The 55218-nt window shown below is 70.6% G+C and carries 56 protein-coding genes and 1 pseudogene (1 of these 57 only partly in view); 38 read left to right on the forward strand and 19 right to left on the reverse strand.

The annotated features are described in order from the left end of the window. Together ACIBJH_RS26270 and ACIBJH_RS26275 are read right to left on the reverse strand one after the other, a co-directional pair. Positions 1–976: maltotransferase domain-containing protein (locus ACIBJH_RS26270; RefSeq protein ID WP_399119321.1), on the reverse strand; the 976-nt coding region annotated here is incomplete at its 3' end. Positions 977–1049: 73 nt separating this feature from the next. Next, a complete protein-coding gene (locus ACIBJH_RS26275) occupies positions 1050–1361 on the reverse strand; it encodes a DUF5133 domain-containing protein (protein WP_399119322.1) in 312 nt (103 codons plus the stop codon). Positions 1362–1659: 298 nt separating this feature from the next. Here ACIBJH_RS26275 and ACIBJH_RS26280 point away from each other — a divergent pair, with 298 nt between their 5' ends. Together ACIBJH_RS26280 and glgX are read left to right on the forward strand one after the other, a co-directional pair. Next, the gene (locus tag ACIBJH_RS26280) at positions 1660–2163 is read left to right on the forward strand and encodes a pep a2 (RefSeq protein WP_399119323.1); all 504 of its coding nucleotides are present in this window, start codon (positions 1660–1662) and stop codon (positions 2161–2163) included. 23 nt (positions 2164–2186) lie between these two features. Next, a complete protein-coding gene (glgX, locus tag ACIBJH_RS26285) occupies positions 2187–4295 on the forward strand; it encodes a glycogen debranching protein GlgX (RefSeq protein WP_399119640.1) in 2109 nt (702 codons plus the stop codon). A gap of 169 nt (positions 4296–4464) precedes the next feature. On the opposite strand, the gene ACIBJH_RS26290 is transcribed toward glgX, so the two are convergent. Continuing rightward, positions 4465–5268 carry a VOC family protein gene (locus tag ACIBJH_RS26290; RefSeq protein WP_399119324.1) on the reverse strand — a complete coding sequence of 268 codons (804 nt, stop codon included), beginning with the start codon at positions 5266–5268 and terminating at the stop codon, positions 4465–4467. A 144-nt stretch (positions 5269–5412) separates the two neighbouring features. On the opposite strand from ACIBJH_RS26290, the gene ACIBJH_RS26295 reads away from it, so the two are divergent. The 4 genes from ACIBJH_RS26295 (at position 5413) to ACIBJH_RS26310 (ending at position 8256) form a co-directional block, all read left to right on the forward strand. Further along, positions 5413–5868, forward strand: a complete 456-nt coding sequence (locus ACIBJH_RS26295) for a MarR family winged helix-turn-helix transcriptional regulator (RefSeq protein ID WP_399119325.1) — start codon at positions 5413–5415, stop codon at positions 5866–5868. Continuing rightward, on the forward strand, positions 5865–6731 hold the full coding sequence (locus ACIBJH_RS26300; protein WP_399119326.1) for an ATP-binding cassette domain-containing protein: 867 nt from the start codon (positions 5865–5867) through the stop codon (positions 6729–6731). Before ACIBJH_RS26295 ends, ACIBJH_RS26300 begins: the two co-directional genes overlap by 4 nt. Beyond that, on the forward strand, positions 6691–7551 hold the full coding sequence (locus tag ACIBJH_RS26305) for an ABC transporter permease (protein WP_399119327.1): 861 nt from the start codon (positions 6691–6693) through the stop codon (positions 7549–7551). Before ACIBJH_RS26300 ends, ACIBJH_RS26305 begins: the two co-directional genes overlap by 41 nt. Before the next feature lie 189 nt (positions 7552–7740). Continuing rightward, positions 7741–8256: a hypothetical protein gene (locus tag ACIBJH_RS26310; protein WP_200716717.1), complete on the forward strand. Its 516-nt coding sequence runs from the start codon at positions 7741–7743 to the stop codon at positions 8254–8256. Between the two features lie 12 nt (positions 8257–8268). Here the strand turns inward: ACIBJH_RS26310 and hemC are convergent, their stop codons facing one another. The 10 genes and pseudogenes from hemC to ACIBJH_RS26360 all read right to left on the reverse strand — a co-directional run bounded on the left by hemC (position 8269) and on the right by ACIBJH_RS26360 (position 18471). Beyond that, positions 8269–9204, reverse strand: coding sequence for a hydroxymethylbilane synthase (gene hemC / locus ACIBJH_RS26315; protein ID WP_399119328.1), 936 nt, complete (start codon positions 9202–9204; stop codon positions 8269–8271). A gap of 73 nt (positions 9205–9277) precedes the next feature. After that, positions 9278–10285, reverse strand: coding sequence for a questin oxidase family protein (locus ACIBJH_RS26320; protein ID WP_399119329.1), 1008 nt, complete (start codon positions 10283–10285; stop codon positions 9278–9280). Positions 10286–10402: 117 nt separating this feature from the next. After that, positions 10403–11965, reverse strand: coding sequence for an MGH1-like glycoside hydrolase domain-containing protein (locus tag ACIBJH_RS26325; protein WP_399119330.1), 1563 nt, complete (start codon positions 11963–11965; stop codon positions 10403–10405). 77 nt (positions 11966–12042) lie between these two features. Beyond that, positions 12043–12819, reverse strand: coding sequence for an NPP1 family protein (locus ACIBJH_RS26330; protein WP_399119331.1), 777 nt, complete (start codon positions 12817–12819; stop codon positions 12043–12045). Positions 12820–12954: 135 nt separating this feature from the next. Further along, positions 12955–13929 carry an ATP-dependent DNA ligase gene (locus tag ACIBJH_RS26335; RefSeq protein ID WP_399119332.1) on the reverse strand — a complete coding sequence of 325 codons (975 nt, stop codon included), beginning with the start codon at positions 13927–13929 and terminating at the stop codon, positions 12955–12957. Positions 13930–14156: 227 nt separating this feature from the next. After that, positions 14157–14846, reverse strand: a complete 690-nt coding sequence (locus ACIBJH_RS26340; RefSeq protein ID WP_399119333.1) for a response regulator — start codon at positions 14844–14846, stop codon at positions 14157–14159. Next, on the reverse strand, positions 14843–16054 hold the full coding sequence (locus ACIBJH_RS26345; protein WP_399119334.1) for a sensor histidine kinase: 1212 nt from the start codon (positions 16052–16054) through the stop codon (positions 14843–14845). The genes ACIBJH_RS26340 and ACIBJH_RS26345 overlap by 4 nt, the downstream gene beginning before the upstream one ends. Positions 16055–16199: 145 nt before the next feature. Continuing rightward, a pseudogene (locus ACIBJH_RS26350) lies at positions 16200–16418 on the reverse strand (hypothetical protein); the annotation flags it as partial. A 225-nt stretch (positions 16419–16643) separates the two neighbouring features. Beyond that, a complete protein-coding gene (locus tag ACIBJH_RS26355) occupies positions 16644–17288 on the reverse strand; it encodes a response regulator transcription factor (protein WP_026178736.1) in 645 nt (214 codons plus the stop codon). A gap of 22 nt (positions 17289–17310) precedes the next feature. Continuing rightward, positions 17311–18471 (reverse strand): histidine kinase, encoded by a 1161-nt coding sequence (locus ACIBJH_RS26360; RefSeq protein WP_399119335.1) that lies wholly within the window; start codon positions 18469–18471, stop codon positions 17311–17313. A 196-nt stretch (positions 18472–18667) separates the two neighbouring features. On the opposite strand from ACIBJH_RS26360, the gene ACIBJH_RS26365 reads away from it, so the two are divergent. From ACIBJH_RS26365 to ACIBJH_RS26395, 7 genes are all read left to right on the forward strand, one after another. Then, entirely contained in the window at positions 18668–18850 is a 183-nt protein-coding gene (locus tag ACIBJH_RS26365; RefSeq protein ID WP_399119336.1) for a hypothetical protein, read from the forward strand. A 294-nt stretch (positions 18851–19144) separates the two neighbouring features. Further along, positions 19145–19861, forward strand: coding sequence for a response regulator transcription factor (locus ACIBJH_RS26370; protein WP_399119337.1), 717 nt, complete (start codon positions 19145–19147; stop codon positions 19859–19861). Positions 19862–20000: 139 nt separating this feature from the next. Further along, positions 20001–20732 carry a DUF6082 family protein gene (locus tag ACIBJH_RS26375; RefSeq protein WP_399119338.1) on the forward strand — a complete coding sequence of 244 codons (732 nt, stop codon included), beginning with the start codon at positions 20001–20003 and terminating at the stop codon, positions 20730–20732. A gap of 337 nt (positions 20733–21069) precedes the next feature. Continuing rightward, complete coding sequence (locus tag ACIBJH_RS26380; RefSeq protein WP_399119339.1) at positions 21070–22311, forward strand: cytochrome P450; 1242 nt, start codon at positions 21070–21072, stop codon at positions 22309–22311. Positions 22312–22355: 44 nt separating this feature from the next. After that, positions 22356–22553 carry a ferredoxin gene (locus tag ACIBJH_RS26385; protein WP_043663821.1) on the forward strand — a complete coding sequence of 66 codons (198 nt, stop codon included), beginning with the start codon at positions 22356–22358 and terminating at the stop codon, positions 22551–22553. Next, positions 22550–23725: an NAD(P)/FAD-dependent oxidoreductase gene (locus ACIBJH_RS26390; RefSeq protein WP_399119341.1), complete on the forward strand. Its 1176-nt coding sequence runs from the start codon at positions 22550–22552 to the stop codon at positions 23723–23725. Before ACIBJH_RS26385 ends, ACIBJH_RS26390 begins: the two co-directional genes overlap by 4 nt. Further along, positions 23706–24545 carry an SDR family oxidoreductase gene (locus ACIBJH_RS26395; RefSeq protein ID WP_399119342.1) on the forward strand — a complete coding sequence of 280 codons (840 nt, stop codon included), beginning with the start codon at positions 23706–23708 and terminating at the stop codon, positions 24543–24545. Before ACIBJH_RS26390 ends, ACIBJH_RS26395 begins: the two co-directional genes overlap by 20 nt. Positions 24546–24571: 26 nt before the next feature. On the opposite strand, the gene ACIBJH_RS26400 is transcribed toward ACIBJH_RS26395, so the two are convergent. Next, positions 24572–25471, reverse strand: a complete 900-nt coding sequence (locus ACIBJH_RS26400) for an EamA family transporter (RefSeq protein ID WP_399119343.1) — start codon at positions 25469–25471, stop codon at positions 24572–24574. 68 nt (positions 25472–25539) lie between these two features. Between ACIBJH_RS26400 and ACIBJH_RS26405 the strand changes: the two genes are divergently transcribed. From ACIBJH_RS26405 to ACIBJH_RS26435, 7 genes are all read left to right on the forward strand, one after another. Continuing rightward, positions 25540–26394: a LysR family transcriptional regulator gene (locus tag ACIBJH_RS26405; protein WP_399119344.1), complete on the forward strand. Its 855-nt coding sequence runs from the start codon at positions 25540–25542 to the stop codon at positions 26392–26394. Positions 26395–26558: 164 nt separating this feature from the next. Beyond that, positions 26559–27209, forward strand: a complete 651-nt coding sequence (locus tag ACIBJH_RS26410) for a GntR family transcriptional regulator (protein ID WP_399119345.1) — start codon at positions 26559–26561, stop codon at positions 27207–27209. A 61-nt stretch (positions 27210–27270) separates the two neighbouring features. Beyond that, a complete protein-coding gene (locus ACIBJH_RS26415) occupies positions 27271–28056 on the forward strand; it encodes a PIG-L deacetylase family protein (protein WP_399119346.1) in 786 nt (261 codons plus the stop codon). A gap of 2 nt (positions 28057–28058) precedes the next feature. Beyond that, entirely contained in the window at positions 28059–28763 is a 705-nt protein-coding gene (locus ACIBJH_RS26420; RefSeq protein WP_399119347.1) for a 4-carboxy-4-hydroxy-2-oxoadipate aldolase/oxaloacetate decarboxylase, read from the forward strand. After that, the gene (locus ACIBJH_RS26425) at positions 28760–29890 is read left to right on the forward strand and encodes a 4-oxalomesaconate tautomerase (protein WP_399119348.1); all 1131 of its coding nucleotides are present in this window, start codon (positions 28760–28762) and stop codon (positions 29888–29890) included. Before ACIBJH_RS26420 ends, ACIBJH_RS26425 begins: the two co-directional genes overlap by 4 nt. Next, a complete protein-coding gene (locus tag ACIBJH_RS26430) occupies positions 29871–30821 on the forward strand; it encodes a catechol 2,3-dioxygenase (RefSeq protein ID WP_399119349.1) in 951 nt (316 codons plus the stop codon). The genes ACIBJH_RS26425 and ACIBJH_RS26430 overlap by 20 nt, the downstream gene beginning before the upstream one ends. Positions 30822–30946: 125 nt before the next feature. After that, positions 30947–32284, forward strand: coding sequence for an MFS transporter (locus ACIBJH_RS26435; RefSeq protein WP_399119350.1), 1338 nt, complete (start codon positions 30947–30949; stop codon positions 32282–32284). A 56-nt stretch (positions 32285–32340) separates the two neighbouring features. Here the strand turns inward: ACIBJH_RS26435 and ACIBJH_RS26440 are convergent, their stop codons facing one another. Further along, positions 32341–32751 carry a cupin domain-containing protein gene (locus tag ACIBJH_RS26440; protein WP_399119351.1) on the reverse strand — a complete coding sequence of 137 codons (411 nt, stop codon included), beginning with the start codon at positions 32749–32751 and terminating at the stop codon, positions 32341–32343. Positions 32752–32984: 233 nt separating this feature from the next. Between ACIBJH_RS26440 and ACIBJH_RS26445 the strand changes: the two genes are divergently transcribed. The 12 genes from ACIBJH_RS26445 (at position 32985) to ACIBJH_RS26500 (ending at position 44146) form a co-directional block, all read left to right on the forward strand. Beyond that, positions 32985–33557: a carboxymuconolactone decarboxylase family protein gene (locus ACIBJH_RS26445; RefSeq protein WP_399119641.1), complete on the forward strand. Its 573-nt coding sequence runs from the start codon at positions 32985–32987 to the stop codon at positions 33555–33557. 77 nt (positions 33558–33634) lie between these two features. Next, the gene (locus ACIBJH_RS26450; RefSeq protein WP_399119352.1) at positions 33635–35056 is read left to right on the forward strand and encodes a sugar ABC transporter ATP-binding protein; all 1422 of its coding nucleotides are present in this window, start codon (positions 33635–33637) and stop codon (positions 35054–35056) included. Further along, on the forward strand, positions 35053–36066 hold the full coding sequence (locus ACIBJH_RS26455; protein WP_399119353.1) for an ABC transporter permease: 1014 nt from the start codon (positions 35053–35055) through the stop codon (positions 36064–36066). Before ACIBJH_RS26450 ends, ACIBJH_RS26455 begins: the two co-directional genes overlap by 4 nt. 42 nt (positions 36067–36108) lie before the next feature. Beyond that, positions 36109–37059, forward strand: coding sequence for a sugar ABC transporter substrate-binding protein (locus tag ACIBJH_RS26460; RefSeq protein ID WP_399119354.1), 951 nt, complete (start codon positions 36109–36111; stop codon positions 37057–37059). A gap of 179 nt (positions 37060–37238) precedes the next feature. After that, positions 37239–38150: a LysR family transcriptional regulator gene (locus ACIBJH_RS26465; protein ID WP_200712669.1), complete on the forward strand. Its 912-nt coding sequence runs from the start codon at positions 37239–37241 to the stop codon at positions 38148–38150. A 98-nt stretch (positions 38151–38248) separates the two neighbouring features. Further along, positions 38249–39166, forward strand: a complete 918-nt coding sequence (locus tag ACIBJH_RS26470) for a VOC family protein (protein WP_399119355.1) — start codon at positions 38249–38251, stop codon at positions 39164–39166. A gap of 39 nt (positions 39167–39205) precedes the next feature. Then, positions 39206–40654 (forward strand): NAD-dependent succinate-semialdehyde dehydrogenase, encoded by a 1449-nt coding sequence (locus ACIBJH_RS26475; protein ID WP_399119356.1) that lies wholly within the window; start codon positions 39206–39208, stop codon positions 40652–40654. 6 nt (positions 40655–40660) lie between these two features. Next, positions 40661–41431: a fumarylacetoacetate hydrolase family protein gene (locus ACIBJH_RS26480; RefSeq protein ID WP_399119357.1), complete on the forward strand. Its 771-nt coding sequence runs from the start codon at positions 40661–40663 to the stop codon at positions 41429–41431. Continuing rightward, positions 41428–41799 carry a VOC family protein gene (locus ACIBJH_RS26485; RefSeq protein ID WP_019069936.1) on the forward strand — a complete coding sequence of 124 codons (372 nt, stop codon included), beginning with the start codon at positions 41428–41430 and terminating at the stop codon, positions 41797–41799. The genes ACIBJH_RS26480 and ACIBJH_RS26485 overlap by 4 nt, the downstream gene beginning before the upstream one ends. A 26-nt stretch (positions 41800–41825) precedes the next feature. Continuing rightward, positions 41826–42629, forward strand: coding sequence for an alpha/beta fold hydrolase (locus ACIBJH_RS26490; RefSeq protein WP_399119358.1), 804 nt, complete (start codon positions 41826–41828; stop codon positions 42627–42629). Continuing rightward, the gene (locus tag ACIBJH_RS26495) at positions 42626–43114 is read left to right on the forward strand and encodes a heme-binding protein (RefSeq protein ID WP_399119359.1); all 489 of its coding nucleotides are present in this window, start codon (positions 42626–42628) and stop codon (positions 43112–43114) included. The genes ACIBJH_RS26490 and ACIBJH_RS26495 overlap by 4 nt, the downstream gene beginning before the upstream one ends. Before the next feature lie 3 nt (positions 43115–43117). Then, positions 43118–44146 carry a methionine synthase II (cobalamin-independent)-like protein gene (locus tag ACIBJH_RS26500; RefSeq protein ID WP_399119360.1) on the forward strand — a complete coding sequence of 343 codons (1029 nt, stop codon included), beginning with the start codon at positions 43118–43120 and terminating at the stop codon, positions 44144–44146. 47 nt (positions 44147–44193) lie between these two features. On the opposite strand, the gene ACIBJH_RS26505 is transcribed toward ACIBJH_RS26500, so the two are convergent. Beyond that, a complete protein-coding gene (locus ACIBJH_RS26505) occupies positions 44194–44481 on the reverse strand; it encodes a putative quinol monooxygenase (protein WP_399119361.1) in 288 nt (95 codons plus the stop codon). A 258-nt stretch (positions 44482–44739) separates the two neighbouring features. On the opposite strand from ACIBJH_RS26505, the gene ACIBJH_RS26510 reads away from it, so the two are divergent. The 5 genes from ACIBJH_RS26510 (at position 44740) to ACIBJH_RS26530 (ending at position 51236) form a co-directional block, all read left to right on the forward strand. Then, positions 44740–46188, forward strand: a complete 1449-nt coding sequence (locus ACIBJH_RS26510; protein ID WP_399119362.1) for an aldehyde dehydrogenase family protein — start codon at positions 44740–44742, stop codon at positions 46186–46188. A gap of 33 nt (positions 46189–46221) precedes the next feature. Further along, on the forward strand, positions 46222–47430 hold the full coding sequence (gene lhgO, locus ACIBJH_RS26515) for an L-2-hydroxyglutarate oxidase (RefSeq protein ID WP_399119363.1): 1209 nt from the start codon (positions 46222–46224) through the stop codon (positions 47428–47430). A gap of 121 nt (positions 47431–47551) precedes the next feature. Then, entirely contained in the window at positions 47552–48412 is an 861-nt protein-coding gene (locus ACIBJH_RS26520; RefSeq protein ID WP_019069943.1) for an amidohydrolase, read from the forward strand. Positions 48413–48425: 13 nt separating this feature from the next. Next, positions 48426–50135, forward strand: a complete 1710-nt coding sequence (locus tag ACIBJH_RS26525; protein ID WP_399119364.1) for a thiamine pyrophosphate-dependent enzyme — start codon at positions 48426–48428, stop codon at positions 50133–50135. A 21-nt stretch (positions 50136–50156) separates the two neighbouring features. Further along, positions 50157–51236, forward strand: coding sequence for an Ldh family oxidoreductase (locus tag ACIBJH_RS26530; RefSeq protein ID WP_399119365.1), 1080 nt, complete (start codon positions 50157–50159; stop codon positions 51234–51236). 68 nt (positions 51237–51304) lie between these two features. Here ACIBJH_RS26530 and ACIBJH_RS26535 read toward each other — a convergent pair whose 3' ends face one another. The 3 genes from ACIBJH_RS26535 to ACIBJH_RS26545 all read right to left on the reverse strand — a co-directional run bounded on the left by ACIBJH_RS26535 (position 51305) and on the right by ACIBJH_RS26545 (position 53907). Continuing rightward, positions 51305–52240 carry an alpha/beta hydrolase fold domain-containing protein gene (locus tag ACIBJH_RS26535; protein WP_399119366.1) on the reverse strand — a complete coding sequence of 312 codons (936 nt, stop codon included), beginning with the start codon at positions 52238–52240 and terminating at the stop codon, positions 51305–51307. 229 nt (positions 52241–52469) lie between these two features. After that, entirely contained in the window at positions 52470–53477 is a 1008-nt protein-coding gene (locus ACIBJH_RS26540; protein ID WP_399119367.1) for a M56 family metallopeptidase, read from the reverse strand. 4 nt (positions 53478–53481) lie between these two features. Beyond that, positions 53482–53907, reverse strand: coding sequence for a BlaI/MecI/CopY family transcriptional regulator (locus ACIBJH_RS26545; protein ID WP_399119368.1), 426 nt, complete (start codon positions 53905–53907; stop codon positions 53482–53484). 129 nt (positions 53908–54036) lie between these two features. On the opposite strand from ACIBJH_RS26545, the gene ACIBJH_RS26550 reads away from it, so the two are divergent. Further along, a protein-coding gene (locus tag ACIBJH_RS26550; RefSeq protein ID WP_399119369.1) for a glycosyltransferase crosses the window boundary here: on the forward strand, positions 54037–55218 show its 5' portion. Its footprint extends 309 nt past the window's final position; 1182 of the gene's 1491 nt are visible here — the first part of the coding sequence; its start codon is at positions 54037–54039; its stop codon lies off the right edge, out of view.

Below are 55218 nucleotides of genomic sequence, written 5' to 3' on the forward strand. Positions count from 1 at the left end.
GGTGCTTGTCCACCCACGGGTGGTCCGGCGAGCACTGCAGCGCGAAGTCGAGCGCGATCTCCAGGCCCAGCTCACCGGCGCGCGCGACGAACGCGTCGAAGTCCTCCAGCGTCCCGAGCCGGGGGTGGATCGCGTCGTGGCCACCCTCGGGCGAGCCGATCGCCCACGGCACACCGACGTCCTCGGGCCCTGCGGACAGCGTGTTGTTCGGCCCCTTGCGGAAGGCCGTTCCGATGGGATGGATCGGCGGGAGGTACACCACGTCGAAGCCCATCGCCGCGATCGCGTCGAGTCGACGTACGGCCGTACGGAACGTGCCGTGGGGCTCGGCCGCCGTGCCCTCGGAGCGGGGGAAGAACTCGTACCAGGAGCCGTAGAGCGCCCGCTCCCGCTCCACCAGCAACGCGCGCGGCTCGGAAGCCGTCACCAACTCCCGCAGCGGACAACGCTCCAGCGCCCCCTCCACCTCTGGCATCGACGCGGCCACGAACCGCGTCCCCACCGGCAGTGAGTCGTCGCGGAGCGTCTCCGCGGCGGCCAGCACCGCGGCCCGTGCCGGTCCCTCGGGCACCCCGGTGGCGGCGCGTGCGTGCAGTTCCGCGCCCTCCTCCAGCATCAGGCCGACGTCGATGCCGGCCGGGATCTTGATGCGGGCGGCCCGGCGCCAGGTGGCGACGGGATCGCCCCAGGCCTCCACGACGTAGGACCAACGGCCCGTCGTGTCCGGGGTGACCTCGGCACCCCAGTGGTCGCTGCCGGGGGCGAGTTCGCGCATCGGGGTCCACGGGCCGGGGCGGCCGTCGGGGTCGTAGAGAACGACGTTCGCGCCGATCGTGTCGTGGCCCTCGCGGAACACGGTGGCGGTGACCTGGAACCTCTCACCGACCACCGCCTTCGCCGGGCGCGCGCCGCTGTCCACGGCCGGGCGTACGTCGCGTACCGGAATGCGGCCGATCGGTACCGGGGTCGCGTTCATGGGTCTCACCTCCGCCGTGCTCGTGGCCGGGCTGTTCACCCGGTGGGGGGGCCAAGCTGCGCCGGAAGGGGGACTACCTTCCCGCCGGGGAACGCCGGTCGACGGCGATGGCGACCGGTGGCCCGCGGTGTACGACGGCCGTCGTACGGGGGCGTCCGTTCTGCTCCTGGAGGTACGAGCCCACGCTGCTGCTGTTCAGATAGCGTTCGGCGGCTTCCGAGGCCTCGCGCGCACAGCGCTTCCCCATCAGCACGCACAGGGTGTAGCCCGAGTCCTCGAAGGTGGCCCGCGCTGTCCGGTCGCCCGGCGACGCGAGCATCACGCGTTCCCACACCCGGTAGCGCCGCAGTTGGCGGGCCACTTCGGCTTTGGCGGGTAGCAGCATGGCGCTGTTCACCTTTCGCCTCGGCGGACCGCGTTTCCCGACCATCGGGTGGCGGCCGTGCGCGGAGCGGCATGGCTCCGGCACGGCAGTCGAGGCTTTCACTCATGGTGCACAGGTGATGACCAAGCGTCTTGTTGGATCTTCAACTACCCCGCCCGTCGCTCGTGTTGCACGAATGGCCTAGCGCTCGCACTCTGGAGCTGACTCAGAAGCGATCAGTGCTCACGCTTCGTGTTCGGGGCTTCGGCCCCGCAGGGCGAGGGGAAGCGCGAGCTTCGCCGGTAGGGAGCCAACGAAGATGAAAACCGCAGTGCCCTGCTACTACCACCTCGACGTGGAAGTCAGTCCGGAACGGATCGGGCAGGTCGGCCGCATCCTGGCCGCCCATCTCCGCCTCTGGGACCTGGACGTTCTCGTGAACCCCGTCTGCCGCGGCGCCGAACTGCTGCTGCGGGCCATCGACGAGCACGCCACGGACAAGGACACGTCGATCGAGCTCTGGTGGAACGGACAGCACCTGATCACCGCCATCGGCGACAACGACCGCGATCTGCGCCCGGACCAGGATCTGCGCGTCTGCCTCGCCCGGATCGCCGCGATGAGCGACGGCTGGGGCTGCTGCGCCACCGACACCGGGAGCAAGGTCATCTGGTTCTCGCAGCGCGCCCCCAGCGGCGAACGCGTCCCGCGCGTCCCGAGGACACCCGCGCCGCGCCTGCGGGAGATGCTCCAGCTTCCCCGCGCGCTTCCGCCCGCGCTGCCGGCCCGGCCGGCACACGGTGTCCTGGAGGACGCCCGGTGACCGCGAGCCCGCGCCGGAAAGGGGTGTCCGTGTGGAGCGGGCACCCCTATCCATTGGGTGCCTCCTACGACGGGAAGGGCACCAACTTCGCACTGTTCAGCGAGGTCGCCGAACGCGTCGACCTCGTCCTCATCGTGGACGACGGCAGCCACCGCAACATTCGGCTGACCGAGGCGGACGGCTTCGTGTGGCACTGCTATCTGCCGGGCATCGGTCCCGGGCAGCGCTACGGCTACCGGGTGCACGGCCCGTGGCAGCCGACCCTCGGACACCGCTGCAACCCGGCGAAGCTGCTCCTCGACCCGTACGCGCGGGCCGTGGACGGTCAGATCGACAACGACCCCTCGCTGTACGAGCGTTCGGCCGGACCCGCCTCCGGCGACAGTGCCGGGCACGGCATGCTCGGTGTGGTCACCGACCCCGCCTTCGACTGGGGCGACGACCGCCCGCCCCGCCGCTCCTACGCCGACACCGTGATCTACGAGGCCCATGTGAAGGGGCTGACCCGCACCCACCCGGAGGTCCCGGAAGAACTCCGGGGCACCTACGCGGGACTCGCGCACCCGGCCGTCGTCGACCATCTCGTGTCGCTCGGGGTGACCGCCGTCGAGCTGATGCCGGTGCACCAGTTCGTGCAGGACGGGGTGCTCCAGGACCGCGGACTCTCCAACTACTGGGGCTACAACACCATCGGCTTCTTCGCGCCCCACAACGCCTACGCCGCGCACCGCGAACGCGGGCAGCAGGTCAGCGAGTTCAAGTCCATGGTGAAGGCGTTGCACGCCGCCGGACTCGAAGTGATCCTCGACGTCGTCTACAACCACACCGCCGAGGGCAACGAGAAGGGCCCCACGCTCTCCTTCCGGGGCATCGACAACGCCTCCTACTACCGTCTGGTGGACGGTGATTGGGGCCACTACTACGACACGACGGGCACCGGGAACAGCCTGCTGATGCGGCACCCGTACGTCCTTCAGCTCGTCATGGACTCGCTGCGTTACTGGGTCACAGAGATGCACGTCGACGGCTTCCGCTTCGACCTCGCGGCCACGCTGGCCCGGCAGTTCCACGAGGTGGACCGGCTGTCGGCGTTCTTCGACCTGATCCAGCAGGACCCGGTGATCAGCCGCGTCAAGCTCATCGCCGAGCCGTGGGACGTGGGGGAGGGCGGCTACCAGGTCGGCAACTTTCCGCCGCTGTGGTCGGAGTGGAACGGCAAGTACCGGGACGCCGTACGGGACTTCTGGCGGGGCGGCGAGCATACGCTCGGCGAGTTCGCGTCCCGGCTCACCGGTTCCTCCGACCTGTACCAGCACAGCCGGCGACGGCCGCGCGCCAGCGTCAACTTCGTCACCGCGCACGACGGGTTCACCCTGCGCGACCTGGTCTCGTACAACGACAAGCACAACGAGGCCAACGGGGAAGGGAATCGGGACGGTGAGAGCGGCAACCGGTCCTGGAACTGCGGCGCGGAGGGGGAGACGGACAACCCCGCCGTGCTGGAACTGCGCGCCCGTCAGCAGCGCAACTTCCTTGCCACGCTGCTCCTTTCGCAGGGCATCCCGATGCTCGGCCACGGCGACGAACTGGGCCGCAGCCAGCGCGGGAACAACAACGCCTACTGCCAGGACAACGAAGTCTCCTGGATCGACTGGGAGTTGACCGACGAGCAGCGTGAACTCGCCGCCTTCACGCGGTACGTCATCGGGCTGCGCGCCGCCCATCCCGTGCTGCGCCGGCGCCGGTTCTTCCGCGGCGAGACCGCCGTGCACCCCGGACAGCCGCTGCCCGACCTGGTGTGGCTGCTGCCCGACGCCCGCGAGATGACCGACCGCGACTGGCAGCGCTCCGACGCGCACTCGGTGGGCGTCTTCCTCAACGGCGACGCCATCGCCGAACGCGACCCGCACGGCGGGCCCGTCGTCGACGACTCCTTCCTGCTCCTGCTCAACAGCTACTGGGAGCCCGTCGACTTCCGTCTCCCGGACCTCACCTACGGCGAGCGCTGGACGACCCTGATCGACACCGCCGAGCCGCAGGGCACCCCGGACGAGACGGAACACAAGGCCGACACGGAGATGGTGGTCGAGGCCCGGAGCCTCGTGCTGCTGTCACGGCCCGCCCGGCGCTGAGTGTCAGGGGGCAAGGCCGTGTCCGCAGAGTCCCTCCCCCAGAGGGGGCACCCCCAGCTCCGCGACGCCCGGGCGCGGCACGCGCCCCAACTGCCTTGAGGGCGTGGGAGGTGCCCACACTGGCCGCACGGGCAAAAGCCCACATGCGCGGCCCGCCCGGCGCCGAGCGTCAAGGAGTCTCGCGCGAGGTCACCGTGAACTGGGCGCCGTCCGGGTCGCGCAGCACGGCCTCGTGGTCGTTCTCGCGCAGGATGCTCCCGCCGTGCGACGCCGCGACCCGGGCGCAGGACCGGATGTCCGAGACCGCGAAGTGGACCTGCCAGTGCGGGCGGACGGTCGGGTCGGGCGCCGCCTCCAGCGCGCCCGACTCGATCCGCGCCACGACATTGCCGCCGCTGCGCAGGACGACCTCGCCGCCCTCGTACCGGACCTCGCAGCTCGCCGGGTCCGCCGACGCCCAGTCGAGGACCTCGCCGTAGAAGATCGCCGCGTCGAAGGCGTCGCGGGTGTGCAGCCGGACGAAGGCCGGGGCCGAGCGGCGCCAGGTCTCCCAGCCGCCCATGAGGTCGCCCTCCCAGACGCCGAAGGTCGCGCCGTCCCGGTCACCGAGCAGGGCCGCGCGGCCGGGCGGGAAGGAGAGCGGGCCCACGGCGACCGTGGCGCCGCGCTCGCGGACCCGGGCCGCGGCCACATCCGCGTCCGGCACGGCGAAGTACGGCGTCCAGGCCACCGCGATCTGCCACATGGAGGCCACCGCGCCCAGCCCGGCCACCGGAATGTCGTTCGCCGTGGCGATCCGGAACTGGTCGCCGAGCCGGGCCGAGCGCCATTTCCAGCCGAACACGGCCTCGTAGAACGCCTCGGTGGTCTCCACGTCGCGGCTCGTGAGACTCACCCAGCAGGGGGCGCCGAACATCGAACGGGTGGAGACGGCGTCCGGCTCACCGAGGGACGGATTCCTGTTGTGGTTCATGGCAGTCGCGTTCCGATCTCCTGGACCGGCGGCCACCGGTCTCCCCTTCAGTGTCCAACCGGAATCGGTTCCGCTGCCTCCCGAGCGGGGGTCTTGACCATCCTTTTGGGTTAGTTACCTCTGCTAAAGAGGTAATCTCGGGGTGTGGAGACGGAGAACTTCCCGGAGGAGCTGGCCGACGCGCTCGTCGGTGTCCAGCGGCTGATCCGCAGGCGGCTGCGCAGCGAGATGACCCTGCCGCGGCTGCGCGGTGCCGAGGTGGAGCTGCTGCGCCTGGTCGAGGTCCGGCCCGGCATCGGCATCTCGGAGGCGGCCAAGGAGCTGTTCCTCGCGAGCAACTCGGTGTCGACCCTCGTCAACCAGCTCGTCCGGGACGGCTTCATGATCCGCGAGACGGACCCCGCCGACCGGCGCGCCGCCCGCCTCCAGCTCACCGAGACGGCCAAGACCCGCCTCGGCGACTGGCACGCACGGCGCGCCGCTCTCGTCCGCAGTCAGGTCGACCGTCTCGACCAGGCGGACCGGGACGCGCTGCGCGCGGCGATCCCGGCCCTGCACCAACTGGCCGTCAATCTGCACAAGGAGGCCGAGGACTCATGACGCAGTCCATCGACACTGCCACCGAGCGGTCCGCAGCCGTCAGCTGCACCCGGCTCGCCTACTCCTTCGGCGAGACCACCGCGGTGGACGGGCTCGACCTGTCCGTGGGGGAGGGCGAGGTCTTCGGACTGCTCGGCCCCAACGGAGCCGGGAAAACCACGGCCATCCGCTGTATCACCACCCTGCTCCCGGTCCCGGCGGGCATGGTCCACGTCTTCGGCCACGACACGGCCAAGGAACAGATGTCGGTGCGCCGCATGCTCGGCTACGTCCCGCAGCAGCTGTCCGCCGACAGCGGGCTCACCGGCCGCGAGAACGTCGCACTCTTCGCCCGCGTCTTCGACGTCCCCCGCAGAGAACGCGCCGCCCGCGTCGCCCAGGCGCTGCGGGCCGTCGACCTCACCGACGCTGCCGACCGGCTGGCCAACACCTACTCCGGCGGCATGGTCCGCCGCCTGGAACTCGCGCAGGCGCTGGTCAGCGCGCCCCGCCTGCTCATCCTCGACGAGCCCACCATCGGCCTCGACCCGATCGCCCGCACCAGCGTGTGGGAGCACATCAACGCCGTGCGCGAGGCCACCGGCATGACCGTCCTGGTCACCACCCACTACATGGACGAGGCCGACCAGTACTGCGACCGCGTCGGCCTGATGCACCGCGGCCGCATCCGCGCCCTGGGCACCCCGGTCCAGCTCCGCGAGGGCCTCGGCGAACGCCGCCGCGCCGACGGCGCCCCCGCCACCGATCCGCTGCCCACCCTTGAGGACGTCTTCCGGGACATCGCCGGCAGCGGTCTCGAAGACCAGTCAGGAGGTTTCCGCGATGTCCGAAGCACCCGCCGCACCGCGAACCGCGTCGGCTGACCCCGCCCCCGAGTACGACCTGAACCTGCTGCTCACCCCGCCCCAACCCCGGTCCGGCTGGCGCCTGTTGCCCGCCCGCGTCATCGCGATGTGCGCGGTCGAACTCCAGAAACTCCGCCACGACCGCACCGAGTTGTACACCCGAGCCGTCCAACCGGCGCTCTGGCTCCTGATCTTCGGCCAGACCTTCACCCGCATCAAGGCGATCCCCACCGGCGGCATCCCCTACATCGACTACCTCGCCCCGGGCATCATCGCCCAGTCCGCGATGTTCATCGCCATCTTCTACGGCATCCAGATCATCTGGGAACGCGACGCGGGCATCCTCAACAAGCTCCTCGTCACCCCCACCCCGCGCTCGGCACTGATCACCGGCAAGGCGTTCGCGGCCGGGGTGAAGTCGCTGATCCAGGCCGTCGTCGTGGTCGTGATCGCCGCGATCCTCGGAGTCGCGCTGACCTGGAACCCGCTGAAGCTGATCGGTGTCGGGGCGATCGTGATCCTCGGGTCGGCCTTCTTCTCCTGTCTGTCGATGACCATCGCCGGCATCGTGCTCAGCAGGGACCGGCTGATGGGTTTCGGACAGGCCATCACCATGCCGCTGTTCTTCGGCTCCAACGCCCTCTACCCGGTGGCGATCATGCCCGGCTGGCTGCAGGCGGTGAGCAAGGCGAACCCGCTCAGCTACGAAGTGGACGCCCTGCGCGGGCTGCTGCTCGGCACCCCGTCGCATGTGGGCACCGACTTCGCCGTCCTGCTGGTGGCCGCCGCGCTCGGCATCGCCGCCGCCTCCTCGCTCCTCGGACGGCTGGCCCGCTGATCTTGTCGGGGACGTGATGTGCGGCACGCCCCCGACCGCGGTTCGATGGCCGAAAAGCGGATTGTTCCTGCGCACGGCTTGATCAGTGATCAAGCGGGCGAAAACGCTGGCCACAGCGCATTCTGCTCATTTGACAGTGCGCTGAACACACAGATAGGAAGCAGCTCTCTGAGGTCGAGAGGGTGCATTGTGTACGAGCCGAACGTGGTCGGGGACTGGCACGAGTACGACGAACATGCCGGTCTGCGTGTCCGCGTCCACAGCCTGGCGGCTGCCGAGCCGCCGCGCGGACGCGACGACGCCGCCGAAGGGCTGACGTATTTCACTCTCCGTGTCACCGTCGAGAACCGCGGCTCCCGGCACCTCGGCATCCACCTGGAGGACGGGCAGATCGACATCAGGGTCGGCCCGGACGGCGAGAGCGCCTTCATCGACTGGCGCAGCTCGCAGTTCATCGAGGGCTTCGACGTCTATCCGCTGCGCCGCGCCACCGCCGTCCTGTACGCGGCCGGCCCGGAGGCCTCCCTGACCCAGGTCGACGTACAGGTGCAGCTGCGGGTCGAGGAGGAGTGGACCGAGCGGCGCCTGTGGGCGGGCGGGATCGGTCTGTGCGAGGAGGCCGTCGCGGCCGGTGCCGGGCGGGACGGTCTGGCGCACCAGGTGAGCAAGTTCCTCCGCGACCAGGCGGAGCCCGGTACCCCCTGAACCGTTCAGGCGTCAGTGCGGGATGCCGTCGATGATCTCGCGGGCGCCCTGCCGCAGCAGCGCCACCGCCACCGACGTGCCGAGCGTCGCCGGGTCCAGCCGTCCCGCCCACTCGTGGGCGTTGAGCCGGGTCTTGCCGTCCGGGGTGAACACACAGGCGCGCAGCGACAGTTCACCGCTCCGGTCGACCTGGGCGTACCCGGCGATCGGGCTGTTGCAGTGCCCCTGGAGGACATGCAGGAACATGCGCTCCGCCGTCGCCTCGCGATGTGTCTCGGGGTGACCGAGACCGCTGATCGTGTCGATGACGTCGGTGTCGCCCTCACGGCACTGCAGGGCGAGGATGCCCGCGCCGATCGGCGGCATCATCGCCTCGGCGGACAGCACCTCGGTGGCCACGTCCGTCCGGTCGATGCGCTCCAGGCCCGACATCGCGACCAGCAGCGCGTCCGCCTCGCCCGCCGCGAGCTTCTCCAGCCGCCGGTTCACGTTGCCGCGGAACGGCACGCACTCCAACTCCGGGTGAGTGGCGGCCAGTTGCGCGACCCGGCGGACCGACGAGGTGCCGACCCGGGTACCGGCCGGCAGCTCGTCGAGGGTCAGCCCGCCCGGGTGGACCAGGGCGTCACGGATGTCGTCCCGCTTCAGGAACGCGGCGAACGTCGTACCGGCGGGCAGCGGCCGGTCGGCGGGCACGTCCTTCATGCAGTGCACCGCGAGATCCGCCTCACCCGCGAGCAGCGCGGCGTCCACCTCCTTGGTGAACGCCCCCTTGCCCTCGACGGCGGACAGGTCGCCCATCCACTTGTCGCCGGTCGTCTTCACCGGCACGACCTCGGTGCGCACCTGTGGATGAAGGACGGCCAACTCGGCGCGGACACGCTCCACTTGGGCCAGCGCCATGGGCGAGTCGCGGGAGACGATTCGGATCAGTTCGGGCACGGACATGCGGCCACGATAGACCGTCCGGCACGCACCCCGATGCCGCACCCGTCAATTCAAACCCCTCGTACCCCCCGAATCAGACCAGGGGCTCGCTGATCTCCACGGCCCGCACCGCGGCGACCAGCGCCGTTTCGTCCCCCACGTCCAGGGCGGTGTCCGTGAACTTGATGACATGTTCGTCGCCATGGGCGACAGCCAGTTCGAGCACCTCCTCGGCGGTGAGGCGCCGTGACGTCGTGTACCCGATCGGCTCACTCGGGGTGTACATCGCGGTGACCGCCGCCGACGCCGTCCACGCTGCCCGCAGGCTCGGCGCCCACAGCTCCCGGGGCAGCGCGTCGAGAGTGCGCAGCACCGCGTTGGGCGCCGTCGCCGCGTGCACCAGCATGGTCGGCTCGCCGTGCCCGTGCGTGGCGTAGCGATGCGTGGCCGCACGCACCAACTCCGTGAGCCGCTCCCGCGCCGCGTCCGGATCGCTCACCTCGTCCGCCCAGACGGGCAGTCGGCGTACGGCGTCCAGCCTGGCCCGGAAGCCGGCCGGACCCTGGACGATCGGCGGCACGGCGTCGAGGGAGTCCGCGGCGCTGCGGCCACCGGGCGACGGCGCGATGCCCGACACGGGTTGGTACCGCGCGGCCCAGTAGCCCAGACCGTGCGCCAGCTCCGTGAGCCGGGGCTCGTTCTCGTCCGCACCGAGGGCCCGTACGGCATGACCGACCCGGATGACGGGATGGGTGGCGCCCGCGGAGATGCCGGGCAGCAGACGCGGCCACCACACGGCGAGGACGCTCCGCCAGGGGTGTTCGGCGAGGGAGCGGGAGAAGTGGTCGATCCAGTCGGCGGCTCGGCGCGGATCACCCAGCGCCGAGAGCCAGTTGTCGTCAGTGACGGGGTCCACCGGATCGGGGAAGTCCTCCAGTTTGTCCCGGTAGAGATCCAGCCAGTGGTGGACGGCCCCGGCCCGCCCGTGCGCGGCGAGCGCCTCGGCGACCATCGGGGCGTGGTTGCTGAGCCAGCCGTTGCGCTCAGGTCCGGTGGAATGCAGTCGCTCTAAAGCCTCTTCCAGCGTTCCGCTCATGTCCATGCCCAGCACGCTAGGTGTCACGGCCCGACGGCAGATCCGACCGGAGACGGAAGAAGCACCCACCTGTGGTCCTACACCTGAGAACCCATCACGGCCCCACCGGCGGAGCGCCCACGCTCACTCCGTCAGCACGACCGAGATCGCGCGGTGCCCCCGCCCGTCGGCGGCCACGACGGGTTCCCCCGGCCGCCCGTCCACCGTGCACGACCCCACCCGGCTCCCGCCGCCGCTCAGCGTGACGTCCAGCGTCATGCCCCGGTACCGCAGCCCGCGCAGACTCACCGCGCCCCAGGCCGGGGGCAGACACGGGCGCAGCCGTAGCGACCCGTCCGTGAACGTCAGACCGAACAGGCCGTCGTGGATCAGCCGCAGATACGCCGTCGCCGACCAGGTCTGGTCGGGCTGGGACACGAAGTGGTTCGCGTGGCCACTGGCACCGCCCTGCCAGCCGCCGTCCACGGCACCGGTCACCGAGTTGTACAGCTCGTAGAAGCCGCCGCTCGTGGCGGTCAGACCGGCGAGGATGTCCACGGCGAGGGCGAACGGTTCGGTGCGGCCGGCGTCGGCCGCGGCCTGGCCGTACAGCCCGTGCACCATCGGCCACACCATCACGTTGTGCCGCCCCGGACGCCGGTCGTCGAAGCGCGGGAAGTGCGGCCAGACGTTGACGATGCCGTACGGCTGCCAGTGCGTGGCGTCGAGGATCCGGCCGGCCCGTTCGGTGTCGGCGACGCCGAGGAGGACGGCGAGGGCCAGTCCCGCGCCCTCCTGCGAGGTGTCGAGGTGTCCGGCGAGGGGGCCCTCGCCGTGGACGAGGTAGCCGTAGGTGCCGGCGTCCGCGCGCCACAGGTGGCGGTCGATCGCCGTGCGCAGCTGCTCGGCGTCCGAGCGCAGGGAGGCGGCCTGTACGGGGCGGCCGAGGGCCTCGGACATGGCGGCGAGGGCGAGATGGGCGCCGTAGTAGAGGCAGTTGGTCGACAGGCACATCAGTTTGTCGGTGTGCGGGTGGTCCAGGACGAAGGACGAGTGGACCGAGGTCGATGCGGGCGGGCTGGGGTAGCCGGAGATGCCGTCGTTCATGAAGCCCGGGCCCTCGAAGAGGCCGAGCGAGGGGTTGAGGTGCTGGGCGCGGCGGGCCGCGAGGGTGCGCGCGGACGTGTCGTGGGCCTGGGCGAGGAAGTCGCGGTCGCCGGTGACCAGGTAGTGGTGGTGGGCGGCCAGGACCCACACGATCTGGTCCCACCACTGGTTGTCCTGCTGGACGACGAGCCCGTCCCGCGTCCGGTCGACCACGGACCACAGGGTGTTGCGGGCGACCTCCGGCGCCAGCAGGCTGACCCCGCTCCACGCGTTGACGGCCGCGTCCCGCGTCCAGCGCTGGGGTGCGGGATAGCCGCCGCCGGCCCGGACGACCGTTCCGGGCGGATAGCTGAGCAGTCCGGCCCTGTCGTACACCGAGCGGTCCGCGCCGATGGTGTTGGCGCCGGACACGGACCTGAGCGCGGACGAGTAGAGGTCACCGAGCCGGTGCTGGGTGGCCGGGTCGTCGAAGGTGAGGGTGGGCATGGTGTATCCGTTCCCGGGGGCCGGGCCCTGTGCACCCGCGGGGATGGCCGTCGCTCCGGCGATGCCCAGCGCGATCAGGAGAGCCCGCCGCGAGACCCTGCGTTCAGCTGCCACGTTCCGTCCTCTCGGGCTCCCGGGGTCGAGATGGTCCCGGGAGCCCTGAGAACGATGGTGCCCTGTGGACGGTACCGTCAGGCGGCGGGGTCGAACGTGATTCCGGAAGGCTTCGCCGAGGTGAGGTGGGCCACGAAGTTGGCGTCCTTGAGTCCGAAGTTCGCGCTGCCGAAGTCGTAGGCGCTCAACTTGTCGCGCAGGCCCGCCGGGTAGCCGTTCCAGCCGACGAGCGGCGGGTACTGCCAGGTGTGCTTGTCGTTCTCCGGCGGCTCGTCGTTCGAGTTCGCGAGGCGGAAGTCGTGCGTGCCGATGCCGTCCTTGTGGTAGACGATCTTGGCGTGCGTGCCGTCGAAGCGGACCTCGGAGGCCGCGTGCACGGTGAACGAGCCGTGGTTGGACGTCGACACGTACTGGATCGTGCCGTTCTGCACCCACACCACGACGTGTTCCCAGTCGTTGCGGTGCCCGCCGATGCTGGAGTTGGCGATGGCCTGGTCCTTCTCGAAGTACAGGCCGTACATGTACGCGCACCAGCCGTTGTTGCACTTGTAGCGCGAGTAGCTGTTGGTGTTGTCGAGGTCCGAGGCGTCGTGGCACTCGCCGCTGAGCGAACCCGTGGGGTTCAGGCCGCCGTTGATGGTGCCGTCGGGGCCGATCGCGGGCGTCGGATAGCAGCCGTCCGTGTCGTAGTCGAAGGCGGGCAGATACGTCTTCTCGGCCGTCTCGGCGTTCGCGGGCAGTGCCGCGGGCGGGGCGGCGAAGGCGGCGGAGGGGAAGGCGACGACGAGCACGGCGGCACCGCCGAGACCGGCGAGCCACCTTCCGCGGCGGGTTCGGGACTTCTGGGACGACAACGCGTCCTCCTCTCGGGCGCAGCCCGGCGGCTGTGGGATGGAAAGGGCTTTCAGAGTCCCTACTTTTCATGTACGCGCCAAGGGGTTGAGGTGTCACGATGGTGACACGGCGCCCAATACTTGATCTACGCAAGTTCATCGGCTGTCGGGCAGGTCGGCGGCCGACTCCTCCGGTGCCAGGTCGGGCCGCAGCCGCAGCCAGGACGGCTGCCGCAGCAACCCGGCCCGGGTACGGGTGCTGTAGCGGACCTCGCCGACCAGCCGGGGCACCACCCAGCGCGCCCCGGCCACCGCAGGCACCGGATCGAAGGGGCAGCTGTCGGTCGCGGCGGCCCCCAACAGCGCGGCGAGTTCAGCGCGTTCGGCCTCGCTCCAGCCCGTGCCCACATTGCCGACGTACCGCAGCCGCCCGCCCGCGCGCTGCCCCACCAGCACCGCGCCAGGCAGACCGGACAACCGCCCCTTGCCCGGCACCCACCCGCCGACCAGCACGTCCTCGCTGCGCAGATTACGGATCTTGATCCAGGCCCGGGAACGCACCCCCGGCTCGTACACCGAGTCCAGCCGCTTGCAGACCAGGCCCTCCAGCCCGTGCTCACGCGTGGCCCGCAGCGCCTCGGCGCCATGTCCGGTGAGCGCGGCGGGAGTTGACCAGTTCGGGCCGTGCAGGTCCAGTCGCTCCAGCTCGGTGCGGCGGTCGGAGTAAGCGAGGGCCAGGAGCGGCCTGTTGAGGTGCGGGACGTCGAACAGCACCAGATGGACAGGGGTGTTCACGGCTCGGTGTGCCGCGAGTGCGGGCGATGCGGCCAGGCCCATCCGGTTCTGCAGCAACTGGAAGTCGGCGCGCCCCTGTTCGTCCAGGGCCAGCACCTCACCGTCCAGGATCGCCCGCGCGCCGCCCAACTCGCGCCCCAGGGACAGAAGTTCGGGATAGGCGCCGGTGATGTCCGCACCGGAGCGGGCGCGCAGCAGGACGCTGCCGTCGCCGGGGAGATACACCAGGACGCGCTGGCCGTCCTGCTTGGTCTCGTAGGCCCAGCGAGCGTCCTGCCCGGCGGGCGGGAGGGCGCCGGGGGTGGCGAGCATGGGTGCGATGCGGGGGAGGGGCACGCCACAGGTGTCGACGGAGAGCGGGGGCGGCACGCCTTTTCGGCGGGGGGTTCGCCTGAACGGGCGCCAGGTCCTGTCCGCGAAGTTCCGTCGTCTGCCTGAGGGCGGGCCTCGCCGCTTCCGGTGTGGGCTCCGGGGCGAGAGGGGCACGTCCCACGCCCTCAGGGCAGTGGGTGAGCGTGCCGGGCGTCGTCGGCAGGCAGGCGACTCTGCGAACGCGGCCTGCGTCAGAGCGCGGGACCGGACGGTGGCGGTGCCTGCGCCAGCCCCGACTGGTAGGCCATCACGACGAGTTGGGCCCGGTCGCGGGCGTCCAGCTTGGTCATCGCGCGGTGCACATGGGTGCGGACGGTCAGCGGGCTGACGTACAGCTGCTCGGCGATCTCGTCGTTCGAGTGCCCCTCGGCGGCCATGGCCATGATCTCCCGTTCCCGGGCGGTGAGGACGCCCAGCCGGTCGGGCGTCGCCAGCCGGGCGCTCGGCGCGGGCGTGGCCAGGAAACGGCTGATCAGGGTGCGGGTGGCGAGCGGAGAGAGCAGGGACTCGCCGGACGCGACCGTACGGATGCCGGCGAGCAGTGCCTCGGCGGTGACGTCCTTGCCGAGGAAACCGCTTGCGCCCGCCCGCAGCGCCTGTGCCACGTACTCGTCGACCTCGAAGGTGGTGAGGATCAGGACACGCGTGCCGGACAGCGCCGGGTCGGCGCAGATGGCGGTGGTGGCGGTCAGGCCGTCGGTGCCGGGCATCCGGATGTCCATCAGGACGAGGTCGGGGCGGTGTTCAGCGGCCAGCGCGATCGCCTCGGCGCCGTCGGCCGCCTCGCCGACCACCTCCATGCCCTCGCAGGTGTCGATCAGGATCCGGAAGGTGGCCCGCAGCAGGGCCTGGTCGTCGGCGAGCAGCACACGGATGGTCATCGGGTTCTTTCTTCCGGTTCGGGGGCGCTGGGGTACAGCGGCAGTTCGGTGGTGACCTCGAAGCCGCCCTCGACCCGGTGCCCGGCCCGCAGGGCACCGCCGACCGACCGGGCGCGCTCCCGCATCCCGATCAGTCCGAAGCCCTGGCCCGGGGGCGGCGCCGGGACGGTCGTCGTCCCCGGGCCGTCGTCGGACACGGTGACGGTCAGCCGGTCGTGGGAGTAGCGCAGCCGCACCTGGGCCGACCCGGTCGTGGCGTGCTTGCTGACGTTGGTGAGCGCCTCCTGCACGATCCGGTACGCCGTCAGGTCCACCCCGGGTGACAGCGGGCGCCGTTCGCCCTCCGTGGTGACGGTGACCGTGAGTCCGGCGGCGGTGAACGCGCCGGTCAGCTCGGCGAGTTGGGCCAGCCCCGGACTCGGGGCCAGCGGCGCGCATGGATCGTCGGCCCGGCGCAGCAGACCCACCGTGCCCTTCATCTCGCGCAGCGCGGAGGACGTCGTACCGGCCAGCTCGCTCAGGATCTTCTGCGCATGGTCGGGGTGGGTGCGCGCCAGGTGGGCGGCGGTGCCGGCCTGGGCGTGGGCCAGGGCGAGATGGTGGGCGACGACGTCGTGCAACTCCCGCGCGATGCGCATCCGTTCCTCGGCCACCCGGTGCCGGGCCTCCTCCTCGCGGCTGCGCTCGGCGTACTCGGCGCGCGCCTGTACGGCCTCCAGGTAGGCGTCCCGCAGCCGGAGCGCGTTCCCGGCGACGACCGGCAGCAACAGCCAGGCGGCCGGGCCGACCGTCTTGAACGGCCAGGGGTGATGCACCGGGTCCATCAGCGTCGCCGTGGTCACCACCAGCACGACCGACGCGAGGAAGTAGCGGCGGGCCGTCCGGCGGCGGGTGAGGACGGCCAGCCGGTACAGGGCCAGCATCAGCGGCCCCAGCATCAGCGGGGTGAGGAGGCAGCCCAGCGCGGCGGCCCCGGCGGCGGCGACCGCCGTGACGGCGACGACCGCGCGGGGGCGGGTCCGCTGCCAGAACAGGGCCGCGCAGGAGACCGTGGCGAGCGCGATCGTGGGGGCCACCGCGTCGGGCCCGGGACCGCGCGGCACGTTCAGCTCGCTGCCGAAGAGGAACATGGCGAACAGCAGCACCGCCGACATGGTGTCGACGGTGCGGATGTGCTCGTCCGCGTAGCGCTGCCAGCTGTGCTGCATCGGTGTCTCCGGTGGGTCTCCTGTGGCCATGGTCGGCGATGCCCGGTCCTGACCTGGGGCCGGGTCCCGCCGGTGGGGTCCGGGGACAGGCGGCGGGGCCGCCCGCGTCATGCTCTGCGGACGGCCCGTCGGGGGAGTGGCGGAGTCAGGCACGGGTGACCGGTACCGGTTCGGGGACGGCGGGGGCCGCGGGTGTGTTGCGGGTGAGTGCCTCGCCCTCGACGTCGATGTTCGGCAGCAGCCGGTCCAGCGGGCGCGGCAGCCACCAGGCGGCCCGGCCCAGCAGCGCCAGTACGGCGGGCACGATCGCCATCCGGACGACGAAGGCGTCGAGCAGCACGGCCGCCGCGAGCCCGAAGCCGGTCCCGGAACAGGGTGACCGACCAAGGCGGCCGGAAGTCGCCTGGCCCAGTCGATGGAGAAAAATGGCCACGGGACGGAGTGCTCCACATCTGCTCTCGGGGACCGACCCAGACTCGCGGCCGGACCCCCGTCCCGTCGTCGTGCGGCTGCCGACACTCGCGGCTACTGAGAACGCAGTACGCGCCGTCGGCCGTGTCATCCCCTGGCACGACCGGCGGCGCGCATGTCACACGTTCTGCAGATACGCCAGCACGGCCAGCACCCGGCGGTGCCCGCTGTCGCTCGGCGGCAGGCTCAGCTTCAGGAACACATTGCCGATGTGCTTGCTGACCGCGCGCTCGGTGACGACCAGGGTCTTGGCGATCGTCGTGTTGTCGTGGCCCTCCGCCATCAGCTTCAGCACCTCGCGCTCGCGCGGGGTCAGCGAGTCCAGCGGTGAATTACGGCGCCGGGTGAGCAGCTCGGTCACCACCTCGGGGTCGAGCGCCGTACCGCCGGCCGCGACCCGGTCCAGCGCGTCGAGGAACTCGTCCACGCGGCCGATCCGGTCCTTGAGCAGATAGCCGACCCCGCTCGCCCCGACGCCCAACAGCTCGGCGGCGTACGACTCTTCCACGTACTGCGACAGCACCAGCACCGGCAGCCCCGGAATCTTCTCCCGTGCCTCCAGCGCGGCCCGCAGCCCCTCGTCGCGGAAACCGGGTGGCATCCGCACGTCCAACACGGCCACGTCCGGCCGGTGTTGGAGCAACGCGGGCAGCACCTCGGGCCCGCTGCCCGCGACGGCCACGACCTCGTGCCCGGCCGACGTCAGCAGGAGGACCAGACCCTCCCTCAGCAGGGCGTTGTCCTCGGCGATCACGACCCTCATGTCAGCTCCGCCTCAACTACGCTCACCAGACGCACGGCAGCTCCACTTCGATCACGGTAGGTCCCCCCACGGGGCTGGTCACAGTCACACTGCCGTCGAGCGCGGCGACCCGGCGCTGCATGCCCAACAGCCCCGATCCGCCCGCTTCGTCGGCGCCGCCCCGGCCCTCGTCGCGCACCTGGACGCGCAGTCCGGTGCGGGCGCGGGCGAGATGGACCTCGGCGCGGTCGGCGCCGCTGTACTTGGCCGCGTTGGTCAGGGACTCGGCGATCACGAAGTACGCCGCCGCCTCCACCGCCGCCGGGGCGCGCGGCCCGTCGTGGCCGTCGGTCAGCCCGTCCACGGTCACGCTGACACCGAGCGCGCTGCTGGCGGCCAGCGCGCGCACCGCGCCGACCAGGCCGCGGTCGGTGAGGATCGGCGGATGGATCGCGCGGACGACGTGCCGCAGATCCGTCAGCGCCTCCTCGGCCAGCGTCTGCGCCTCGTCGAGCATCCTGCGGGCCGCCGCCGGGTCCTGGTCGTAGGCCCGCTTGGCGAGCCCGATGCGCATCGACAGTGACACCAGCCGGGCCTGCGTCCCGTCGTGCAGGTCCCGCTCGATCCGGCGCAGTTCGGCCCCGTGCGCGGCGATCGCGCCCGCCCGGGTCTGCACCAACTCCTCGACCCTGACAGCCAGTTGGGCCTTCGGCGAGGGCTTCAGCAGGGCGGTCGACCACTCGGCGTCCAGGTCCGCGAGCCGGCTGATCAACGGCAGGACGACGGCCTCGCGGCGCAGCAGCCCGCACCACACCCCGTCGACGACCAGACCCAGCGGCCACAACGGCAGCATCAGCACGGGCAGCACGCCGTAGGCGTAGTACGCGACCATCCAGCGGAAGTCGGTCAGCGTGCTCGGGTCGCGGACCGCCGTGCGCAGCCGCTCCCGGACGGTGCCGTTCAGGGGCTGGTACGCCTCGGGGATCTTCCGCCCGGTCCAGGCGCCCGCCTGCTGCCGTTTGGCCCCGGCGATCCGCCGTATCAGCAGCACGGTCTCGGGCAGCATGAACGCGCCGACCACCGTGACCGTGAGGATCGCGGTGATCAGGAGCACGGTGATGAAGATGTACGACCCGAAGGCCATCGCGGCGGAGACGACCAGCTGGAGTGTCGCCCGGCCCGCCTGCCGCAGGGTTGCGCGCATGGAGATCAGGTTAGGCGCAACGGCCCGGGCGCGCGGGCCGCGCGGCACGGGTGCAGCCCACTCCACCACGGGCCCGGGAGACCGTTCCACCACGGGTCCGGGAGAGCACTCCCTCGTGTCGTCGGACGGACGACGGAATCGTTGAAGCACCACGTCAACCAAGATCCAAGTCTGTTCGATCCGGAGGAAACCATTCATGAAGCCGCTGCTCGCGTCGAGACCCGTGCTGTGGTCCCTGTTCCTGTTCAACCTGGTCGTCGCCGTTGCCGCGCCCTTCGTGGCCGACGGCCCGCAGGCCGTACTGACCGGCGTCGGCATGGGCGCGGTCTCGCTCGGGGCGGGCATCAGCCTGTTCCGGACCCGCCGGAAAACCGTCTGACACCCCTACGCGAGGCAATGTGTCCACGGACCCGGCGCCGATCTGGGGGAGTGGCCGACGACCGGGTCCGGGACAGCGCCGACCCCCGTCCCCACGGGTTCGGCGCGGGGCCGCCTTCCGCTCAAGGCGGCCCCGGCTCTGGTGGAGCGAGGGCTCAGTTGGGTGCTCCTGCTTTCCGTTGCCCGTCCGCACAGTCGGGCTTCCTTGAGTTAGGCAAGCATATGTGACTTACTTGAGTCAAGCAATCGAATGGATATTGCTTGAGTCAGGCAAGCAGGACGGTAGGCTGAGCGCATGTCCACGTACGGCAGCATCAGTGAGACACGATCACTCGCCCGCGGTGGCGGGCAACACCTGCTCGTCGCCGTGGACGAGCCGGACAACGCCGAACTCCTCTCCACCACGCTGGAGTTGGCCGGCTACCGGATCGGGACGGCCGGCAGTGGCACCGAAGTGGTGTCGCGGCTGGCGGAGCAACGATTCGAACTCGTCGTCATCGACGCGGAGTTGCCGGAGATGGACGCCCTTGAGCAGGGCGGCCGACTCGTCGCGCACCGCCCGCCCGTCCTGCTGCTCACCGCCTGGGACGCCCTGGACAAGCTGCTGCCCGAACTGGGCGCGGGGGAGCGGGACTACGTCACCAAGCCGTTCCGGATCGCCGAAGTGCTCGCCCGTATCCAGGTGTTACTGCGTACCAGGGGTGGCGGCCGGGACGGTGCGCTGCACTACGCCGACCTGGTCCTGGACGACACCACCTGCCAGGCGCGGCGCGGCCGGCGCACGCTCGATCTCACGCCGGCGGAGTACCGGCTGCTGCGCCACCTCCTCGTCAACGCGCACAAGGTGCTGTCCAAGGAACAGATCAGCCGGTACGTCTGGGGCGACTTCCGCGGCGACAACGCGATGGAGCAGCTGATCTCCCGCCTCCGGCGCAAGGTCGACCAGGAGGGAGCCGCGCTGATCCACACGCGCCGGGGCTTCGGGTACTGGCTCGGGAGGGCGGCCGGGTAGGGGCGGTGGAGGTTGTGCCGGTGGGCGATGTCGAGCACGTCGGCCCCAAGTAGGCTGCCCCAGGCTCGGCTTGATCACCGGTGCAGGCTCTTCTGGGGGGATTGACCTGATGGTTCGTCATGGGTCCACGGCCGCGGGGGTGGCGCGTCGAGTGGGCGGCATCCTGGGGCTGGTCGCCGCGGCGGCGCTCGCGCTGGCCGTGGTGCTGCTGTCGCCCTTCGCGCTGGAGGAGTTCTCCGACTCCCAGGGCGTGGACTGGAACAGGCTCAGCCAGGTCGGCGCGGCGTACGGCTTCACCTCGGCGATCGTCTCGGCGCTCGCGTTGGCCGGAGTCGCCGTCTCCCTGGGCGTGCAGAACCGGCAGGCCAGGGCGGACCAGGTCCAGGGGATCCGCAGCTACTACCTCGAACTCGTCCGCCTGGAACTCGACGACATGGCGCTGTTCCAGCCCGTCTGGGGCGACACGGACATCGCCGATCCGCATGAGCGCAAGCGGCACGTCTATGCCGACCTCATGATGAACTACGCCTGGATGGGCTTCGAGATCGGAACCATTCGCGAGAGCCTGCTGCGGGACATGCTCGCCGGGATGTTCACCGGCGAGGCCGGGCGGCGCTACTGGATCCGGGCCCACACCTCGTGGATCGCCGGTTCGTCGGGAAGCCGCACCGGTCGCCGCTTCCTGGCCATCGTCGGCGAGGAGCACGCACGGGCGGCGGCTTCCGGACCTCCGGCCCGCTCACCCATTCCCTCCCGTCCACCTGCCGTGCCGGTTGTGAGGACGTCGCCCGCGTGGCGGGCATCGGTCGGCGCCCTGGCCGGTCCGGGCGCGGGACTGGCGCTCGGGTCGCTGCTGCGGAGTCGCCGGTAGGAGTTTTTGCGCAGCAAATATGGACAGTCTGTGCAGTGGGCTGCGGGGTGGGGTCACGGCGACGTGACCCCACCCTTTTCGCGTTGCTGCCGCGAGTCGCCGTCGTCGCGCATCCATCCGTCAACTCACAGGTAATTCAACCTGGTTCGCCCTCCCTGACATCTCTGTCCGGTTCATGGCAACACTGCCGACGGGTGATCTGGATCACGTCAGGTCGATGTCAGGCAACTGACCGGAAGTCGTCAGTCCGCTCTGTTTGCATGTGCTCATCGAGGCCTCGTTCCCCGCCCTCCGGCGTCCCGCCCCACGCGGAGCCCCCCCACCACCGAGGAGAGACATGGCCGACACCCTGACCGGCACCGCGCCCGACACGGCAGCCGCGGTCCCCGGATATCCGATGCAGCGGGACGTGCGCTGCCCCCTCGCCCCGCCGCCGGCCGTGCACGGGCTGCGGGACGGGAAACCGATCAGCAGGGTCCGGATCTGGAACGGCGCCACGCCCTGGCTGATCACCCGCCACGCCGACCAGCGCGCCCTGCTCACCGACCCGCGCGTGAGCGACGACGACCTGGAACCCGGCTTCCCCTACGTCAACGCGCACCGCGCCGAGATCGCCCCGCACACCCCGCGACTGATCACCAACACCGACGCCCCCGAGCACACCCGGCTGCGCCGGACGGTCAACGCGCCCTTCCTCGTCAAGCGCATCGAGGCCATGCGGGCGCCGATCCAGAAGATCGTCGACGAGCTGATCGACGACATGCTGGCCGGTCCCAACCCGGCCGACCTGCTCACCGCGCTCGCCCTGCCCGTCCCGTCACTGGTCATCGCCGAACTGCTCGGAGTGCCGTACGAGGACCACGACTTCTTCCAGCGGAGCAGCAGCATCGCGCTCGACAGCGCCGCCTCGCCCCAGGAGGCGCGGGAGGCGAGCGGGGCGTTGGCCGCCTACCTCGACAAGCTCATCGGGCTGAAACTGGAGACCCCGGGCGAGGGTGTGCTCTCCGAGATGGCGGAGCGGGTGAGGAACGGTGAGATGACCCGTGCCGAGGCCGTCCACATGGGCGTCGCCATGCTCATCGCCGGGCACGAGACCACCGCCACGATGATCAGCCTCGGCACCCTCGCCCTGCTCCAGCACCCCGACCAACTCGCCATGGTGCGCGACACGGACGACCCCAAGGTCATCGCCGGAGCCGTCGACGAACTCCTGCGCTACCTCACCATCGTGCAGACCGGCGTCCGCCGGGTCGCCAAGGCCGACATCGAGATCGGCGGCGTCACCATCAAGGCCGGCGAGGGCATGATCTTCGACCTGCACGCGGCGAACTGGGACCCCGAGGCCTTCCCCGAGGCCGACCGCCTCGACATCACCCGCTCCGCCCGCCGGCACCAGGCCTTCGGCTACGGCCCCCACCAGTGCCTCGGCCAGAATCTCGCCCGCCTCGAACTCCAGGTCGTCTACGGCACCCTCTACCGCCGCGTCCCGACCCTCCGACTGGCCGCTCCCGTCGAGCAGTTGGCGTTCGACCGTACCGGCACGACGTACGGCGTGGCCTGCCTGCCCGTCGCCTGGTGACCACCACCTCCACGTCAACTCACAAGAGAGCAAAGGACACAGCCATGAAGGTCGAACTCGACGAACCGAAATGCGTCGCCTCCGGGCAGTGCGTAGTGGCCGCCCCCGACGTCTTCGACCAGCGTGACGACGACGGTGTGGCCATCCTCCTGGAGGAGCACCCCGGCGCCGAACTCGTCGACGACGTACGGGAAGCCGTGGCGGTCTGCCCGGCCGCGGCCATCCGACTGGTGGAGCGGTGAAGCGGATCGTCGTCGTCGGAGCCTCGGCCGCCGGACTCGCCGCGGCCGAGACTCTCCGCCGCGAGGGCTACGACGGCACCCTCACCCTCGTCGGCGAGGAGCCCCATCTGCCGTACGACAGGCCGCCGTTGTCCAAGCAGGTCCTCGCCGCCGAGTGGGAGCCGGACCGGGTCGCCCTGCGCACCCCTGCCGACCTGGCCGGGCACGACCTCGACCTGCGCCTCGGTGTCGCCGCGACCGCGCTCGACCTCACCGCGCAGGAGGTGACGCTCTCGGACGGTGCGCAGGTGCCGTACGACGGGCTGATCATCGCCACCGGGGTGCGCCCCCGGCGGCTGCCCGGCGAGGGCGCGCATGTCCTGCGCACGCTCGACGACGCGCTCACACTGCGCGAACGGCTCGGCCCGGGGCGGCGGTTGGTGGTGGTCGGCGCCGGGTTCCTCGGTGCGGAGGCCGCCGCCGTGGCCTGGCGGCTGGGTGCTCAAGTGACCTTGCTGGAACCGGCGTCCGTCCCCCTGGCGCACGCGGTCGGCGAGCAGGTCGGCCAGGTGCTGGCCCAGGCCCACGTGGACCATGGCGTGAACCTGCGCACCGGGGTCTCCGTCACCGAGGTGACCGACGAGGGCGTACGGCTCGGGGACGGCGAGGAGGTCGAGGCCGACGAAGTGCTCGTCGCCGTCGGCTCGTTGCCGAACACCGGGTGGCTCGCCAGCAGTGGCCTCTCGGTGGGCGACGGCGTGGTGTGCGACGAGTACTGCGAAGCCGCCAGGAACGTCTACGCGGCCGGTGATGTCGCCCGCTGGTACAACCCGCTGTTCGGGACGTCGATGCGGATCGAGCACCGCACCAACGCGGCCGAGCAGGGCATGGCCGCCGCCCGCAACCTGCTCAACTCCCAGGCGCGCAAGGCGTTCGCGCCCGTCCCGTACTTCTGGTCCGACCAGTACGACATGAAGATCCAGGCCCACGGCTATCTGCGCGGCCACGACGAAGTCGCCGTGGTGGAAGGGGACTTGGGCGAGCGGCGGTTCGTGGCCGCCTATCGCACCGGCGACCGGCTCACCGGCGCCCTCGCGGTCGGCATGCCCCCGAAAGCGACCCGCGGCTGGCGGCTGGCCATCGCCGCCGGAGTGAACTGGGAGGAGGCCGTCCATGGCGCGACGACCGTCTGAGGAACCTCGCGACGTCGTCGTGGTCACCGGCGCCGGCGGCATGGGAACGGCGATCGCCCGCCGCCTCGGCAGCGGACGCACCCTGTTCCTCGCCGACGCCTCGCGCGGCCAACTCGACCGCACCGTCGCCGCGTTGCGCGCCGAGGGCTACGCGGCACACGGAGTCCTGACCGACATCTCCGACGGTACGGCCGTCGAGAAGCTCGCGCAGACGGCGGCCGGTGAGGGCAGGGTCGTCGCCGTGGCGCACACGGCCGGGGTCTCCGCCTCGATCGCGTCGGCGCGCACGATCCTGGAGGTGGACCTGCTGGGCACGGTCCATGTGATCGACGCCTTCGAGGCGGTGGCGGGGCGCGGCACCGCGCTGGTCGCCGTGTCCAGCATGGCCGGGCACTACGCCTCGCTCAGCCCCGAGGAAGAGGCCGCCCTGGCCACCGCCCCGGCGGCGGAGCTGCTCTCCCTGCCCGTCGTCACGGCAGTCGGCGACGACTCGCTGCGCGCCTACATGGTCGCCAAACGCGCCAACCATGTGCGCGTGGAGGCCGCCGCGCTCGCCTGGAACCTGCGCGGCGCCCGCATCAACACCGTCAGCCCCGGCGTGATCTCCACCGCGATGTCGAAGGCGGAGGCCGAATCGCCGCACGGCGGGCACATGTTGAAGATGCTGGGCGACTGCGGAGCCGGACGCACCGGTACGCCCGGCGAGATCGCCGACGCGGTCGCCTTCCTCACCGGCCCGCAGGCCCACTTCATCACCGGCACCGATCTGCTCGTCGACGGCGGGCAGGCCGCGTGGGTGCGCAGGCACATGCGGCGCTGACGGGGGAACGGCGGGCCTCGGTCGGTTCAGTCCCGTGACGTGAGAATGCTCAGCGCGTTCGCGGCCACGACGGCTCCGATGCCCGCCCACTCCGCCCAGCCCAGCCGCTGACCGAGGCCGATCCACCCGACCACGGCGGCGAGCACCGGGTTGACGCTCATGAACAACCCGAAGGCCGGAGCCGGCACCCGGCGCAGCGTGAACAGATCGGTCAGATACGGCACCGCCGACGACATCACCCCGGCCGCCACCGCACACCCGGCCGCGGTGAGTGTCGGCGGATGCCGGACCGCGACGACGATCCCGACCGGCAGGAACATCAGCGCGGACACCCCGGCCGAGGCCGCCGAACCCTGCGCCCCGGGGATGCGGCCGCCGACGGTCCGGTTGAGCAGGATGTACGACGCCCAGCACGCGGCGGCGAGCAGCCCGAGGCCCATGCCCAGGTAGTCGGCCGAGGGGCGAGGGCGCATCAGTGTCACCACGCCCGCCGTCGCGATCAGCGCGTAGCAGGCGTCCGCGCGCCGCCGGGTCGCCGCCAGCGCTATGGACAGCGGACCCAGGAACTCCAGCGTGACCGCCAGACCGAGGCCGATCCGGTCGATCGCGGTGTACAGGGACAGGTTCATCGTCCCGAACACCACGGCCAGCAGCAGGACCGGCCACCACTGCCGCCAGGTGAACTCCCGCAGTCGCGGCCTGCCCACGGCAAACAGGACGGCCGCGGCGACGTACTGGCGCACCGCGACGACTCCCACCGGCCCGATGACGGGGAAGGCGAGGGAGCCGAGCGCGGCACCGGTCTGGTTGGACAGCCCGCTGCCGGCCATGGTGGCCACCCCGGCGAGGCCGACCCGGGAAGACGGCCGCGGGGTGCCATGTGTCGTGCCGGTCAACGGAGTTGTCGCTGCGGAGGCTCCAGGCATGCTCCGATCGTGCGCCTCACTCGTACTTGCGCAAAATGCAAGAGCCGGACGATCTATACGCTGTAGTCATGGATCTGGAGCTGAGGCAGTTGCGGTGTCTCGTCGCGATCGTCGACGAAGGGACCTTCACGGACGCCGCCCACGCACTCGGCGTATCGCAGGCGGCCGTCTCCCGCACCCTCGCTTCTCTCGAACAGGTCCTGGGCGTAAGGCTGTTGAGGCGTACCTCCCGATCGGTGACACCGACGAGCACCGGGCTGCGGGTGCTCGCGCACGCCCGGCGGGTCCTCGCCGAGGTCGACGACCTGGTCCTGGACGCCACCTCGGGCCACGCCCATCTGCGCATCGGCTACGCGTGGTCGGCGCTCGGCCGGCACACGCTCCCCTTCCAGCGCCGCTGGAGCCGGGCGCACCCGGAGACCGACCTGCACCTGGTCCGCGTCAACTCCGCCACCTCGGGGCTCGGGGAGGGCGCCTGCGACCTGGCCGTCGTCCGCCGGCCCCTCGACTTCCGGCGGTTCGAGTCGGCCATCGTCGGGCTGGAGCGACGGCTGTGCGCCATGGCCTCCGACGACCCCCTCGTGCGTCGCCGCTCGGTCCGGCTGGCCGACCTCGCCGGGCGCACCCTCCTCGTCGACCGCCGTACCGGCACCACCACCGCCGACCTGTGGCCGCCCGACTCCCGCCCGGTCACCGAGGACGTCCACGACGTCGACGACTGGCTCACGGTGATCGCCACCGGCCGCAGCGTCGGCATGACCGCCGAGTCGACCGCCAACCAGTACCCGAGGCCCGGAGTCGTCTACCGCCCGGTGCGCGACGGCGAGCCCATCGCCGTCCGGCTCGCCTGGTGGAAGGACGACCCGCATCCCGCCACCCAGGCCGTGCTGGAACTGCTCACCGCGCTCTACCGCGAGCCGTAGCGGAAGACTGTTCACCGCCCGTCCACGGCCGGTCCATGGGCGGGCCGCGGCATGTCTGGGGTAAGTATGGGCGGAAGCATGCGTGCAATACGGCGGACAAAATTGTTGACAATCTTGTTTGGCTAGATTTAGGTTCGACAGGCACTCACTCAGGGAGGGCAACGATGCCGAAAGAAGCCCGTCCGAGCACCGGGGAGCAGGCCAAGCAGCATGCGCTCACGCAGCTGCGGCAGGCGATCCTGCACGGCGACATGGCACCGGCACAGCGGCTGGTGGAGAACGAGCTCGCCGAGCAACTCGATGTGACGCGGGCCAGCATCCGCGCGGCGTTGATCGATCTGGCGGCCGAAGGACTGGTCGAGCGGATCCGCAACCGGGGCTCCCGGGTGCGGGTGGTGACCGTGGACGAAGCGGTCGCCATCACGGAGTGCCGCATGGTCCTGGAGGGACTGTGCGCGGCCAAGGCGGCCGTCGCGGCCGGCGACGACCAGCTGACCGAACTGGCGGACCTGGGCCGGGCCATGACCAAGGCCGTGGCCGACGGCGAGCCGGTGACGTACTCCGAGCTGAACCACGAACTGCACGACAAGGTCCGGGAGTTCTCCGGCCAGCAGACGGCCTTGGCCCTGCTGGAGCGGCTCAATGCCCAACTGGTGCGTCACCGCTTCCAGTTGGCGCTGCGGCCGGGGCGTCCGCAGCAGTCCCTGAACGAGCATCTGGCCATGATCGAGGCGATCACGGCCAGGGACCCGCAGGCGGCCGAGGCGGCCGTCCGCGCCCATCTCACCAGTGTGATCGAGGCGTTGCGCGACTGAGGCGCGGCGGCTCGGCACGCCTGGGGCGGGCGCACACCTGTCCACCAAGGAGATTGACGCAATGACGCACGGCACCGCGCCCGCCTCCCCCACGCTCGACGACGCTCGCGCGGGGGGATCCCCATCACGATCGACACTCGTCGTCACGGCGCACGCCGGGGACTTCGTGTGGCGGGCGGGCGGAGCCATCGCCCTGGCCGCCGCCCGTGGCGAGAAGGTCACCATCGCCTGTCTGACCTTCGGCGAGCGCGGCGAGTCCGCCAAGGCCTGGCGCGAGGGCAAGCAGCTGGACGAGATCAAGGCGATACGGAGGGACGAGGCCGAGCGCGCCGCGGCCACTCTCGGCGCCGAGGTCCGTTTCCACGACGCCGGCGACTACCCCCTCGTCGCCACCGCCGAGTTGACCGACCAGCTCGTCGCCGTCTACCGCGAGACGCAGCCGGACGTCGTGCTCACCCACCCCACCGAGGACCCGTACAACGGCGACCACCCGGCCGCCAACCGGATGGCGCTGGAGGCCCGCGTCCTGGCGCAGGCCATCGGCTACCCCGGCGAGGGCGAGATCATCGGCGCCCCGCCGGTCTTCTACTTCGAACCGCACCAGCCCGAGATGAGCGGCTTCAAGCCCGAGGTCCTCCTCGACATCACCGAGGTCTGGGACACCAAGCGCAAGGCGATGGAGTGCCTCGGTGCCCAGCAGCACCTGTGGGACTACTACACCGACCTGGCCGTCCGCCGGGGCGTCCAGCTCAAGCGCAACGCCGGCCCGAACCTGGGCCTGGCCCACAAGACGATGGCCGAGGCGTACATGCGCCCGTACCCGCAGATCGCGAAGGAGCTGGCATAGCCATGGGCGGTGTGATCGTCACCAACCCGCCGAAGGCGGACGCGAAGGACGTCGAGGCGCTGGCCGCCTTCGGTGTGGCCACCGTCAGCGAGGCCATGGGCCGCACCGGTCTGCTCGGTCCCTCAATTCGCCCTGTTCAGCAGGGAGTTCGGGTCGCCGGCACCGCCGTCACCGTGATCGGCTGGCCCGGCGACAACCTCATGATCCACGCGGCCGTGGAGCAGTGCGGCGAGGGCGACATCCTTGTCGTCACCACCACCTCCCCTTGCACGGACGGCCTGTTCGGCGAGCTGTTCGCCACCGCGCTGCAGAAGCGCGGGGTGCGCGGAGTCGTCCTCAACACCGGCATCCGCGACACCCAGGAACTGCGCGACATGGGCTTCGACGCCTGGTCCCGCGCCGTCTCCTCCCAGGGCACGGTCAAGGCCACCGGCGGCTCGGTCAACGTGCCCATAGCCATCGACGGCCAGGTCGTCCGCCCCGGTGACGTGATCGTGGCCGACGACGACGGCGTGGTGGTCGTACCGCGCGAGAAGGCCCGCGAGACGGCCGAGAAGTCAGCGGCCCGCGAGGCGAAGGAAGCGGCCACCCGCGCCGCCTTCCTCGAAGGCCAACTCGGCCTGGACCGCTACGGGTTGCGCGACACCCTCAAGCAACTCGGCGTCGAGTACCGGTCCTACGAGGACTACACCGGAGCCGGGTCGTGACCGGGCCCGAGGAGGTGCGCTGCATGCTGATGCGCGGCGGCACCTCCAAGGGCGCCTACTTCCTGGCCGAGGACCTCCCCGCCGACCCCGCCGTACGCGACGACCTGCTGCTGCGCGTCATGGGCAGCCCCGACCCGCGCCAGATCGACGGCCTGGGCGGCGCCCACCCGCTGACCAGCAAGGTCGGCGTGGTCTCCGTCTCGGCCGATCCCGAGGCCGACGTCGACTACCTGTTCCTCCAGGTCGCCGTCGACCGCCCCGAGGTCACCGACCGGCAGAACTGCGGCAACATCCTCGCCGGAATAGGGCCGTTCGCCGTGGAGCGGGGGCTCGTGGCCCCCGGTGACGACGAGACGTCCGTCCGCATCCGCATGCTCAACACCGGGGAACTGGCCATTGCCACCTTCCCCACTCCCGGCGGGCGGGTCGACTACACCGGCACCGCCGAGATCTCCGGCGTGCCCGGCACCGCGGCCCCCGTGGTCATCGAATTCCCGCAGGGCACAAGCCCGTTGCTGCCGACGGGCCGGATCCGGGACGTCATCGCCGGCACCGAGGTGACATGCGTCGACAACGGCATGCCGGTCGTCCTGATCCCGGCCGCCGCGCTGGACGTCACCGGCTACGAGAGCCCCAAGGACCTGGAGGAGAACCTCACTCTCGCCGACCGCCTCCGGGAGATCCGCCTGGAGGCAGGCAAGCTGATGGGCCTCGGCGATGTCGAGGGGACCACCGTCCCCAAGCTCAGCCTGCTGGCACCGCCCCGGGACGGCGGAGCGGTGACGACCCGCACCTTCATCCCCGTGCGCTGCCACACCTCGATCGGCGTCCTCGGCGCCGCGAGCGTGGCGGCCGGGCTGCTCCTGCCCGGCGCGGTGGGGGAGGGCATCGCGGACGTCGCGCGACAAAGTGACCGAATTCGCATCGAGCATCCCAGCGGATTCCTAGACATCGAAACTAGCGTGGCCCCCGCATCCGGCGAGACCGCTCCCGTGGTCCGCAGAACCGCCGTGGTGCGCACCGCCCGCAAGATCTTCGACGGCACCGTCTTCCCCCGGCCTGCCGAAACCCCCACACCCGCACCCGTACGACCCCTTGGAGGCAACGATGGCTCCGCCGCTCGGTGACATCGCCCATATCGGCCACGCCCAGCTCTTCACCCCGGACCTGGACGCCAGTGTCGCCTTCTTCACCGACTACCTGGGCCTCACTGTCAACGGGCAGGACGGCGACACAGTCCACCTCCGGACCTACGACGACTACGAGCACCACAGCCTGGTCCTCACCGCCCGCGGACAGCCCGGCCTCGGCCGCCTCGCCCTGCGCACCTCCAGCGAGGAGGCCCTCCAGCGCCGTATCAAGGCGATCGAGGAGGCGGGCGGCACCGGCAGGTGGGTCGAGGACGAGCCAGGACTCGGCAAGCTCTACGTCACCACCGACCCGGACGGCCACGAGCACGCCCTCTACTGGGAGAGCGAGCACTACCAGGCCCCCGACGAGCTGAAACCGGCCCTGAAGAACCAGCCGCAGGCCAAGCCCAACCGGGGCGTGGGAGTTCGGCGTCTGGACCACATCAACTTCCTTGCCGCGGACGTGCTTTCCAGTGCCGAGTTCCAGCAACACGTGCTGGGTGCGAGGCCGACGGAGCAGATCCAGCTCAACAGCGGGCGGATCGCGGCGCGTTGGCTGACGTACACGAACAAGTCGTACGACGTCGTCTACACCGAGGACTGGACCGGTTCGACCGGGCGGCTGCACCACGTCGCCTTCGCGACCGACACCCGTGAGGACATCCTGCGGGCGGCCGATCTCGCCATCGACACAGGCGTGTTCATCGAGACGGGGCCGCACAAGCACGCCATCCAGCAGACGTTCTTCCTCTACGTCTACGAACCCGGCGGCAACCGCATCGAGTTGTGCAACCCGCTCACCCGACTCGTCCTCGCGCCCGACTGGCCGCTGATCACCTGGACCGAGGAGGAGCGGAAGAAGGGGCAGGCCTGGGGCCTGAAGACCATCCAGTCCTTCCACACGCACGGGACTCCGCCGGTGGGCTGAGCAGCGTGCAGGAGCCATCGGAGTCACCCCCACACGATTGTCGATGAGATTGTTGACAAAAACGTTGACTATCCAGGGGGTGGCTCCTTAGCGTCTGGCGCACCAAGCACGAGAGGTAACCAACGATGTCTTCCTCCCCCTCCCCGTCCCCCGCTCTGTCCGCCCGCGGCAGCCGACTGGCCCTCCTGGTCATCGGCCTGTGCTGGCTGGCCGTCCTCTTCGACGGCCTCGACATGTTCATCTACGGCTCGGTGCTCCCGCACCTGCTGGAGACGAAGACCTTCGGTCTCACCGCGGACCAGGCCGGCGACCTCGGCAGCTACGCCACCTTCGGCATGCTGGTGGGCGCCCTCACCGCGGGCACGGTCGCGGACCGGATCGGCCGCAAGCAGCTGATGATCGCCTGCGTGACGCTCTTCTCGCTGGCCTCCGGCATCTGCGCGATCTCCGGCAGCGTCGAGGTCTTCGGCCTCGGCCGCACCCTCGCCGGCGTCGGCCTCGGCGGGCTGCTGCCCACCGCGATCAGCATGGTCTCCGACTACGCCCCGCGCGGCCGGACCGCCCTCACCATCGGCATGCTGATGACCGCCCACCACGCCGGCGGCATCCTCTCCGCCTACGTGGCCAAGTGGCTGGTGGATCCCGTGGGTTGGCGCGCCGCCTTCTGGGTCTGCGTCCTTCCGCTGCTCTTCGTCCCGGTGCTGCTGAAGTTCCTGCCCGAGTCGCTGAGCTTCCTGGTCGCCAAGGGCCGCACCGACGAGGCCACCGCGCTCGCCGAACGCTTCGAGGTCGAACTCCCCGCCGCCACCGGCAAGAAGACCGCGGCCGACCGCTGGGACGCCCTGCGCAACCTCTTCAGCGGCGGCCAGTGGATCCAGACCCTGCTGTACTGGTTCGCCTCCTTCGGCGGCCTGCTCCTCGTCTACGGCGTCGCCACCTGGCTGCCCACCCTGATGCGCGCCGAGGGCTACGCGCTCGCCGACGCCCTCACCTTCGTCGTCGTCTTCAACCTCGGCGGCATCGTGGGCATGCTCGCGGCGGGCCGCGCCGCCGACCGCTTCGGCGCCCCGCGCATCTCGTCCATCTGGTTCGCGCTGACCGCTGTGGGTGTCTTCCTGCTCGGTGTCCACATGAACCAGGCCGTGACGATGCTGGTCGTCTTCCTCACCGGCGTCTTCCTCAACAGCGCCCAGACGATGATCTACGCGACGGTCTCCATCCGCTCCACCCCCGACAACCGCGCCACCGCTGTCGGCTGGACCTCCGGCATGGGCCGCTTCGGCGCCGTCTTCGGCCCGTGGCTCGGCGGCCAGCTGCTCGCCTCCGGCAACGGCGACTGGGGCTTCACGTCCTTCGCCATCGCCGGTCTGTCGTCGATGGTGTTCATCGGGATCGCCGCCCTGCGCAGCTCGAAGCAGACCGAACGGACCGGCGTGGACCAGGAGTTGGTCTCCGCCCACTGACGTGACACACGAAAGCGCCCGCGTCTTTCGACGCGGGCGCTTTCGTGTCCGGCGGGTCAGTCCTTGCCCATCTGGTCCTCCGCCGACAGGTGTTCCACCGTCCTGCCCGTCTCCGTGAACGTCCGGGTGACGTACCCCGACGAGTACACCCACAGGATGCGCAGCGGGGTGTCACCCACGTTCCGGAACAGATGCGGGATCGGTGAGGGGACGTACGTGGTGTCGTACTGCTCCAGCTTCGTCACCTCGCCGTCGACCACCACCTCCGCCTCGCCCTCCAGGATCGTCACGTGCTCGTCGCAGTTGTGCGAGTGCAACGGCGCCCCGGAGCCGACCGGGTACACGCTCATCCCACTGGTGATCAGGTTCTCCCCGCCCGCCGACGGCGTCGTGATGAGGGGTGTCGAGGCGACGGCACCGCCCCGGTCGAGCACGGGCACGGACGCGACCTTGATGATCGTGGTCATCCGGAGTTCCTTTCCACTTACACACGTCTGCGTCGAACGACGTTAGGCCTCGCGCGGGGGAATGGGTGCCCTCTGGCGTGCAGCTTTACCTTGCATTTCCGGAGGGGTGAGCTTTCCGGACCCGGCTGTAGCGTCGGCTCGCATCGCACGGCTGCACGAACCGTGCACGTAACGCGCCGGAAAGAAAAGGCAGGTATCGGCCCATGAGGCTCCCCGTTCTCACCGAAGAGGAAATGGACCCGCGCCAGCAGGAACTGGCCGCCCGCATCGCCGGCCGGCGCGGTGCCGTCCGCGGCCCCTTCCGGGTCTGGCTGCACAGCCCGGAGATGTGCGAACGGGCGGAATCCCTCGGCGCGTTCGCCCGCTTCGACAGCAGCCTCCCCAAGCACCTCAGCGAACTCACGCTGCTGATGGCCGCCCGCAACTGGGACGCGCAGTACTCCTGGAACGCCCATGTGCACCAGGCGATCGAGGCCGGTGTTCCGGAGGCCGCCGTCAAGGCGATCGCGGAGAAGCGCGAGGCGGTCTTCGACAACGAAGTGGACCAGGCCTTCTACCAGTTCTGCCGCGAGATCCTCGACGACCACTTCGTCACCGACGCGACCTTCGCCGCCGCGCTGGAGCACTTCGGCTCCAAGGGCCTCGTCGACACCATCGGCGCGCTCGGCAACTTCACCATGCTCGGCATGTGCCTCAACACCTTCCAGGTGGACCTCCAGGCCGACAAGGAACCCCCGTTCCCGGACATCCGCGGCTACGGCCGTGTCGCCCAGGACGGCCCCGACGGCACCGAGCCACGCCCGTGACAACGCCGGGGGGAGGCGCGGTACTTCGTGTCCGGGGGGTCACGAAGAGCTTCGGCGGAGCAGCCGCGCTGAAGGGAGTGGACCTCGATCTGTACCCCGGCGAGGTCCACGCGCTGATGGGCATGAACGGCGCCGGCAAGTCGACGCTGGTACAGGTCCTTTCGGGGATCCACCAGCCCGACGGCGGCACCGTCGAGGTCAACGGGCAGGCTCAGCACGGACTTACGGTCCGCAGGGCCCGCCGGCTCGGCATCGCCTCGGTGCCCCAGCGCCGCGAACTGGCGATGGGGCTCACCGTCGCCGAGAACGTCATGCTGGGCGACCTGCCCACCCGGGCCGGTGCCGTGCGCTGGAAGGCCGTCAACTCCGAGGCCCGCACGGCACTTGAGGCCCTGGGCATCGACATCGACGTGACCCGCACTGCGGGTTCCCTCACCGTCGCCGAACAGACCATGGTCGAGGTGGCCCGCGAGGTCCGCCGCGGCGGACGCATCCTGATCCTCGACGAACCGACCGCCTGTCTGAGCGCCGAAGCGGCGCACCAGATAAGGGAGTTGGTGCGCACCCTGCGCGACGAGGGCGTGGCCGTCGTCTACATCTCCCACTACATCGACGAGGTGCTGGCCGTCGCCGACCGCGTGACGGTGCTGCGGGACGGAGCGGTCGTACGCAGCGCGCCCGCCGCCGAGTTCGACGCCGCCGCACTCGTACGGAGCATGGTGGGAAGGGACGTTGTCTCCCAGCGATCCGGGCGGCCCGCTCCCAAGGACGAGATCGGGCTGACCGTACGCGGTCTCACCGACGGCCGGGCCGTACGGGACTTCACCGTCGAGGTGCACAAGGGCGAGATCGTCGCGGTGCTCGGCCCGGCCGGGGACGCGCAGTCGCGCCTCTTCGACCTGCTCTCCGGGCGCCGCCGGCCCGACACCGGCGACCTCGCCGTGGACGGAACTCCCGTGCCGTTCGGCCGAGTTCACGCCTCGCTCGCCAGCGGCCTGCGCTGTGTCACCGGCGACCGCCGCGCCCTGGGCCTCGTCCCCGAACTCTCCCTGGACGAGAACCTGATGCTGGCCGGCGACCGCTTCGCCCGCCGCCGCACCCACCGGCGTACCCAACTCGCCCGCCGCGCAGCCCCGTTGCGCCGCAGCTACGGCGTGGTCTCCCTCGCCGGCAACCCGCCGGTGGGCGCGCTGTCCGGGGGAAACCAGCAGAAGGTGCTGCTCGCCAAGTGGCTGCAGACCGAGCCCGTCGCCTGCTTCCTTGAGGACCCCACGAACGGGGTCGACATCGCGGCCATGGCCGACATCCACGCCCTCCTCGACGACCTCGCCTCACGCGGAGTCGCCGTGCTGCTCGCCTCCTCCTCCGCCGAGGAGGTCATGCGCCTCGCCGACCGGGTCGTCGTCGTCAGCGCCGGCCGGACGGTCGCCGAGCACGACATCGACGCCATCACCCACGACGAACTCGTCGCCACCGCTCTCGGAGGTCAACCGCAGTGAGCGTCAAGACACTTGCCGACGCCCCCGGCGTCTCCGAATCGTCCGGGAAGCCACGCCCCAGGCTCTCGCTCGCCGCGGTGCGCGGCGCTCCGCACACCGGTCTGATCGCCGTCCTGATCGTCGTGATCGTGGCCACCTCGCTGCGGACCGACTCGTTCGCCACCGACACGAACGTCATCAACATCCTGCGGCAGGTCAGCGTCGTCGCCGTGATCGCGGCCGGACTCACCCTGCTGATGACGGCGGGCGGCATGGACTTCTCCATGGGCAGCAATGTCGCCGTGACGACCGCGGTCGGGGCGCAGCTGCTGGCGCACGGCCACTCCACGGCGTTCGCCGTCGTCGCCTGTCTGGTGCTGGCCACGCTGATCGGGTTGGTCAACGGGGCGGTCGTGACGTTCACCAACGTCGCTCCGTTCGTCGCGACCCTGGCGACGGCGACTCTCCTGGACGGCGTCGCCCTCCTCGTGCTCGACAGCGTCAGCGTCTCCATCGGCACCAAGATGTTCGCCCTCGGCAACAACAAGATCCTCGGGGTGCCGTACCTGCTGGTCGTGGCGATCCTCGTACTGGTGGCGACCGCGCTGGTCATGCGGTTCACCGTGTTCGGCCGCGACGCCTTCGCGATCGGCGGCAACGAGCATGTCGCCCGGCTCAGCGGCATCAACGTCACCGCCCGCAAACTCTCCCTCTACGCCCTCACCGGCGCCCTGTCCGGACTGGCCGGCCTGATGCTGCTCTCGCGGCTCAGCGGCAGCAGCCCCGGCACCGGGGGACTCTCCCTCCAGCTCCAGGCCGTCGCCGCGGTCGTCATCGGCGGCACCGCCCTGGCCGGCGGCTACGGCACCGTCGTAGGCACCGCGCTCGGAGTGATCCTCCTGGGCGTGGTCGCCAACGCGCTGAACCTGCTCCAGGTCTCCAGCAACTACCAGTCGGTCTCCGTCGGCGGAGTGCTGCTCATCGCGGCCATCGCCAACGAGATGCACAAGGCACGTTCCGCACGTCATTGACCGGCCCCACTCACTGCATCCATATACACAAGGCGGTTCATCATGAGAATTTCGGTCCGTTCCCGCAGAACCGTGCTCGCCGCGTTCGCCGGCGGCACCCTCGTACTGAGCGGCTGCGGCAGCAGCGACGACAGCGGGAGTTCCGGCGATGTCACCCTCGGGTTCGTCAACGGCGGTGACACCGAGTTCCACAGCTGTCTCCAGAAAGCGGTCGAGCAGACGGCGAAGACGGAGAACGCCAAGGTCTACACCGCCAACTCGCACCAGAATTCCACCACCGAGCTGTCCAACATCGAGGACATGACCTCGCGCAGTGTGAGCGCGCTGATCGTGCAGACGGTGAATGTCGACGCGCTCAAGGGCGACATCGCCAAGGCGAAGGCCGCGAACATACCGATCTATCTGACGTCCGTGGCCACCAGCGACGTGAACGACATCCTCGGCGCGGCCGTCGTCGACCTGGGGAAGCTCGGCGCCCTGGACGCGGGCTGGATCGCGCAGGACGCGGGCGGCAAGAGCGTCCAGGTCGGCGTCATCGCGGGGGCGCCCGGCGCGGCCTCCGACCTGATGGTGGGCGGCTTCACGAAGGCGCTGCCGAGCACCGCGAAGGTGGTCGCGAACCAGCCAGGTATGTTCAATCCGGTGAAGGCGCAGGACGTGGCCGAGAACATGATCCAGGCACACCCCGACCTGCAGTACGCGTTCGTCGCCTCGGAGGACATGGCGCTGGCCGCCCGCAAGGCGTTCGACGCGGCCGGCAAGAAGGACGTGAAGATCGTGACCGCCAACGGCACCGACGAGGGCCTGGCCGCCGTCAAGGACGGACGGCTCTCCGCCACCGTCGCGAACTCGGCCATGTCGATCGGCCAGACCGCGGTCAAGAACGCCGTCGGTCTCCTGGCCAAGAAGAAGGTTGACAAGATTGCCAACATTCCTCTTTTGTTGGTCACCAAGGACAACCTGAACAAGGCACCCCAGTACTGCCCCAAGTAACACAGCCGCGTGGGCAGCGATGCCTGTCCCCGCACTGTCCCGAGCCGCCCGTCCGGCACACCGCTGGAATGTCCTGATAGAGCCGCTATAAGGATATTCCGGATCCTGTCGGACCCCTACGCACGACCGGCACCGCCGCCGGGGCCCACCCCTGGCACACGTGGGCCTCCGGAGGAATCATGGACCGACTGCTCCTCATGCACAGCTTCGTCACCGTCGCCCAGGCAGGCAGCTTCAGCGGCGCCGCCAAGAAGCTGGGCTCGTCGGGCTCACTCGTGTCGCGCCACGTCGCCGAGCTGGAACGACAGGTGGGCGTCCGCCTCGTCAACCGCACCGCCCGCTCGGTGAGCCTCACCGAACCCGGGCTCCGGTACGCCGAGTTCGCGGCCCGCATCCTCGACGAGATCGAGGCCGAGGACGCCGTCATCTCGCACCTCCACGACCGCGCCGAGGGCACCCTGAGCATCATCTGTCCGAAGTGGATAGGCAGCCTGGACCTCGGAGACGCGATCGCCGCCTTCTCCGCCGCCCACCCCAAGATCCACGTCCGCTTCGAACTGGGCGGCATGTCGGACCGCACGTACGACTTCCTGGACAGCGGCTTCGACGTGGCCTTCCACACCCGCGACCTCCGGGACTCCAGCGTCCGCCTGAAGAAGATCGCCTCCCTGCCCTTCGTGCTCTGCGCCTCGGAGAAGTACCTGGAGCGCGGCGGCCCGCTCACCGAGCCCAACGGCCTCGCCCATCACGAGTGTCTCGTCCACGTCAACGACCCGGTCTGGCGCATCGGCCACGGACACACCAGCACCCTGCACAAGATCCGCAACGTGGCGTTCTCCTCCAACTCCTACCTCGCCCTCCAGAAGGCCGCCGTCCACGGCCGCGGCATCGCCCTGCTCCCGCAGCGCCCCGCCTACGACGACCTCCTCTCCGGCGCCCTCAAGGTCCTGCTGCCCGAACTCGCCGTACCCGACCGCCCGCTCTTCGCCATCTACGGCCCAGGCCAGGCCACCCCGCGCAAGGTCAGCGTGTTCCTGGACTTCCTCGCCGAATGGTTCTCGCAGAACCCCATTCCGGCCATCCGCGCGTAGCTGCAAGAAACGATTGCGAATTCGGGCGAGCTCGGACCATTGAGGCCTTCACGCCCTGAAATCTAGGCTCGCCGGGCGACCCGCGAAACGAGGCATCCATGGGAATCCAGAGAATCGAATCGGTCACCTACGGCATCGACGACGTAGACGAATGTGTCCGTTTCTTCGGCGACTTCGGGCTGTTCCTGCTGGAGCGCACCGAGGAGCACGCGGTGTTCGAGACCCTCGCCGGGCAGACCCTCCATCTGGACACCGTGCCCGGCCCGCTGCTGCCGCCGCCGGTAGAGGCCGGGCCGACGATCCGCGAGGTCGTCTGGGGCGTCGACACCCCCGGGGAACTGGCCCGGCTGGTCGCCGCCGCCGGCCGTGACCGCAAGGTCCACGAAAGCGCCGACGGGGTCTTCCACACCGTGGACGAGAGCGGCTTCGGCGTCGGACTCACCCTGGCCCGCCCCAAGAAGACGGACGTCACCCCCCGCCCCGCCAACGCGACGGGCAGCGTCGACCGCTGGAACACCCCGCTGGAACCCCTCACCCGGGCCTTCCCACTGCGCATGTGCCATGTCGCGCTGAACATCGTCAAGGAGGGACGCGAGGAGGCCGTCGCGTTCTACACCGAGCGGCTCGGCTTCCGGCCCACCGACATCGTCGAACCGATGGGCGTCTTCATGCAGGCCCCGGGCGACGACGACCAGCACACCATGCTGCTCTGCCACCGCCCCGACCGCGCCGGCGTCAACCACATCGCCTACGAGGTCCCCGGCTTCGACGACGTCATCGAGGGCGGCAACTACATGATCGAGCGCGGCTGGCGGGAGGCCCGCAGACTCGGCCGCCACACGGTCGGTTCGAACGTCTTCCGGTTCGTCCACGCCCCCTGCGGAGGCCGCGTCGAGTACGCGGCCGACATGGACCGTGTCGACGACACCCACGAGACCCGCGTCCACGAGACCACCCCGCCGCACCACATCTGGGCACTGCGCTCCAACCGCGACCAGGACGCCCCCGCCAACTGACTCTCCTCCCGCCTTTCCAGCCTGAGAGGGCACCCACTCATGACCTCCGACCACGGCTACCCCGCCGTCCGCATGTACATCGCGGGCGAATGGTGCCAGGGCGGCACCGGACGGACCGCCCCGATCGTGAACCCGGCCACCGAGAAGGTGATCGGCGACGTCCCCCTCGCCACCACCGCCGACCTCGACCGCGCCCTCGACGCGGCCACCGAGGGCTTCCGCACCTGGCGCAACACCCCGATAGCCAAGCGCTCCGCGATCCTGCACGCAGCCGCCGACCTGATCACCGAACGCGCCCCCGAGATCGGCCGGATCATGGCCCAGGAACAGGGCAAGCCGCTCCGCGAGGGCACCACCGAGGCGCTGCGCACCGCCGACACCCTGCGCTGGCACATCGAGGACGCCCGCCGCGCCTACGGCCGGATCGTCCCGTCCGCACCCGGCACCGTCCTCACCGTCCGCCGCGAACCCGTGGGCCCCGTGGCCGCGTTCGTGCCCTGGAACTTCCCGGTGGGCGGCCCGAACCGCAAGCTGTCTTCCGCCCTCTCCGCAGGCTGCTCGATCGTCATCAAGGCGTCCGAGGAGACCCCGGGCACGGCCGCCGCGCTCGTGGCCTGCTACGCCGACGCCGGGCTCCCGGCCGGTGTGCTCAACCTCGTCTTCGGTGAACCGGCCGAGGTTTCCGCCCACTTGATCCCCTCGCCGCAGATCCGTCTCGTCGCCTTCACCGGCTCGGTCCCGGTCGGCAAGCTCCTCGCCGCCCAGGCGGGCGAGGTCATGAAGCCCACCCTGATGGAACTCGGCGGCCACGCCCCGGTCATCGTCTGCGCCGACGCCGACCCGGTGAAGTCCGCCCGCAAGGCGGCACAGGCGAAGTTCTTCAACGCCGGCCAGGTGTGCACCTCGCCGAGCCGCTTCTACGTCCACGAGAGCATCGTCGACGCGTTCACCGCCGAGTTCGTGAAGGCCGCCCGATCGGTCACCGTAGGCGACGGCCTCGACGCCGACACCACCATGGGACCGCTCGCCAACGAGCGCCGGTTGCAGGCCATGGAGGGCTTGGTGGCCGATGCCGTCTCGCGCGGTGCCAAGGTGCTCACCGGAGGCCAACGCCTCGCGCGCGACGGCTACTTCTACGCCCCGACCGTCCTCACCGACGTACCGGCCGACGCGAAGCTGATGCACGAGGAGCCCTTCGGCCCACTCGCACCGATCGTCCCGTTCACCGACCTCGACGAGACCCTCGCCCTCGCCAACGCCCTCCCGTACGGCCTCGCCGCCTACGGGTTCACCGAGTCCGCCGCCACCGCCGAGAAGTTCTCGGACGCGCTGGAGGCCGGCATCCTCTCCATCAACCACTGCGGCGGCTCCGTCGCCGAGGCCCCCTCCGGCGGCGTCAAGGAGAGCGGCTACGGCAGGGAGGGCGGCCCCGAGGCCCTCGACGCCTACCTGATCACCAAGCGCGTCTCCCACCTGCTGGCGGGCTGAACCGCCATGAGGTACACGCGTGTTGCGGTCGGCGGTCGGGCGGTCTGGGGCCGGGTGGTGGAGGAGGACATCGAGCTGCTGTCCGAGTCCCCGCTGGAAGGCGATCCGTCTGTCATCGGCACGGTGCCGGTCGCCGACGCCCAGTGGCTGCCGGTCGTCGTCCCGCCCGTGTTCTACGCGGTCGGCATGAACTACCCGCGGCACATCGCACACGCCGGCGCCGAGACCCCGGACCGACCCGAGGTCGGCTACCGCGCCAACAACGCGCTCACCGGCCACCGTTCACCCATCGTCAAGCCGGCCGGGGTCGAGGGCCGCTTCGAGGCCGAGCCCGAACTCGTCGCCGTCATCGGCCGCACCCTGCGGCACGCCACGCATGAAGAGGCCCGCAAGTCGGTCTTCGGGTGGACCATCGGCAACGACGTCAGTGCCCGCACCTGGCAGCACCAGGACCGCTCCTTCTGGCGCAGCAAGAACAGCGACACGTTCAAGCCGATGGGTCCCTGGATAGAGACCGACGTCGATGCCCTCGCGCAGACCACAACTCTCCGTGTGAACGGGGAAGTTCGAGGCTCGTTCGCCACCGGCGACATGGTCTTCGACCCGTTCGACCACATCGTCGAACTCACCAAGCACATCACCATGCACGCGGGGGACGTGCTGTGGATGGGCGCCGAGTCCACCTGCCAACTCGAACCCGGGGACACCGTGGACATCGAGATCAGCGGCATCGGCGTCCTGTCCAACCCCGTACACAGTGAAGGGAATCCGTCATGAGCAGCGCACCCCGCTACATCCACCACGTCAACTTCCCCACCACCGACCCCGACCGGACCGCCGAGTGGTACACGAAGGTCTTCGGGATGAAGCGGATCATGCCCAAGTCCAACACCCGTGTGGTGCTGATGACCCGGGGCAACTTCGACCTCCACTTCACCCCGGTCGAGGAGATGGAGCGCATGGCGCCCTACCACTTCGCCGTCGAGGTCGACGACTGGGACGACTTCCTCGCCCACCTCAAGGACCTGGGCATCCGGCACACCCGGCCCATCGAACGGCCCGAGAACCAGTCGAAGTTCTGCTACATCCACGACCCCGACCACACCATGATCGAGCTGGTCTTCCACGGCCGCCGCCCCAACTAACGACGCGCGTACAGGAGTTCACCCCCATGCCCATCGCCGACTCCGACGGCACCTCCATCTACTACGAGCGCCACGGCAGCGGTCCGGCGATCCTGTTCGTGCACGGGAGCGGCGGCCACCACGCCGCCTGGTGGCAGCAAGTGGCCGCGCTGCGCGAGGAGTTCACGGTCGTCACCGTGGACCTGCGCGGCTTCGGCAAGTCCGACGCACCCACCCCTCCGAACTCGTCCAAGCCCGAGTTCGACGGCCAGGACTTCCCCGGTGACGTCGTCGCCGTCCTCGACCAGGAGGACCTGACCGACGCCATGTTGGTCGGCCAGTCCATCGGCTCCGTCGCCGCACTGCGCGCCGGACTGCTGCGGCCCGAGCGGGTCGGCTCCGTCGTGCTCGGCCACTCCCTCGGCGGCATCAGCCACCCCGAGTTGAAGGAACTCGCCGCCGCCGACCGTGCCGAGGCCGTCAAACTCCCGGTGATCGACCGCCTGTTGACGAAGCGGTTCCAGGAGGAGCGGGCCGACCTCACCTTCCTGTTCCAGCAGATGGGCACGTTCAACGTCGCCAGGATGCAGGACCTGCGCAACCTCGACACCAACGGCCCCTCCCTGGACGACATTCAGGCCTCGGGCGTCAAGGTCGCCTTCCTCGCGGGCGAGAAGGACGCGGTGCTCAGCGTGAAGACCGTGACCTGTGCCCACGAACTGCTGGCCGGCTCACACCTGGAGATCGTCCCGGACGCCCCGCACTCCATGTACTGGGAGACGCCCGCCGAGTACAACGCCGCCGTCGCCCACCTGCGCCGCACCCTCACCGCACCGAAGGAAGCAGCATGAGCAGCCTCACCCTGGACGCCGCCGAGGAGATCATCGACGCCGCCCACAAGCGCGCCCAGTCGATAGGGAAGGCGGTGAGCGTGGCCGTCGTGGACGCGGGCGGCTTCCCCATCGCCATCCGCCGCCCCGACGGCGCCCGCCCGCTCACCCCGGACATCGCCCGCGCCAAGGCGTACACGGCGGCCATCATGCAGCGGCCCGGCAAGATGCTGAAGAAGTGGCAGGAGAGCCAGCCGGTCTTCTTCTCCCAGCTCTCCCAACTCCCGGGCGCCGCCATGCCGATCATGGCCACCGAAGGCAGCCTCACCATCAAGAAGGACGGCGAGATCATCGGCGGCCTCGGCATCGCGGGCGGCACCGCGGACGAGGACCAGCAGATCGCCGAGGAGGTCCTCGCCTCGCTCGGCTACGAACTGGAGTTCGCCGCTTGGGGAGTTGCGGGCAAGCCTGCACCGTCCTCGCCCTCGTCCGGAAAGGACGCATAACCCATGGCGGATACGTTCAACTACCGCATCGATCACCACGGCAGCCTGGTCCGCCCGGCTGAACTGACCGCCGCGCGAGCGGCCGGTGACCCGGAAGCCCTGCGCGCGGCCGAGACCGCCGCGGTCAAGGAGGCCGTGGTCTTCCAGCGCAGGATCCGCTCCACGGTCGTCACCGACGGCGACTACCCCCGCGAGGACTTCCGCAGCGCGGTCCTCGACAACGTCTCGGGATTCCGCCGCACCGACGAGACGGACGCCGACGGCCTCACCCGCTGGGTCGCGGAGTCCCTTCCCAAGGCCAACGGCCCGCTGCTCGCGGACTGGGCGGCACAGCTGGCCGACCTGACGGTCATCGCGCCCAAGGCCTCGTTGCCGTCCCCGGCCTACCTCGCCGCCACCACCTTCCAGCCCGGTCACGGACCCTCCTCCGCAAGGGAGTTGGGTGAGGTGCTCGCGGAGATCATCCACGCGGAGATCGAACTGCTGGTCTCGCGCGGGGTCCGGCTGATCCAGCTCAACAACCCGCTCCTCGCAGGCCACTTGGCCGTCGACCCGGCCGCTCCCGGCGCGCTGTCCTTCGAGGACGTCCTTGCCGTGGAGGCCTTGGCGGTACGGCTCGACGAGCGCCCCGAGGGCGTACGCATCGGTGTCTCGATCGGCCATGCGGCGCCTGCCGCGGTGGACCGGGCGGCGGCCGAGCACCTCTACGGCGAGGTTCCCGCGGACCGCTGGATCCTGCCGTACGACCAGGGCACCGGCGCCGAACTCGACCTGGTCAGGGCGCTGCCGGAGGACCGGGACGCGTGCCTGGGTGTCGTGGACGCGAGCGTGGCCGCGCTGGAGGACATCGACGCGGTGATGGCACGCATCGACGCCGCCGCCGAGGTCAAGGACCTTGAGGACATGGCGATTTCACCGTCCCGTGGCTTCGCCGACGTGGCGACACGACCGCTGCTGACGGCCGAGGAGCAACGGCAGAAACTGGTCCTGGTGGAGACGCTGGCCCGGTACTGCTGGGGCAACGAGTTCTGACGCGGACGAGCCGGGAAGCGCGGCGCCGCGCTTCCCGGCGGGATCCGTCAGAGAACCTCGGCGAATGTCACCTTGCGGTCGGTCAGCAGCGGCCAGATCGTCCGCACGATCAGCTCGTCGAAGTGGGCGGCCGCCTTGTGCGCCTCGAAACCGGCCGGGTCGGCGTACTGCTCGTACAGCACGAAACTCCCGGGCACCTCCGCCTCGGCGTGCACCTCGTACGCCAGGTTCGCCGGCTCGGCACGGGTCTGCTCGCGCACCTTCAGCAACGCGGCCCGCACCGTGGCCTCGTCGGCGGGCTCGCAGAAGTAGCGGGCGATGACTGCGTAGGCCATGTCGTGTCTCTCCTCAACGAATCCTTGGGCGAATCCTCAGTGGATCCCCGGCTCCCGGCGGCGCGGCACATGCCGTCCGGCCTGCCGATTCCAGCACGGATCAACCCTCCGCCGACCTGCGCGCGGCGCAAGCAATGCCTGCCTGTGCGGGGCTGGTGGCACCGCCCTCACATGGTGTGTTGTCGCATTCGGCCCGTTGTGGCCGCTGACTGTGCAGACCGCGGACCCGCACCGCGGCGGACGAAGGAAGTGATCTTCATGCGAAGCCTGGAAACCCTCTCCGGTGGAGAGTGGGTGGCGACCGGCGAGTGGATCGAGGTGCACAACCCCGCCGATGTCCGCACCCCCCTCGCGCGCATCCCCGCCCTCGCCGCCAAGGACGTCACCCGCGCCTACGACCACGCCGAGCGCGGCTTCGCCGTATGGAAGCGCACCAGCCCCTTCGAGCGGGCCCGGATATTCACCGACGCGGCCAGGCTGATCCGCGAGCGGGTCGACGAGATCGCCGCCGACGTCACCGCCGAGAACGGCAAGACCGGCGCCGAGGCCCGAGGCGAGACCCTCAAGGCCGCCGACTTCCTCGACTACTACGCGGGCCTGGCCCGCCAGGGCTACGGCACCCTCCTGCACGACGCCCGCCCCCACACCCGCGTGCACACGCAGCGCGAGCCGATCGGCGTGATCCTCGTGATCAGCCCCTGGAACGACCCGCTGATCACCCCGGCCCGCAAGCTCGCCCCGCTCCTCGCCACCGGCAACGCGGCCGTGTTCAAGCCGGCCACCGAGACACCGTTGTCGGGCCTGCACTTCGCCCGCGCCCTGCACGACGCCGGCCTGCCCGCAGGCGTGCTGAACGTGGTCACGGGCCGTACGGCCGAGATCGAGGAGGCGCTCCTCGACGACCCGCGCATCGTCGGCATCACCTTCACCGGCTCGAACGAGGTCGGCAACCGCATCCGCCGCCGCCTCGCCGACCGCAACGTCCGCTTCCAGGGCGAACTCGGCGGCAAGAACGCCTCGGTGGTGCTGGCGGACGCCGACCTGCCGTTCGCCGCGAGGACCGTCGTAGCGGCCTCCTTCGGCCAGGCCGGACAGCGGTGCACCGCCACCAGCCGTGTCATCGTCGAGCGGCCGGTGTACGACGAGTTCACCCGGCTGCTGGTCGCCGAGGTCGAGGCGCTGAAGGTCGGCCCGGGCAGTGACCCGGCGACCACGCTGTGCCCGCTGTCCAGCCCCAAGCAGCGCGACAGCGTCCTCGCCCACCTCAAGGGCGCCGTCGAGCAGGGCGCCACCGTCCTCACCGGCGGTGCGGCGGACACCGAGGGCGACCACGCGCACGGCTGCTTCGTGCAGCCGACCGTGCTCGCCGACGTCACCGCCGACACGGCGATCTGGCGCGAGGAGGTCTTCGGACCGGTCCTCGCCGTCCGCGCCGTGGACGACTTCGCACAGGCCGTGGACGCGGTGAACGACTCCCAATTCGGCCTGGCCGCAGCGGTGTTCACCCGTGATCTCGCCTCCGCGTACCGCTTCGCGGACGACGCCGAGTGCGGGCAGATCGCGGTCAACGCGACCACCCCCGGCTGGGACGTGCACCTGCCCTTCGGCGGCTTCCACGACTCCGGCACGGGCTACAAGGAGCAGGGCGACGAGGTCCTGCGCTTCTCCACCCGGGTCAAGACCGTCGCCGTCCACATCGGCGTATGAGCGGGCGAGCAGCACAGAGAGAGGAGGATGCCGATGGCTGACGAGACGATCGGCATCGTCGGCGCGGGCATCGTGGGCCTGGCCACCGCCCGCGAGATCGCCCTGCGCCGCCCCGGCACCCGGGTCGTGGTCCTGGAGAAGGAACCCGAGGTCGCCGTCCATCAGACCGGCCACAACTCCGGTGTCGTGCACGCCGGCATCTACTACGCGCCGGGCAGCCTCAAGGCCGACCTGTGCGTCCGGGGCGTGTCGATCCTGCGCGAGTACTGCCAGGACCGAGGGCTGCCGTACGAGGAGATCGGCAAGCTCGTCGTGGCCGTACGGCCGGACGAACTGGGCCGGATGGAGAACCTGTACGAGCGGGCCCGCAACAACCACGTGCCCGAACTCCGCAAGATCTCCCGGGAGGAGATCAAGGAACTGGAGCCGCATGTCGGCGGTGTCGCCGCCCTGCATTCGCCGCGCACCGCGATCACCGACTACCCGGCGATCGCCCGCGAGTTCGCCAAGGACATCGAGGCCTCCGGCGGCGAGGTGCGGCTCGGCTTCCCGGTCACGTCCATCGCCGCTGTGCCGGGCGGTATCGAGGTCGCGTCGGGGGAGGAGCGGGTCCGGGTCGACCGGCTGATCCTCTGCGCGGGGCTGCACTCCGACGCCGTGGCGAAGCTCGCGCAGGACAAGAAGGAACCGAAGATCGTCCCGTTCCGGGGCGAGTACATGCTCCTCAAGCCGGAGCGCACCTATCTGGTGCGCGGGCTCATCTACCCGGTGCCTGACCCCCGTTACCCCTTCCTCGGCGTGCACTTCACGCCGCGGGTCGACGGCAGCGTCGAGGTCGGTCCGAACGCCGTCCTGGCCCTCGCCAGGGAGGGTTACAAGCTCGGCCGCTTCTCGCTGAAGGACCTCGCCGGGCTCGCCGCGTACCCGGGCACCTGGCGGATGGCCGCCCAGCACTGGCGGACCGGCATCAAGGAGTACCGCGGCTCGCTGTCCGCGTCGGCCTTCATGAAGGACGCGAAGCTGTACGTCCCTGGTGTCGGCGTCTCCGATGTCGTACGCGGCGGGGCGGGTGTCCGGGCCCAGGCGCTGGATCCCGACGGCACGCTCGTGGACGACTTCCGCATCCATCGGGTCGGCCGGATCACCGCCGTCCGCAACGCGCCCTCGCCGGCCGCGACGGCGTCCATGGCGATCGCGGAGCACATCGTCGGCGCCGTGTTCGACACCTCGTCCGCAAACTGAGAATGCCCTGCGTACAGCGGTGTTTCGCGCAACTACTGCTTGCACTCCCAGCGCTCGGCAAGGCCCGCTCGCCCGCCTAGCGTTCCTTCCGTAAAGACCTTCGAGAGAAAGAGTTCCGGACATGTTCGTTGTCGACACGCAGATCCACATCTGGAAGGAAGAGAGCCCGGACCGCCCCTGGGTCCCGGGAGCGCGGGAGCGCATCCGCCTCAACGGACACCGGGAGGACCCCTTCTCGTACGAGGAGGCCCTGGAGCTGATGGACGAGGCCGGCGTCAACCGGGCCCTGATCCTGCCGCCGTCCTGGGAGGGCGACCGTATCGACTACGCCCTGGAGGCCTGCGAGGCCCACCCGGACCGCTTCGGGATCATGGCGCGCATTCCGCAGAACAAGCCCGAAGAGGGCAAGGCGATGCTGAAGGACTTCGCGCAGAACCCGCATGTGAAGGGCACCCGCCTCACCTTCCACCGGCCGCAGGACCGCAACTGGATGATCGACGGCACCAACGACTGGTACTGGCCGATCGCCGAGGAGCTGCGCATCCCGACGATGGTCCACGCGCCCATCTGGAAGCGGGAGTTGGGCGAGATCGCCGCCAAGCATCCCGAGTTGAAGATCATCATCGACCACATGGGCATCATGGCCCGCTGCGTCGACGACGCGATCGGCTACTGGGTCTCGGAGACCGCCGACCTGGCCGCCCACCCCAACATCTACGTGAAGGTCTCGGCGCTCCCCGGCTACTCCACGCAGCCCTTCCCGAACAACAACATCCAGAAGTACGTGCGCGAGATGGTCGACAAGATGGGCCCGCAGCGCTGCTTCTACGGCACCGACATCACGCGGCTGCTCGGGCACGGCATCACCTACACCGACACGATCGAGCAGTTCACCAAGCACTGGGACTTCACGCCCGAGGAGCTTGAATGGATCATGGGCCGCGGAATCTCCGAGGTCCTGAACTGGCCGATCGAGGGCTGAGGAAGCACGAGAGATGACCGACACCACCAACTCCCCGGGCGCCGACGGCGGCGATGCTCTCGTTACCGCCTTCAACGCCGTCGGCGCCGACTACATCTTCTGTTCGTCGGGCTCCGAGTGGGCTCCCGTCTGGGAGTCCCTGGCCCGCCGTCACCGCGACGGACTGCCCTGTCCGCAGTACCTGGACCTGACCCACGAGACCGTCGCCGTCGGCATGGCCACCGGCTACGGCCTGATCAAGCGCCGGCCGCAGGGCGTGCTCCTGCACGCGGCCCCCGGCCTCCTCCAGGGCTCGATGGCCGTCCACGGGGCGCTGCTCGCGGGCGTCCCGATGGTGGTCAGCTCCTCGGAGTCCACCACGTACGGCGACAGCCCCGGCCAGGACCCGGGCGGCCAGTGGTACCGCAACCTGTCCATCGTGGGCGGCCCGCACCAGATCGCCCAGCCCTTCACCAAGTGGTCCAACGAGGCCGCGAGCGTCCACACCCTTCCTACGATGGTGACGCGGGCGGCGGAACTGGCCTGGCGTGCCCCGGCGGGACCGGCGTACCTCAACGTCCCGCTGGAGATCCTCCTGGAGGAGTGGGACGGCCGCGAGGCCAAGCCGATCGTGGCGCCGGGTTCCACGCACAGCTCGCCCGAAGAGGTCGACCCGGTCGCCCAGTTGATCCGTGAGGCTTCGAATCCCGTGATCGTCACGGAGACGGCGGGGCGTGAGGCGGGCGGCTTCGAGGCGCTCGTCGCCTTCGCCGAGGCGTGGAACATCCCCGTCGTCGAGCCCGACTCGGCGGTGTGCGGCAACTTCCCGCGCACCCACCCGCTGCACGCCGGCAGCGACATCGGCCCGTGGATGGACGAGGCGGACCTGATCCTCCTCGTCAACTGCCGCGCCCCCTTCTACCCGCCGTCGCGCCGCCCCTCCAAGGCGACCGTCGTCGTCATCGACGAGGTGCCGCAGCGACCGCACGTCGTCTACCAAGTCCTGTTCGCCGACAAGTACTTGGAAGGAAACGTCGCCAACACCCTGCGCCAGCTGGCCAAGCGGGCGAAGGATCTCGACTCGGTGGCCGTGGCCGAGCGCAGGGCCGCGCAGGAGGCCCGCTTCGCGGCCGAGCAGACGGCGATCACCCAGGCCGAGACGAAGGCCTCCGGCGCCGAGGGCATCGACCCGGTGCTCGTCGCCGCGACCCTGCGCAAACTGCTGGAGGGCCGGGACGGGATCGTCGTCGACGAGACCATCACCCACAGCCGCGTCGTCAAGCGCCATGTCCAAACCGCCGACCCCGACTCGTACTTCTACGTCCAGGGCGGCCTCGGTCAGGGCATCGCGGTCGCGCTCGGCGTCAAACTCGCCGCGAAGGAACGCCCGGTGGTGCTCACCATCGGCGACGGCGCGTTCACCTACAACCCGGTCATCCAGTCGTACGACGCCTCGAACGCCTACGAACTTCCGCTGCTGATCGTGGTGTTCAACAATCGCGTCTACAAGTCGATGAACCTCAACCACCGCAGGTTCTACCCCGAGGGCGCCGCTGCCGACACCGGCGAGTGGCTCGGCACCGATCTGCACCGGCTGCCCCGGCTCGCCGCGTTCGCCGAGCCCTTCGGGATGCACACCGAGACGGTCGACGCGCCCGAGGCCCTTGCCCCCGCGCTGGAGCGTGCGCTCAAGGCCGTGGCGGAGGGCACCACCGCCGTCGTCGACGTACTCGTCACCCGCTGAACCAGGAAGGCATTCGCCACCATGTCCGACACCGCAACGCCCAAGCCGGGCAAGGTACTTGTCGCCGCAGACGACCTGCGCACCTTCTCCGCCGCCCTCCTGGAGAAGGGCGGCCTGAACGCCGAGCAGGCGCTCACCACCGCCGACGTGTTCGTGTGGGCCGCGCTGCGCGGCGTCGACTCGCACGGCATCGCCCGCGTCCCCGCCTACCTGGAGCTGCTTGCCAAGGGTGTGGCCAACGCCGACGCCGACATCAAGATCGAGTCCACCGCCCCGGCCGCCGCCGTCCTGGACGCCGACCGCGCCCCCGGTCCGGTCGCCCTCAGCGCAGCTGCCGACGAGGCGGTAACCCGGGCCAGGATCAGCGGAGTTGCCGCCGTCGGGGTCCGCCGGACCGTGCACACCGGGGCCATCGGCTACTACGTGTCGAAGATCGCCGAGCAGGGTCTCGTCGGTATCGGCTACGTCGCCGGCATGCCCAACATGGGCTACACCGGCGTCAAGGGCGCCGCCGTGGCCACCAGCCCGCTCGCGATCGCCGTACCGGCCTCGGCGCATGCTCCGCTGCTGCTCGACATGGCGACCGCCACCATCGCCCTGGGCAAGATCCGCCAGGCGAAGGCGAGCGGCACCCCGCTGCCCGAGGGCGCGGCGGCCACCGCCGACGGCACCCCGACCACCGATCCCGAACTCGCCGTCATGCCACTGCCGTTGGGCGGCGCCAAGGGGTCCGGGATGTCCCTCGCCTTCGAGTTGCTCACGAGTGTGCTGGTCGGCGCGCCGATCTTCGCCGCCTTCCACTCGGACGACCCACAGGGCCGCAAGCATCGCCAGAACGCGCTGCTCATCGCCCTGGACCCGGCGGCCTTCGGCGACCCGGCCGCCTTCACCGAGGCGGTCGACGCGACGCTGGCCACCCTCAAGCAGCTGCCTCCGGCGGACGACGTCGAGGGTGTCTTCTACCCCGGCGAGCGCAGTGCGGCGGTCGCAGAGGGGCGCGGTGCGAAGGGCATTCCCGTCGCGCCCAAGGTGTGGCGTGAACTGACCGAGGCGGCAGGGAAGTTCGGCCTCACTCCGCCGGAGCCGGTGCCCTCGGCGTGAACAAGCGGCACTTCGCCGACCGTCCTAGAGGGGGACGGTCGGCGAAGTGCGTTGTCTTCAAGGGGAGTTCAGCTGGTTCCTACGGCCTGCCGTACCTGACGGGCGATCAGGGCATAGGTCTCCAGCGCCCGTTCGTCGTCCGTGCCGTCATAGCCGTGATCGGCTCCGGCGACGTCGATGTGCTCCACCAGGGCGCCCGCCGTACGCAACCGGTCGGCGTAGCGCATGCCTTCGGCTTTGAGCAGGTCGTACTCCGCCGTGACGACCAGCGCCGGGGCGATGCCCTTGAGGTCCGCGGTGTCCGAGGGGTGGGCGGGCGACACCAGCCGGTCGGCGCGCTCCTTCGGATCCGGGACGTACGAGGTGTCGAAGACCTCGGCCATCCAGGGCCGCAGCACCGGCTTGGCGATGGCGGCCCGCTTGTCCTTCGCGCTGGTCGCGAGGTCCAGCGGCGGATAGTGCAGCACCTGGAGCGCGATCGAGGGGCCGCCCTCCTCCAGCGCCTGCCGGGCCACCGCCGCCGCGAGCCCGCCCCCGGCGCTCTGGCCGCCGACGGTGAGCCGGTCGCCGTCCCAGCCCTGTTCGGCGCCGTGCTCCGCGATCCACCGAACCACTTCGAAGGCCTGCCTGGGAGGTGCGGGGAACGGGTGCTGCGGCGCGACGACGTAGTCGACGTTGACCACTACGACACCTGCCTCCGCCGCGAGGAAACGGCACAGCGGGTCGTCGAGTTCGGTCAGCGGCACGACGTAGCCACCGCCGTGGAAGTTGACGTGCACCGGCGGAGGCGGGCCTTCACCGGCCGGCAGATACACCGTGGCCCGCGCCGGGGCGACCGCGGTCGGGATCGTCAACTCCCGTGTGGTGCGCGGGAACTGCGGGAGCCGCTGATGCGAGGCTGCGGCCGAGCCGCGCCCGCTCGGACGCCGGTCCGCCATCAGGGAGAGGCGCTGCAGGGACTTGGCGGCGAAGGCGGCCACCGTCGGCCGGGCCAGAACAGACATACCGTTCCATTCATGGAGTGCGCGCGACGGGGAGTGCGGTCCGGTCGCCCGGGATCGATCGACAGGATTCCTGGCGATTGCTAGGGCGACGATAACACGGGTGCATTTCGGGCGGATGCGGTGATCGGCGCTGTTGAGGGGGGTGGGTGGGTCTCTGAAAAAGTGTGTCACCCACTCGTGGCAGTGTCACACTTTCCAAGGCACCCCCTCCGGGGGAGTCGCACACCGGTCAGTGGTGGTGGACAGGTCCGTCCAAGTGCCCGTGTTCACAGCACAGCCCGTGCTGCGGGACCGCCGGAGCGGCCGACGGGGCCGCCGCCTCAGCTGTCACACACGCCGCGTGCTGCGCGGTCTCGATCATCTGCTCACTGTCGGTCGCGGCATCGGCCAGGCTCGCGCAGCACACGACGAGCAGCGCCGCGCTCGCGACGAGCGGCAGTGCCCGGCGCGGGGGAGGCGGCGCCAGCAGAGCCCGCACCCGCTGCGGCACCGCCCCGCCGGTCGCGGCCAGCACCGGGCGGGACCGGTTCGCCGAGGTGGCGAGCGCCGCCCGGCCCACGGCACGGGCGACGACCGTACGATCGCCGACGCGCACCGCGGCCTCCTCGTCGGCCCAGCGCTCCAGGACGAAACCACCGGCGGCGGACAGTGGTCGTAGCAGCGGATTCACGGCGGCGGAGAGGCGCCAGAGGGTCTGGAAGAGATGGTGCCGGCCGTGCAGATGAGCCCGCTCGTGCGCGAGCAGGGCCTCGCGCTCGCGATCACCCAGGCAGCGCAGCATCCCGCGCGACACCACGATCCGCCCCGGCTTCCCCGGCAGCGCGAAGGCCTCCGGTGTCGCCATGTCGAGAACGGCCAACTCCGTGTCGCCGGGCAGCTGTTGGCACTCGCGGCGGGCCCAGCGCAGATGCCGCAGCTGACGTGTGCCGGCGACGGCGAGGCCCGCGACGGACGCGAGGAGGGCGAGTGCGGCGGTCCCGGCGACCGTGAGGTAGACGGGGTCGGAGGCGCGTACGGCGGCGACCGACCACTGCCCCTCCTCGGCGACCTCGGGGATCTGCGCAAGGCCCGCGAACGCCAGCAGTCCCAGGGAGCCGAGCCAGCCCAGCGATGCCACCAGCGCGGCGGAGGCGAGCGACCAGGCCGCCGGGCGCGGGGCCAGCAGAGGGGCGGCGCGGGGTGCGAACACCGCGATCACCATGGTGATCAGAAGGGGGACGTAGACACTGATCAGCACCGGCTCACGGTCCTTCGTCGGCGCGGCCGGTGTGCTGCGGCCCGTCGTGCCCGGCGAGCAGGCGCTGCAGCAACTGCTCGTCCTCCTCGGAAAGTTCGGAGACGAAGCGGGTGAGCACCGCCTCGCGGTCGGCGCCGTGCTCCAGCAGGGACCGCATCCGCTCCGCCGTGTGCGTGGCCTCGTCGCGGGCGGGCGCGTACGCGTACCCGCGGCCCGCGCGATGCCGGACGAGCATCCCCTTGTCGTAGAGGCGCGACAGGATCGTCAGGACGGTGGTGTAGGCCAGATCGCCCGGCAGTCCGTCCCTCACCTGGCGTGCGGTCTGCGGCTGGTCGGCCCCGTAGAGCGCGGCGAGGACACCGCTCTCCAGTTCACCGCGCGCCCGCCTGCCGGACGTCGCGCCGGGTTCGTCGCTCTTCGGCTCGCGCACTGTTCACCCCACCGCCTTCCACCGCTCGGCGCCCCAGCCTACCCGCCGACCTACTACATGTTGTACGACGTCACCTACTACATGTTGTAGAGTTTCGCCGCTCCACTCGACCTGCGGAGGAAAAAGCCCATGCCCCACCTCGGAAGTACGGTGCATCTGCGTGCCCTCGCGGTCGCCACCCTGCGCCCCCGGCAGGCGATCCCGCCCCACCGCCCGGCGGCGGCCGACCGGGTCGTGATCGTCTCGGCGAGCGTCGGAGCCGGTCACGACGGCGCCGCCGCCGAGCTGGAACGGCGCCTGACCGAGGCCGGATTCGCGGTCGACCGGTTCGACCTGCTGGACGTGCTGCCCGCCCGGCTCGGCCGGCTCGTCCGGGACGGCTACCACCGCATGCTCGTCCGGACACCCTGGCTCTACCAGCGGATCTACAGCAGCACCGAACGCGCCGGAGGCGGCGGCCCCGTCGCACGCGCCCTGCTGCGCTCCGCCGAGACACGGCTGCTGCGCGCCCTGCCCGCCGACACGGGCGCCGTCGTCTCGACCTACCCGGGCGCGAGCCGGGTCCTGGGCAGCCTCCGCCTCGCCGGCCGCCTCACCGTGCCCGTCCTCACCTACCTCACCGACTTCTCCGTCCACCCCCTGTGGGTGGCCGACGGCGTCGACGTCCACCTCGCGCTGCACGCCGTGCCCGCCGCCCAGGCCAGAGCCGTCGGCGCGCGCGACGTCCGGGTGTGCGGCCCGGTCGCCGACCCGCGTTTCCACCCCGTGGACGCGACGGAACGCAGCGCGGCCCGCACGCGTTTCGGCCTGCCCGCGAACGCCCCGCTCGCCCTGCTGGTCGCCGGCTCCTGGGGCGTGGGACCGGTCCGGCAGGTCGCCCGGGAACTCCGCGACTGCGGCGCGGCCGTACCGGTCGTGGTCTGCGGCCGCAACGAGGAACTGGCCGAACAGCTCCGCGCGGACGGTATCGAGCACGTCCACGGCTGGGTCGACGACATGCCCGGACTGATGCACGCCGCCGACGTCCTGGTCCAGAACGCCGGCGGACTGACATCGCTTGAGGCATTCGCGGCCGGCCTGCCCGTCGCCAGCTACGGCTGCATACCCGGCCACGGACTGACCAACGCGTCCGCCCTCGACCAGGCGGGCGTCGCCGCGTGGATCCGGGACCCGGCCCAACTCAAGCACGTACTGGGCGAGTTGATAGACGGCCCGCGCGGGCTGCTGCAGCGGGAGGCGGGGCTCGCACTGTTCGCGGGCGGAGTCCCGGACAGTGGAACCGGCGCTGCAACCCACCAGGACGTGGACCGG

Origin of the sequence: Streptomyces sp. NPDC050548, assembly GCF_044457385.1 — a bacterium.
GTDB lineage: Bacteria > Actinomycetota > Actinomycetes > Streptomycetales > Streptomycetaceae > Streptomyces.

What these genes read in the sequence shown, in the direction of transcription:
- ACIBJH_RS26530 (WP_399119365.1), top strand. Translation starts at nt 50,157, where the DNA reads ATGTCCGACACCGCAACGCCCAAGCCGGGCAAGGTACTTGTCGCCGCA.
- ACIBJH_RS26415 (WP_399119346.1), top strand. Translation starts at nt 27,271, where the DNA reads ATGACGCACGGCACCGCGCCCGCCTCCCCCACGCTCGACGACGCTCGC.
- ACIBJH_RS26440 (WP_399119351.1), bottom strand. Translation starts at nt 32,751, where the DNA reads ATGACCACGATCATCAAGGTCGCGTCCGTGCCCGTGCTCGACCGGGGC.
- ACIBJH_RS26480 (WP_399119357.1), top strand. Translation starts at nt 40,661, where the DNA reads ATGAGGTACACGCGTGTTGCGGTCGGCGGTCGGGCGGTCTGGGGCCGG.
- ACIBJH_RS26290 (WP_399119324.1), bottom strand. Translation starts at nt 5,268, where the DNA reads ATGAACCACAACAGGAATCCGTCCCTCGGTGAGCCGGACGCCGTCTCC.
- ACIBJH_RS26355 (WP_026178736.1), bottom strand. Translation starts at nt 17,288, where the DNA reads ATGAGGGTCGTGATCGCCGAGGACAACGCCCTGCTGAGGGAGGGTCTG.
- ACIBJH_RS26485 (WP_019069936.1), top strand. Translation starts at nt 41,428, where the DNA reads ATGAGCAGCGCACCCCGCTACATCCACCACGTCAACTTCCCCACCACC.
- ACIBJH_RS26300 (WP_399119326.1), top strand. Translation starts at nt 5,865, where the DNA reads ATGACGCAGTCCATCGACACTGCCACCGAGCGGTCCGCAGCCGTCAGC.
- ACIBJH_RS26460 (WP_399119354.1), top strand. Translation starts at nt 36,109, where the DNA reads ATGAGAATTTCGGTCCGTTCCCGCAGAACCGTGCTCGCCGCGTTCGCC.
- ACIBJH_RS26280 (WP_399119323.1), top strand. Translation starts at nt 1,660, where the DNA reads ATGAAAACCGCAGTGCCCTGCTACTACCACCTCGACGTGGAAGTCAGT.
- ACIBJH_RS26420 (WP_399119347.1), top strand. Translation starts at nt 28,059, where the DNA reads ATGGGCGGTGTGATCGTCACCAACCCGCCGAAGGCGGACGCGAAGGAC.
- ACIBJH_RS26410 (WP_399119345.1), top strand. Translation starts at nt 26,559, where the DNA reads ATGCCGAAAGAAGCCCGTCCGAGCACCGGGGAGCAGGCCAAGCAGCAT.
- ACIBJH_RS26275 (WP_399119322.1), bottom strand. Translation starts at nt 1,361, where the DNA reads ATGCTGCTACCCGCCAAAGCCGAAGTGGCCCGCCAACTGCGGCGCTAC.
- ACIBJH_RS26435 (WP_399119350.1), top strand. Translation starts at nt 30,947, where the DNA reads ATGTCTTCCTCCCCCTCCCCGTCCCCCGCTCTGTCCGCCCGCGGCAGC.
- ACIBJH_RS26340 (WP_399119333.1), bottom strand. Translation starts at nt 14,846, where the DNA reads ATGACCATCCGTGTGCTGCTCGCCGACGACCAGGCCCTGCTGCGGGCC.
- ACIBJH_RS26500 (WP_399119360.1), top strand. Translation starts at nt 43,118, where the DNA reads ATGGCGGATACGTTCAACTACCGCATCGATCACCACGGCAGCCTGGTC.
- ACIBJH_RS26370 (WP_399119337.1), top strand. Translation starts at nt 19,145, where the DNA reads ATGTCCACGTACGGCAGCATCAGTGAGACACGATCACTCGCCCGCGGT.
- ACIBJH_RS26465 (WP_200712669.1), top strand. Translation starts at nt 37,239, where the DNA reads ATGGACCGACTGCTCCTCATGCACAGCTTCGTCACCGTCGCCCAGGCA.
- ACIBJH_RS26490 (WP_399119358.1), top strand. Translation starts at nt 41,826, where the DNA reads ATGCCCATCGCCGACTCCGACGGCACCTCCATCTACTACGAGCGCCAC.
- ACIBJH_RS26305 (WP_399119327.1), top strand. Translation starts at nt 6,691, where the DNA reads ATGTCCGAAGCACCCGCCGCACCGCGAACCGCGTCGGCTGACCCCGCC.
- hemC (WP_399119328.1), bottom strand. Translation starts at nt 9,204, where the DNA reads ATGTCCGTGCCCGAACTGATCCGAATCGTCTCCCGCGACTCGCCCATG.
- ACIBJH_RS26405 (WP_399119344.1), top strand. Translation starts at nt 25,540, where the DNA reads ATGGATCTGGAGCTGAGGCAGTTGCGGTGTCTCGTCGCGATCGTCGAC.
- ACIBJH_RS26495 (WP_399119359.1), top strand. Translation starts at nt 42,626, where the DNA reads ATGAGCAGCCTCACCCTGGACGCCGCCGAGGAGATCATCGACGCCGCC.
- ACIBJH_RS26470 (WP_399119355.1), top strand. Translation starts at nt 38,249, where the DNA reads ATGGGAATCCAGAGAATCGAATCGGTCACCTACGGCATCGACGACGTA.
- ACIBJH_RS26400 (WP_399119343.1), bottom strand. Translation starts at nt 25,471, where the DNA reads ATGCCTGGAGCCTCCGCAGCGACAACTCCGTTGACCGGCACGACACAT.
- ACIBJH_RS26385 (WP_043663821.1), top strand. Translation starts at nt 22,356, where the DNA reads ATGAAGGTCGAACTCGACGAACCGAAATGCGTCGCCTCCGGGCAGTGC.
- ACIBJH_RS26520 (WP_019069943.1), top strand. Translation starts at nt 47,552, where the DNA reads ATGTTCGTTGTCGACACGCAGATCCACATCTGGAAGGAAGAGAGCCCG.
- ACIBJH_RS26430 (WP_399119349.1), top strand. Translation starts at nt 29,871, where the DNA reads ATGGCTCCGCCGCTCGGTGACATCGCCCATATCGGCCACGCCCAGCTC.
- ACIBJH_RS26320 (WP_399119329.1), bottom strand. Translation starts at nt 10,285, where the DNA reads ATGGACATGAGCGGAACGCTGGAAGAGGCTTTAGAGCGACTGCATTCC.
- ACIBJH_RS26510 (WP_399119362.1), top strand. Translation starts at nt 44,740, where the DNA reads ATGCGAAGCCTGGAAACCCTCTCCGGTGGAGAGTGGGTGGCGACCGGC.
- ACIBJH_RS26535 (WP_399119366.1), bottom strand. Translation starts at nt 52,240, where the DNA reads ATGTCTGTTCTGGCCCGGCCGACGGTGGCCGCCTTCGCCGCCAAGTCC.
- ACIBJH_RS26360 (WP_399119335.1), bottom strand. Translation starts at nt 18,471, where the DNA reads ATGCGCGCAACCCTGCGGCAGGCGGGCCGGGCGACACTCCAGCTGGTC.
- lhgO (WP_399119363.1), top strand. Translation starts at nt 46,222, where the DNA reads ATGGCTGACGAGACGATCGGCATCGTCGGCGCGGGCATCGTGGGCCTG.
- ACIBJH_RS26505 (WP_399119361.1), bottom strand. Translation starts at nt 44,481, where the DNA reads ATGGCCTACGCAGTCATCGCCCGCTACTTCTGCGAGCCCGCCGACGAG.
- ACIBJH_RS26395 (WP_399119342.1), top strand. Translation starts at nt 23,706, where the DNA reads ATGGCGCGACGACCGTCTGAGGAACCTCGCGACGTCGTCGTGGTCACC.
- ACIBJH_RS26380 (WP_399119339.1), top strand. Translation starts at nt 21,070, where the DNA reads ATGGCCGACACCCTGACCGGCACCGCGCCCGACACGGCAGCCGCGGTC.
- ACIBJH_RS26345 (WP_399119334.1), bottom strand. Translation starts at nt 16,054, where the DNA reads ATGCAGCACAGCTGGCAGCGCTACGCGGACGAGCACATCCGCACCGTC.
- ACIBJH_RS26475 (WP_399119356.1), top strand. Translation starts at nt 39,206, where the DNA reads ATGACCTCCGACCACGGCTACCCCGCCGTCCGCATGTACATCGCGGGC.
- ACIBJH_RS26365 (WP_399119336.1), top strand. Translation starts at nt 18,668, where the DNA reads ATGAAGCCGCTGCTCGCGTCGAGACCCGTGCTGTGGTCCCTGTTCCTG.
- ACIBJH_RS26445 (WP_399119641.1), top strand. Translation starts at nt 32,985, where the DNA reads ATGGACCCGCGCCAGCAGGAACTGGCCGCCCGCATCGCCGGCCGGCGC.
- ACIBJH_RS26525 (WP_399119364.1), top strand. Translation starts at nt 48,426, where the DNA reads ATGACCGACACCACCAACTCCCCGGGCGCCGACGGCGGCGATGCTCTC.